Annotated in this window: 51 protein-coding genes and 5 pseudogenes (1 of these 56 cut by a window edge); 34 read left to right on the top strand and 22 right to left on the bottom strand. The window is 70.9% G+C overall.

Annotation, left to right across the window (positions count from 1 at the left end):
• Positions 1–250 carry the beginning of a phenylacetic acid degradation protein PaaN gene (gene paaN, locus H8R17_RS23665; RefSeq protein WP_187825218.1) on the bottom strand. Its footprint begins 1442 nt before the window's first position, so only the first 250 of its 1692 coding nucleotides appear in the window; its start codon is at positions 248–250; the stop codon falls past the left edge of the window.
• A gap of 161 nt (positions 251–411) precedes the next feature.
• Between paaN and H8R17_RS23660 the strand changes: the two genes are divergently transcribed.
• On the top strand, positions 412–1929 hold the full coding sequence (locus H8R17_RS23660; RefSeq protein WP_187825217.1) for a 3-hydroxyacyl-CoA dehydrogenase: 1518 nt from the start codon (positions 412–414) through the stop codon (positions 1927–1929).
• A complete protein-coding gene (locus H8R17_RS23655) occupies positions 1926–2516 on the top strand; it encodes a TetR/AcrR family transcriptional regulator (protein ID WP_187825216.1) in 591 nt (196 codons plus the stop codon). Before H8R17_RS23660 ends, H8R17_RS23655 begins: the two co-directional genes overlap by 4 nt.
• Positions 2517–2523: 7 nt before the next feature.
• Here H8R17_RS23655 and H8R17_RS23650 read toward each other — a convergent pair whose 3' ends face one another.
• The gene (locus H8R17_RS23650; protein ID WP_187825236.1) at positions 2524–3009 is read right to left on the bottom strand and encodes an Lrp/AsnC family transcriptional regulator; all 486 of its coding nucleotides are present in this window, start codon (positions 3007–3009) and stop codon (positions 2524–2526) included.
• Between the two features lie 190 nt (positions 3010–3199).
• Between H8R17_RS23650 and pdhA (H8R17_RS23645) the strand changes: the two genes are divergently transcribed.
• From pdhA (H8R17_RS23645) to H8R17_RS23620, 6 genes are all read left to right on the top strand, one after another.
• Positions 3200–4342, top strand: coding sequence for a pyruvate dehydrogenase (acetyl-transferring) E1 component subunit alpha (gene pdhA / locus H8R17_RS23645; RefSeq protein ID WP_187825215.1), 1143 nt, complete (start codon positions 3200–3202; stop codon positions 4340–4342).
• Positions 4339–5343 (top strand): alpha-ketoacid dehydrogenase subunit beta, encoded by a 1005-nt coding sequence (locus tag H8R17_RS23640; RefSeq protein WP_187825214.1) that lies wholly within the window; start codon positions 4339–4341, stop codon positions 5341–5343. Before pdhA (H8R17_RS23645) ends, H8R17_RS23640 begins: the two co-directional genes overlap by 4 nt.
• Positions 5343–7313: a 2-oxo acid dehydrogenase subunit E2 gene (locus H8R17_RS23635; protein WP_187825213.1), complete on the top strand. Its 1971-nt coding sequence runs from the start codon at positions 5343–5345 to the stop codon at positions 7311–7313. Before H8R17_RS23640 ends, H8R17_RS23635 begins: the two co-directional genes overlap by 1 nt.
• 130 nt (positions 7314–7443) lie before the next feature.
• The gene (locus H8R17_RS23630; RefSeq protein ID WP_187825235.1) at positions 7444–8511 is read left to right on the top strand and encodes an NTP transferase domain-containing protein; all 1068 of its coding nucleotides are present in this window, start codon (positions 7444–7446) and stop codon (positions 8509–8511) included.
• Positions 8508–9953 (top strand): molybdopterin molybdotransferase MoeA, encoded by a 1446-nt coding sequence (locus H8R17_RS23625; RefSeq protein ID WP_187825212.1) that lies wholly within the window; start codon positions 8508–8510, stop codon positions 9951–9953. The genes H8R17_RS23630 and H8R17_RS23625 overlap by 4 nt, the downstream gene beginning before the upstream one ends.
• Positions 9950–11047, top strand: a complete 1098-nt coding sequence (locus tag H8R17_RS23620) for a TrkA family potassium uptake protein (protein WP_187825211.1) — start codon at positions 9950–9952, stop codon at positions 11045–11047. The genes H8R17_RS23625 and H8R17_RS23620 overlap by 4 nt, the downstream gene beginning before the upstream one ends.
• Before the next feature lie 30 nt (positions 11048–11077).
• Here H8R17_RS23620 and H8R17_RS23615 read toward each other — a convergent pair whose 3' ends face one another.
• Both H8R17_RS23615 and H8R17_RS23610 read right to left on the bottom strand, forming a co-directional pair.
• Positions 11078–11926 carry an ABC transporter permease gene (locus tag H8R17_RS23615; RefSeq protein ID WP_187825210.1) on the bottom strand — a complete coding sequence of 283 codons (849 nt, stop codon included), beginning with the start codon at positions 11924–11926 and terminating at the stop codon, positions 11078–11080.
• Positions 11923–12939, bottom strand: a complete 1017-nt coding sequence (locus H8R17_RS23610; RefSeq protein ID WP_187825209.1) for an ATP-binding cassette domain-containing protein — start codon at positions 12937–12939, stop codon at positions 11923–11925. The genes H8R17_RS23615 and H8R17_RS23610 overlap by 4 nt, the downstream gene beginning before the upstream one ends.
• Before the next feature lie 351 nt (positions 12940–13290).
• On the opposite strand from H8R17_RS23610, the gene H8R17_RS23605 reads away from it, so the two are divergent.
• Complete coding sequence (locus H8R17_RS23605; protein ID WP_187825208.1) at positions 13291–14271, top strand: NAD(P)H-quinone oxidoreductase; 981 nt, start codon at positions 13291–13293, stop codon at positions 14269–14271.
• 40 nt (positions 14272–14311) lie between these two features.
• On the opposite strand, the gene H8R17_RS23600 is transcribed toward H8R17_RS23605, so the two are convergent.
• The gene (locus H8R17_RS23600; protein ID WP_187825207.1) at positions 14312–15082 is read right to left on the bottom strand and encodes a hypothetical protein; all 771 of its coding nucleotides are present in this window, start codon (positions 15080–15082) and stop codon (positions 14312–14314) included.
• Positions 15083–15401: 319 nt separating this feature from the next.
• Between H8R17_RS23600 and H8R17_RS23595 the strand changes: the two genes are divergently transcribed.
• Complete coding sequence (locus H8R17_RS23595; protein WP_187825206.1) at positions 15402–15944, top strand: bacterial proteasome activator family protein; 543 nt, start codon at positions 15402–15404, stop codon at positions 15942–15944.
• Between the two features lie 57 nt (positions 15945–16001).
• Here the strand turns inward: H8R17_RS23595 and H8R17_RS23590 are convergent.
• Positions 16002–17355: pseudogene (locus tag H8R17_RS23590) on the bottom strand (protein kinase).
• 309 nt (positions 17356–17664) lie between these two features.
• Here H8R17_RS23590 and H8R17_RS23585 point away from each other — a divergent pair.
• From H8R17_RS23585 to H8R17_RS23555, 7 genes and pseudogenes are all read left to right on the top strand, one after another.
• A complete protein-coding gene (locus tag H8R17_RS23585) occupies positions 17665–19269 on the top strand; it encodes a protein kinase domain-containing protein (protein WP_187825205.1) in 1605 nt (534 codons plus the stop codon).
• 484 nt (positions 19270–19753) lie between these two features.
• Positions 19754–20983: a pyruvate dehydrogenase (acetyl-transferring) E1 component subunit alpha gene (gene pdhA, locus H8R17_RS23580; RefSeq protein WP_187825204.1), complete on the top strand. Its 1230-nt coding sequence runs from the start codon at positions 19754–19756 to the stop codon at positions 20981–20983.
• Position 20984: 1 nt separating this feature from the next.
• Positions 20985–21995 carry an alpha-ketoacid dehydrogenase subunit beta gene (locus H8R17_RS23575; RefSeq protein WP_187825203.1) on the top strand — a complete coding sequence of 337 codons (1011 nt, stop codon included), beginning with the start codon at positions 20985–20987 and terminating at the stop codon, positions 21993–21995.
• 9 nt (positions 21996–22004) lie between these two features.
• Entirely contained in the window at positions 22005–23432 is a 1428-nt protein-coding gene (locus H8R17_RS23570; RefSeq protein ID WP_187825202.1) for a dihydrolipoamide acetyltransferase family protein, read from the top strand.
• A gap of 379 nt (positions 23433–23811) precedes the next feature.
• Entirely contained in the window at positions 23812–24453 is a 642-nt protein-coding gene (locus H8R17_RS23565; RefSeq protein ID WP_187825201.1) for a DUF2637 domain-containing protein, read from the top strand.
• 26 nt (positions 24454–24479) lie between these two features.
• Positions 24480–25141: pseudogene (locus H8R17_RS23560) on the top strand (lipid II flippase MurJ); the annotation flags it as partial.
• A 58-nt stretch (positions 25142–25199) separates the two neighbouring features.
• Positions 25200–25550, top strand: a pseudogene (locus tag H8R17_RS23555) (hypothetical protein); the annotation flags it as partial.
• 65 nt (positions 25551–25615) lie between these two features.
• On the opposite strand, the gene H8R17_RS23550 reads toward H8R17_RS23555, so the two are convergent.
• Positions 25616–26515, bottom strand: coding sequence for a D-alanyl-D-alanine carboxypeptidase family protein (locus H8R17_RS23550; protein ID WP_187825200.1), 900 nt, complete (start codon positions 26513–26515; stop codon positions 25616–25618).
• Positions 26516–26729: 214 nt separating this feature from the next.
• Here H8R17_RS23550 and H8R17_RS23545 point away from each other — a divergent pair, with 214 nt between their 5' ends.
• On the top strand, positions 26730–27380 hold the full coding sequence (locus H8R17_RS23545) for a GntR family transcriptional regulator (RefSeq protein WP_187825199.1): 651 nt from the start codon (positions 26730–26732) through the stop codon (positions 27378–27380).
• The gene (locus H8R17_RS23540; RefSeq protein WP_187825198.1) at positions 27377–28693 is read left to right on the top strand and encodes a nitrate/nitrite transporter; all 1317 of its coding nucleotides are present in this window, start codon (positions 27377–27379) and stop codon (positions 28691–28693) included. The genes H8R17_RS23545 and H8R17_RS23540 overlap by 4 nt, the downstream gene beginning before the upstream one ends.
• Positions 28694–28877: 184 nt before the next feature.
• Here the strand turns inward: H8R17_RS23540 and H8R17_RS23535 are convergent, their stop codons facing one another.
• Positions 28878–29702: a maleylpyruvate isomerase family mycothiol-dependent enzyme gene (locus H8R17_RS23535; RefSeq protein ID WP_187825197.1), complete on the bottom strand. Its 825-nt coding sequence runs from the start codon at positions 29700–29702 to the stop codon at positions 28878–28880.
• A gap of 191 nt (positions 29703–29893) precedes the next feature.
• On the opposite strand from H8R17_RS23535, the gene H8R17_RS23530 reads away from it, so the two are divergent.
• On the top strand, positions 29894–30688 hold the full coding sequence (locus H8R17_RS23530; RefSeq protein WP_187825196.1) for a carbon-nitrogen family hydrolase: 795 nt from the start codon (positions 29894–29896) through the stop codon (positions 30686–30688).
• 11 nt (positions 30689–30699) lie between these two features.
• Here H8R17_RS23530 and H8R17_RS23525 read toward each other — a convergent pair whose 3' ends face one another.
• Together H8R17_RS23525 and H8R17_RS23520 are read right to left on the bottom strand one after the other, a co-directional pair.
• On the bottom strand, positions 30700–31209 hold the full coding sequence (locus H8R17_RS23525) for an LURP-one-related/scramblase family protein (protein WP_187825195.1): 510 nt from the start codon (positions 31207–31209) through the stop codon (positions 30700–30702).
• Positions 31206–32201, bottom strand: a complete 996-nt coding sequence (locus H8R17_RS23520; RefSeq protein WP_187825194.1) for a helix-turn-helix domain-containing protein — start codon at positions 32199–32201, stop codon at positions 31206–31208. The genes H8R17_RS23525 and H8R17_RS23520 overlap by 4 nt, the downstream gene beginning before the upstream one ends.
• A 53-nt stretch (positions 32202–32254) precedes the next feature.
• On the opposite strand from H8R17_RS23520, the gene H8R17_RS23515 reads away from it, so the two are divergent.
• Positions 32255–32668, top strand: a complete 414-nt coding sequence (locus H8R17_RS23515; RefSeq protein ID WP_187825193.1) for a cupin domain-containing protein — start codon at positions 32255–32257, stop codon at positions 32666–32668.
• Here the strand turns inward: H8R17_RS23515 and H8R17_RS23510 are convergent.
• From H8R17_RS23510 to H8R17_RS23495, 4 genes are all read right to left on the bottom strand, one after another.
• Positions 32644–32901 carry a DUF6458 family protein gene (locus H8R17_RS23510; protein WP_187825192.1) on the bottom strand — a complete coding sequence of 86 codons (258 nt, stop codon included), beginning with the start codon at positions 32899–32901 and terminating at the stop codon, positions 32644–32646. The two genes, H8R17_RS23515 and H8R17_RS23510, sit on opposite strands and share 25 nt — an antisense overlap.
• Before the next feature lie 103 nt (positions 32902–33004).
• Positions 33005–34300, bottom strand: a complete 1296-nt coding sequence (locus H8R17_RS23505; protein WP_187825191.1) for a M18 family aminopeptidase — start codon at positions 34298–34300, stop codon at positions 33005–33007.
• 74 nt (positions 34301–34374) lie between these two features.
• A complete protein-coding gene (locus tag H8R17_RS23500; RefSeq protein ID WP_187825190.1) occupies positions 34375–36201 on the bottom strand; it encodes an acyl-CoA dehydrogenase in 1827 nt (608 codons plus the stop codon).
• Positions 36202–36330: 129 nt separating this feature from the next.
• Complete coding sequence (locus H8R17_RS23495) at positions 36331–37176, bottom strand: intradiol ring-cleavage dioxygenase (RefSeq protein WP_187825189.1); 846 nt, start codon at positions 37174–37176, stop codon at positions 36331–36333.
• A 121-nt stretch (positions 37177–37297) separates the two neighbouring features.
• Between H8R17_RS23495 and H8R17_RS23490 the strand changes: the two genes are divergently transcribed.
• The 6 genes and pseudogenes from H8R17_RS23490 (at position 37298) to H8R17_RS23455 (ending at position 43148) form a co-directional block, all read left to right on the top strand.
• Positions 37298–37774, top strand: coding sequence for an SseB family protein (locus H8R17_RS23490; protein WP_187825188.1), 477 nt, complete (start codon positions 37298–37300; stop codon positions 37772–37774).
• A gap of 110 nt (positions 37775–37884) precedes the next feature.
• Positions 37885–38865: a pirin family protein gene (locus tag H8R17_RS23485; protein ID WP_187825187.1), complete on the top strand. Its 981-nt coding sequence runs from the start codon at positions 37885–37887 to the stop codon at positions 38863–38865.
• A gap of 213 nt (positions 38866–39078) precedes the next feature.
• Positions 39079–39752, top strand: a pseudogene (locus H8R17_RS47245) (DUF4158 domain-containing protein); the annotation flags it as partial.
• A 195-nt stretch (positions 39753–39947) separates the two neighbouring features.
• Positions 39948–41045, top strand: a complete 1098-nt coding sequence (locus H8R17_RS23465) for an NAD(P)/FAD-dependent oxidoreductase (RefSeq protein ID WP_187825186.1) — start codon at positions 39948–39950, stop codon at positions 41043–41045.
• On the top strand, positions 41042–41932 hold the full coding sequence (locus tag H8R17_RS23460; protein WP_187825185.1) for an RNA polymerase sigma-70 factor: 891 nt from the start codon (positions 41042–41044) through the stop codon (positions 41930–41932). The genes H8R17_RS23465 and H8R17_RS23460 overlap by 4 nt, the downstream gene beginning before the upstream one ends.
• Positions 41933–42152: 220 nt before the next feature.
• A complete protein-coding gene (locus tag H8R17_RS23455) occupies positions 42153–43148 on the top strand; it encodes a recombinase family protein (RefSeq protein ID WP_187825184.1) in 996 nt (331 codons plus the stop codon).
• Positions 43149–43173: 25 nt separating this feature from the next.
• Here H8R17_RS23455 and H8R17_RS23450 read toward each other — a convergent pair whose 3' ends face one another.
• Together H8R17_RS23450 and H8R17_RS23445 are read right to left on the bottom strand one after the other, a co-directional pair.
• Positions 43174–43689: a methyltransferase domain-containing protein gene (locus H8R17_RS23450; RefSeq protein WP_316959510.1), complete on the bottom strand. Its 516-nt coding sequence runs from the start codon at positions 43687–43689 to the stop codon at positions 43174–43176.
• Positions 43690–43777: 88 nt separating this feature from the next.
• Positions 43778–43984 carry a hypothetical protein gene (locus tag H8R17_RS23445; protein WP_187825183.1) on the bottom strand — a complete coding sequence of 69 codons (207 nt, stop codon included), beginning with the start codon at positions 43982–43984 and terminating at the stop codon, positions 43778–43780.
• Positions 43985–44136: 152 nt separating this feature from the next.
• Between H8R17_RS23445 and H8R17_RS23440 the strand changes: the two genes are divergently transcribed.
• Entirely contained in the window at positions 44137–44757 is a 621-nt protein-coding gene (locus H8R17_RS23440; protein WP_316959509.1) for a TetR family transcriptional regulator, read from the top strand.
• The gene (locus tag H8R17_RS23435) at positions 44754–45665 is read left to right on the top strand and encodes an SDR family oxidoreductase (protein WP_187825182.1); all 912 of its coding nucleotides are present in this window, start codon (positions 44754–44756) and stop codon (positions 45663–45665) included. Before H8R17_RS23440 ends, H8R17_RS23435 begins: the two co-directional genes overlap by 4 nt.
• 365 nt (positions 45666–46030) lie before the next feature.
• Here the strand turns inward: H8R17_RS23435 and H8R17_RS49395 are convergent, their stop codons facing one another.
• Together H8R17_RS49395 and H8R17_RS23425 are read right to left on the bottom strand one after the other, a co-directional pair.
• Complete coding sequence (locus H8R17_RS49395) at positions 46031–46153, bottom strand: hypothetical protein (protein ID WP_399477152.1); 123 nt, start codon at positions 46151–46153, stop codon at positions 46031–46033.
• Between the two features lie 136 nt (positions 46154–46289).
• The gene (locus H8R17_RS23425; RefSeq protein ID WP_187825181.1) at positions 46290–46847 is read right to left on the bottom strand and encodes a DUF2690 domain-containing protein; all 558 of its coding nucleotides are present in this window, start codon (positions 46845–46847) and stop codon (positions 46290–46292) included.
• 277 nt (positions 46848–47124) lie between these two features.
• Here H8R17_RS23425 and H8R17_RS45790 point away from each other — a divergent pair, with 277 nt between their 5' ends.
• Both H8R17_RS45790 and H8R17_RS23415 read left to right on the top strand, forming a co-directional pair.
• Positions 47125–47901, top strand: a complete 777-nt coding sequence (locus H8R17_RS45790) for a recombinase family protein (protein WP_316959508.1) — start codon at positions 47125–47127, stop codon at positions 47899–47901.
• Positions 47902–48272: 371 nt separating this feature from the next.
• Positions 48273–48470, top strand: a pseudogene (locus H8R17_RS23415) (AI-2E family transporter); the annotation flags it as partial.
• On the opposite strand, the gene H8R17_RS23410 reads toward H8R17_RS23415, so the two are convergent.
• Complete coding sequence (locus H8R17_RS23410) at positions 48419–50587, bottom strand: SpoIIE family protein phosphatase (protein ID WP_187825180.1); 2169 nt, start codon at positions 50585–50587, stop codon at positions 48419–48421. The pseudogene H8R17_RS23415 and the gene H8R17_RS23410 sit on opposite strands and share 52 nt — an antisense overlap.
• A 250-nt stretch (positions 50588–50837) precedes the next feature.
• Here H8R17_RS23410 and aspS point away from each other — a divergent pair, with 250 nt between their 5' ends.
• Together aspS and H8R17_RS23400 are read left to right on the top strand one after the other, a co-directional pair.
• Entirely contained in the window at positions 50838–52601 is a 1764-nt protein-coding gene (gene aspS / locus H8R17_RS23405; RefSeq protein WP_187825179.1) for an aspartate--tRNA ligase, read from the top strand.
• Between the two features lie 176 nt (positions 52602–52777).
• Positions 52778–53011, top strand: coding sequence for a hypothetical protein (locus H8R17_RS23400; RefSeq protein ID WP_187825178.1), 234 nt, complete (start codon positions 52778–52780; stop codon positions 53009–53011).
• 12 nt (positions 53012–53023) lie between these two features.
• Here the strand turns inward: H8R17_RS23400 and H8R17_RS23395 are convergent, their stop codons facing one another.
• The 3 genes from H8R17_RS23395 to H8R17_RS23385 form a co-directional block, all read right to left on the bottom strand.
• Positions 53024–53389: a PH domain-containing protein gene (locus tag H8R17_RS23395; protein WP_187825177.1), complete on the bottom strand. Its 366-nt coding sequence runs from the start codon at positions 53387–53389 to the stop codon at positions 53024–53026.
• Positions 53390–53492: 103 nt separating this feature from the next.
• Entirely contained in the window at positions 53493–54941 is a 1449-nt protein-coding gene (locus tag H8R17_RS23390; protein WP_187825176.1) for an ATP-binding protein, read from the bottom strand.
• A gap of 666 nt (positions 54942–55607) precedes the next feature.
• Positions 55608–55835 (bottom strand): hypothetical protein, encoded by a 228-nt coding sequence (locus H8R17_RS23385; RefSeq protein WP_187825175.1) that lies wholly within the window; start codon positions 55833–55835, stop codon positions 55608–55610.
• Positions 55836–56209: 374 nt separating this feature from the next.
• Between H8R17_RS23385 and H8R17_RS23380 the strand changes: the two genes are divergently transcribed.
• A partial coding sequence (locus tag H8R17_RS23380; protein WP_187825174.1) for a helix-turn-helix transcriptional regulator occupies positions 56210–56944 on the top strand: 735 nt, incomplete at its 3' end.

Below are 56944 nucleotides of genomic sequence, written 5' to 3'. Positions count from 1 at the left end.
TGCCGTACGGCGAGACCTCGCCGCCCACCCAGTCGTCCGTACCGGGCTGGCCGAGGTCGAGGCGGGTGCCCAGCAGGGCGTCGAAGGCGGCCTTGCCCGCCGCCATGTCCAGGCTGCCGTTCTCGCCGTAGGCCTTTGGGTGCTCGGGGTGCGGGGACCAGTACGCGCGCGTGCCGATCGCCTTCAGCGCCTGGTCGAGGGTGGGCCGGTGCTTTGCGATGAGGTCGGGCGCGGTGAGTTCGGCGGCCATGCGGGACCAACTCCTCGTCTCAAGAACTCTTCGTCGAGTTCATGACCTGGGCAAGAACGTGGGCAGAAACGGGCACTCAGAGTTAGAGTAACCGAACGATCGGTCGGTTCAAGGGGGTCCCGCCGCATCTGTGGAAAACCCCGTGCGGGAGGATCGCGCACATGACAGCACTCGACCTCAGCAGCCCCGTGGCCGTCGTCGGAACCGGCACCATGGGCCAGGGCATCGCCCAGGTCGCACTGGTCGCGGGCCACGTCGTACGGCTGTACGACGCCGTTCCCGGGCGCGCCCGCGACGCGGCCGCGGCGATCGGCGCCCGCCTCGACCGGCTCGTCGAGAAGGACCGGCTCACCGCCGGCGACCGAGACGCGGCACGCACCCGGCTGCTGCCCGCCGAGAGCCTCGCCGACCTCGCTGACTGCGCCCTCGTCGTCGAGGCGGTGCTCGAACAGCTCGACGTGAAGCAGCGGCTGCTGCGCGAGCTGGAGGGCGTCGTCGGCGACGACTGCCTGCTCGCCACCAACACCTCGTCCCTGTCCGTCACCGCCATCGGCGGCGCACTGAACAACCCCGGCCGCTTCGTCGGCCTGCACTTCTTCAACCCGGCGCCGCTGATGCCGCTGGTCGAGGTCGTCTCCGGGTTCGCCACCGACGTCACCTCGGCCACGCGCGCGTACGAGATGGCCCGCGCCTGGGGCAAGACCCCCGTCGCCTGCGCCGACACCCCCGGCTTCATCGTCAACCGCATCGCCCGGCCCTTCTACGGCGAGGCCTTCGCCGTCTACGAGGCCCAGGCCGCCGACCCGGCCACCATCGACGCGGTCCTGCGCGAGTCGGGCGGCTTCAAGATGGGCGCCTTCGAACTGACCGACCTCATCGGGCAGGACGTCAACGAGTCCGTCACCCACTCCGTGTGGGAGTCCTTCTTCCGGGACACGCGCTTCACCCCGTCGCTCGCCCAGCGCCGCCTGGTCGAGTCCGGCCGGCTCGGCCGCAAGAGCGGGCAGGGCTGGTACGACTACCGGGACGGCGCCGAACGCCCGGAACCGCACACCGCGGAGCGCGCCCAGCCGCCCGCGCACGTCGTCGTCGAGGGCGACCTGGGCCCCGCCGCCGAGCTGCTCACGCTGATCCGCGAGGCGGGCATCTCCGCGGAGCAAGAGGAAGAGGACCACGGCACCCGCCTGCTGCTGCCCAGCGGCGGCCAGCTGGTGCTCGCCGACGGCCAGACCTCCGTGGAGTTCCGCGATGTCGTCTACTTCGACCTCGCCGTGGACTACCGCCGCGCCACCCGCATCGCCCTGTCCGCCTCCCAGGACACCGCGCCCCAGACGCTCGCCGAGGCCACCGGCCTGTTCCAGGCGCTCGGCAAGCAGGTCAGCGTCATCGGCGACGTGCCCGGCATGATCGTCGCCCGCACGGTCGCGCGGATCGTCGACCTGGCGCACGACGCCGTCGCCAAGGGCGTGGCCACCGAGGAGGACATCGACACCGCGATGCGGCTGGGCGTCAACTACCCGCTCGGGCCCTTCGATTGGAGCCGCAGACTCGGCCGCAACTGGGCGTACGCACTCCTCGACGACCTCCACCTGCGCGACCCCTCCGGCCGCTACGCGCCGTCCCTCGCGCTCTACCGCCACGCGTACGCCACCGACAAGAGGGAGGGCAGCGCCTCATGACCACCGCCAAGCGCGACACGTACACCCCGGAGACCCTGCTGTCCGTCGCCGTGCGGGTGTTCAACGAGCGCGGCTACGACGGCACCTCCATGGAGCACCTCTCCAAGGCGGCCGGCATCTCCAAGTCGTCGATCTACCACCACGTCACCGGCAAGGAGGAGCTGCTGCGCCGCGCCGTCAGCCGGGCGCTGGACGGGCTGTTCGGAATCCTCGACGAGGAGCCCGCGCGCGTGGGGCGTGCCGCCGACCGGCTGGAGTACGTCGTACGGCGCATGGTCGAGGTGCTCATCGCGGAACTTCCGTATGTGACGCTGCTGCTGCGGGTGCGGGGCAACACCGGTACCGAGCGGTGGGCGCTGGAGCGGCGCCGCGAGTTCGACCACCAGGTCGCCGAGCTGCTGAAGGCGGCGGCCGCCGACGGGGACGTGCGCGGCGACATAGAGGTGCGCCTGGTGACCCGGCTGGTGTTCGGGATGGTCAACTCGATCGTCGAGTGGTACCGGCCCGACGGGCGCGGCATGAACGAGCGCGAAGTGGCCGACGCGGTGGTGCAGGTGGCGTTCGGGGGCCTGCGCAAGGACGGGTGAGCCGGGCTCAGCCCTGCGGCTCCAGGTCCTCCTCCTCGAACACCAGCAGTGTGCGCGTGCTGAGCACCTCGGGGATCGCCTGGAGCCGGGTGAGCACCAGCTCGCGCAGCGCCCGGTTGTCGGAGGTGTGCACCAGCAGCAGGACGTCGAAGTCGCCGCCCACCAGCGCGATGTGGGAGGCCCCTGGCAGCTGCCGGAGCTGCCCGCGCACCGTGCGCCAGGAGTTCTGCACGATCTTCAGCGTGATGTACGCCGAGGTGCCGTGCCCGGCCCGCTCGTGGTTGACGCGGGCGGCGAAGCCCCGGATGACCCCGTCCTCCAGGAGCCGGTTGATGCGGGCGTAGGCGTTGGCGCGCGAGACGTGGACGCGCTCGGCGACCGACCGTATCGAGGCGCGCCCGTCCGCCTGGAGCATCCGCAGAATGTCCTGATCAATGGCGTCGAGGGGGCGTGGCGGCGGCAGAGGGACGCTGTCTCCCGGTTCCTCGGCCATTTGTTCAGGTGCCATGTCCCCCCGCCTCCCGGTCGTGGACGTACTGCGTTCATTCCAGGTTGTGGAGAACCGTTTGTCCACAGCCCAAGGTCACCTGTAGCCAAAATGTGCCAGCGACCGAACAATCGGTAGGGGAGGCGCATCACACATGCCGCGCCTCCCGAAGCCGCTCCCACGAGGAGGTGCCGTCATGACGGTCATGGAGCAGCGAGGCGCATATCGGCCGACGCCGCCGCCCGCCTGGCAGCCCCGTACGGACCCCGCGCCCCTGCTGCCCGACGCCGAGCCGTACCGCGTCCTCGGCACCGACGCGGCCGACCGGGCCGACCCGGAGCTGCTGCGCCGGCTGTACGCCGAGCTGGTGCGTGGCCGCCGCTACAACGCGCAGGCCACGGCCCTGACCAAGCAGGGGCGGCTCGCCGTCTACCCCTCCAGCACCGGCCAGGAGGCCTGCCAGGTCGGTGCCGCGCTCGTCCTGCAGGACCGCGACTGGCTCTTCCCCAGCTACCGCGACACGCTCGCCGTCGTCGCCCGCGGCGTGGACCCCGTCGAGGCCCTCACCCTTCTGCGCGGCGACTGGCACACCGGCTACGACCCGTACGAGCACCGCGTCGCCCCCCTGTGCACCCCGCTGGCCACCCAGCTGCCGCACGCCGTCGGCCTCGCGCACGCCGCCCGCCTCAAGGGCGACGACGTGGTCGCGCTGGCGCTGGTCGGCGATGGCGGCTCCAGCGAGGGCGACTTCCACGAGGCGCTGAACTTCGCCGCCGTCTGGCAGGCCCCGGTCGTCTTCCTCGTGCAGAACAACGGCTTCGCCATCTCCGTCCCGCTCGCCAAGCAGACCGCGGCCCCGTCGCTGGCCCACAAGGCCGTCGGCTACGGCATGCGCGGCCGCCTGGTCGACGGCAACGACGCCGCCGCCGTGCACGAGGTCCTCACCGACGCCGTACGGCACGCGCGCGCGGGAGGCGGGCCCACGCTCGTCGAGGCGATCACCTACCGCGTCGACGCCCACACCAACTCCGACGACGCGACCCGCTACCGCGCCGACGCCGAGGTCGAGACCTGGCGGGAACACGACCCGATCCTGCTGCTGGAACGGGAGCTGACCGAGCGCGACCTGATCGACGAGGACGGCATACAGGCCGCCCGCCAGGACGCCGAGACCTTCGCCGCCGCGCTGCGCGAGCGCATGAACCAGGACCCGGCCCTCGACCCCATGGACCTGTTCACCCACGTGTACGCCGAGCCCACCCCCCAACTCCGCGAGCAGCACGCCCTGCTGCGGACCGAGCTGGACGCCGAGGCCGAGTCGGAGGGAGCGCACCGATGACCACCGTCGCCGTCAGGCCGGCCTCCATGGCGCAGGCCCTCACGCGCGCGTTGCGCGACGCCATGGCCGCCGACCCGGACGTCCACGTCATGGGCGAGGACGTAGGCACCCTCGGCGGCGTCTTCCGGGTCACCGACGGCCTCGCCAAGGAGTTCGGCGAGGACCGCTGCACGGACACCCCGCTCGCCGAGGCCGGCATCCTCGGCACGGCCGTCGGCATGGCGATGTACGGGCTGCGCCCGGTCGTGGAGATGCAGTTCGACGCGTTCGCCTACCCGGCCTTCGAACAGCTCGTCTCGCACGTGTCCCGCATGCGCAACCGCACCCGCGGCAGGATGCCCCTGCCGATCACCGTCCGCGTCCCCTACGGCGGCGGCATCGGCGGCGTCGAGCACCACAGCGACTCCTCCGAGGCGTACTACATGGCGACTCCGGGGCTCCATGTGGTCACGCCCGCGACCGTCGCCGACGCCTACGGTCTGCTGCGCGCCGCCATCGCCTCCGACGACCCGGTGGTCTTCCTGGAGCCCAAGCGGCTGTACTGGTCGAAGGACGCCTGGAACTTTGAGGAGCCGACGCCCGTTGAACCGATAGGCCGCGCGGTGGTGCGGCGCTCAGGGCGGAGCGCCACACTCATCACGTACGGGCCGTCCGTACCCGTCTGCATGGAGGCGGCCGAGGCGGCCCGGGCCGAGGGCTGGGAACTCGAAGTCGTCGATCTGCGCTCGCTGGTGCCGTTCGACGACGAGACGGTGGGCGCCTCGGTGCGGCGGACGGGACGCGCGGTCGTCGTGCACGAGTCGGGCGCCTTCGGGGGCCCGGGCGGGGAGATCGCGGCCCGGGTCACGGAGCGGTGCTTCCACTACCTGGAGGCGCCGGTGCTGCGCGTGGCCGGGTTCGACGTGCCGTATCCGCCGCCGATGCTGGAGCGCCACCACCTGCCCGGTGTGGACCGGATCCTGGACGCGGTGGCGCGTCTGCAGTGGGAGGCCGAGAGCTGATGGCACAGGTGCTGGAGTTCAAGCTCCCCGACCTCGGTGAGGGGCTCACCGAGGCGGAGATCGTGCGCTGGCTGGTCGAGGTCGGCGATGTGGTCGCCGTCGACCAGCCCGTCGTCGAGGTCGAGACGGCCAAGGCGATGGTCGACGTGCCCTGCCCCTACAGCGGCGTGGTCACCGCCCGCTTCGGCGAGGAGGGCCAGGAACTGCCGGTCGGCGCCCCGCTGATCACGGTGGCGGTCGGCGAACCGGCCCCCGGCGACCGGCCCGAGAACACGGGCGGCACCCCGCCCGCGGGCACCGCCGCCGGCGCGCGCTCGACCGAGGGCTCGGGCAACGTCCTCGTGGGCTACGGCACCGCGGCGCCTCCGTCACGACGCAGGAGGGTACGACCGACCTCGCCGCCAGCGTCCGGCACCCCTGCGAACGGCACGGCGGGGGAGGGCGCGCCGGGGCGCCGTGGGACGGCAGCCGAGGGGCGGCCGACCGGTGGCGCCGTGGGCGAGAGCGCGGCTGCGGACGGCTCGGCCGGTGTGGGTACGGCGGCGGCTGTGGACGCCTCGGCGGGTATCGGGTCGTCGCCTGCGGCACCCGAGGGCGCGGCGGAAGGCTCGGCCGGTACGAGTACGAGGGGGGCGGACGCGGGTCCTGGAGACGCGGCTGGGTACGGCACCGCTGGCGCGGGCACGTCGGCGGCGGCTCCGGCACGTGACGGTGCGGCTGTGGACGGCCCGGGCGGTACGAGTGCGTCGACGGCGGATGCGGGCTCCGAGGGCGCGGCGGCGAACGGCATCGCTGGTGCGAGCGCGTCGGCGGTCGGTGCGGCTCGAGAGGGCGCGGCGGCCAATGGCACCGCCGGTGCGAGCGGGGCCGTGCGTGAGGGCGAGACCTCCGTCGGCGTGGCCCGCTCCGACATGGACCGCGGTGACGGGCCCGTTCCGGTGATCTCGCCCCTCGTGCGGCGGCTCGCCCGTGAGCACGGGCTGGACCTGCGGGAACTGACCGGTTCCGGCCCCGACGGGCTGATCCTGCGCGCGGACGTGGAGTACGCGCTGAGGGCCGCCGCCCTTCAGGGACGTACGGTTCAGCCCGCCGCCGAGCCGGACGCGCGCGTGGCGGCACCGACGGCCGAACCCGCATCGCCCCAGGCCGCCCCGGCGGCGACCCCCGGCGCCCCGGCCGCCCCCGCCACGCCCCCTGGCGCCCCAACAGCCCCCGGCGTCACAAGGACCGCCACCGGCATCCCCACCACCCCCGGCCCGTCTGGCACGCCCGCGACTCCTGGCGGCATCCGCACCGCCCTCAAGGGCGTCCGCGGTGCCGTCGCCGACAAGCTGTCGCGCAGTCGTCGGGAGATCCCCGACGCGACCTGCTGGGTGGACGCGGACGCGACCGAGCTGATGCGGGCGCGGACGGCGATGAACGCCGCCGGCGGGCCGAAGATCGCCCTGCTCGCCCTGATGGCCCGGATCTGCACCGCCGCCCTGGCCCGCTTCCCGGAGCTCAACTCCACGGTCGACATGGAAGCCCGGGAGGTCGTCCAGCTCGACCACGTCCATCTCGGGTTCGCCGCGCAGACCGACCGGGGGCTCGTCGTGCCCGTCGTACGGGACGCGCACGCGCGGGACGCCGAGTCGCTGACCGCGGAGTTCGCCCGCCTGACCGAGGAGGCCCGGGCCGGCCGGCTCACCCTCGCGGAACTCACCGGCGGCACCTTCACGTTGAACAACTACGGCGTGTTCGGCGTCGACGGCTCCACGCCGATCATCAACCACCCCGAGGCCGCCATGCTCGGCGTCGGCCGCATAGTCCCCAAGCCGTGGGTGCACGAGGGCGAGCTGGCCGTGCGCCAGGTCGTCCAGCTCTCGCTCACCTTCGACCACCGGGTCTGCGACGGCGGCACGGCCGGCGGCTTCCTGCGGTACGTGGCGGACTGCGTGGAGCAGCCGGCGGTGTTGCTGCGGACGTTGTGACCGCGTACCCGCCGCCGCGTTCCCTCCTGATCGCGGCGGCACGCATACTCGTGGGGTGACCTCGAACGAGCGCCCCGCCGGACGCGGCGATGTCTGCGTCCACGACGACGCCTGTGCCTACGACGCCGTCGTGCTCGCCGGCGGGTCCGCGCGGCGGCTCGGCGGCGCGGACAAGCCCGGCGTGCGGGTGGGCGGCCGCGCGCTGCTCGACCGGGTGCTGGCCGCCTGCGCCGGGGCACGTACCACCGTTGTCGTCGCCGACCCCAGGCCCACGGCACGGCCGGTGACCTGGGCGCGCGAGGAACCGCCCGGCGGCGGACCGCTCGCCGCGCTCGACGCCGGGCTCCGGCACACCACGGCCGAGCACGTCCTGGTGCTCTCCGCCGACCTGCCGTTCCTCGACGAGCGGACCGTCGGCCGGTTGCTCACCGCGCTGCGCGCGAGCGGCACCGACGGGGCGCTGCTCGCCGACGCCGACGGCCGCGACCAGCCGCTCGTGGCCGCGTACCGCGCACCCGCCCTGCGCCGCACGCTGGCCACACTCACCGACACCGCATCCGCAGGCGGCTCCGTGCGCACCGGCACCGCACCCGTCGGCAGCACCCCGCACACCGGCACCGAACCTGCCGACGACACCGCACCTACCGGCTCCGCACCCACCCACCAGGCGCCCCGAAGCGGCGCCGCGACCGGCAGTCTCGCGGGGCTGCCCCTGCGCCGGCTCACCACCGCGCTCGACCTCACCCGGGTCCCCGGCCCCGTCGCATCGTTCGACTGCGACACCTGGGACGACATCGCCACCGCCAGGGCACGTATCAGGGAGCATGGGCACGTGTTGGATGAATGGATTTCCGCAGCCAAGGACGAGCTGGGCATCGACATCGACGTCGATACCGCAGTCCTGCTCGACCTCGCCCGCGACGCCGCCCACGGGGTGGCCAGGCCCGCGGCACCGCTGACCACCTTCCTCGTCGGCTACGCGGCCGCACGGGCCGGCGGAGGCCCCGAGGCCGTCGCCGAGGCCGCCCGCAAGGCCGCGGCCCTCGCCCAGCGTTGGGCGGAGGAGGCGGCCTCCGAAGCCGCGGACTCCCAGTCAGCGGACACCGGGCCCCCCGCCGGTCTGCCCGGTGTCCGGCCCGATGTGGCGCCCGACGCGACCCCGGACACCCGCCCCGACACCCGCCCGGACGTCCCATGACCCCCCACGGCACCCGGACCGACGAGGACGCCGAGGACCTCGACGTCGAGGAGGTGCTCGCCCTCGTGAACGAAGACACCGGCCGCAACCAGGACGAGGGCCGCCCGCCCGGCGACGACCGCAACCCCGACGACGAACACGCCCCCGTCGACGACCGACCCGCGCCCCCCGTACAGGACGGCCGTCACCGAGACGCCCCCCGCCCGTCCGGCACCCACCACCGCGCCACCCCCTGGCCCGAGGCCCGCACCATCGCCGAGCGCGCCCCGCGCACCGGCGGACGGGGGCAGGGCCGGACCGCCCGCCGCGCCCCTGTCCCCGCGTCCCTCGACGCCGCCCTCGGCCACACCCTGGCCGCCCCCGTCACCGCCCTCACCGACCTGCCCTCCTTCGACACCTCCGCGATGGACGGCTGGGCGGTCGCCGGCCCCGGACCCTGGGCCGTACGGGACGAGGGCGTGCTCGCCGGGCACGCGGAGCACGAGCCGCTCACCGACGGCGAGGCCGTCCGCATCGCCACCGGCGCCCGCATCCCCCCGGACACCACCGCGGTGATCCGTAGCGAGCACGGCCGCACCGACCACAAGGGCCGCCTGCACCCCACCCGGGAGCTCCAGCACGGCCAGGACATCCGCCCCCGCGCCCAGGAGTGCCGCACCGGCGACCAACTGCTCGCCGTAGGCACCCTCGTGACCCCGGCCGTGCTCGGCCTCGCGGCGGCCGCCGGGTACGACGCCCTCACCGTCGTCCCCCGCCCGCGCGCCGAGGTCCTGATCCTCGGCGACGAACTGCTCACCTCGGGCCTGCCGCACGACGGCCTGATCCGGGACGCCCTCGGCCCGATGCTGCCGCCCTGGCTGCGGGCGCTCGGCGCGGAGGTCACCGGCGTCCACCGGATCCGCGACGACGACGAAGCCCTGCACAAGGCAATCACCGCGTCCGACGCCGATGTCATCGTCACCACCGGCGGCACCGCCTCCGGCCCCGTCGACCACGTCCACCCCACCCTGCGCCGCATCGGCGCCGACCTCCTCGTGGACGGCGTCAAGGTGCGCCCCGGCCACCCCATGCTGCTGGCCCGCACCAAGGAGAACCAGCACCTCGTCGGCCTGCCCGGCAACCCCCTCGCGGCTGTCTCCGGCCTGCTCACGCTCGCCGAGCCCCTGCTGCGCACCCTCGCGGCGCGCCCGGCGCCGGAGCCGTACACGCTGCCGTTGCAGGACGCCGTGCATGGGCACCCGTACGACACCCGGCTCATCCCCGTCGTCCTGCGCGGCGACCGCGCCGCGCCGCTGCACTACAACGGTCCGGCCATGCTGCGCGGCATCGCGGCGGCCGACGCCCTCGCCGTCGTGCCTCCGGGCGGCGCGCGGCCGGGACAGGAGACGGAACTTCTCGACCTGCCCTGGGCGTCCGGGGGAATCGAGGTGTGTTTCACGTGAAACTTCCGGGCCAGGACGTGATCGCCCGCCAGGCGGACGAACATCTCGTCACCCATCGGGTGAAACTCCCGAGGAAGGTGGTGGAGCATCCGTTCCGCCAGGTCGCCAAACGGCTGTCCATCGCCTTGGTGGTCCTCGTGGCGACGGCACTGATCGTCTATGTCGACCGGGACGGCTACACGGACAGCTCCGACGGCCCCGTCGATCTGCTCGACTCCTTCTACTACGCGACCGTCACCCTCTCCACCACCGGATACGGCGACATCGCACCGATCAGTGACGCTGCCCGGCTCACCAACATCTTCGTCATCACGCCCCTGCGCGTGCTGTTCCTGATCATCCTGGTCGGCACCACGCTGGAGGCCCTCACGGAGCGCACCCGAGAGGAATGGCGACTGACCCGATGGAGGTCCACGTTGCGTGATCACACCGTCGTCGTCGGCTTCGGCACGAAGGGACGCTCGGCGATACAGACCGTCTGTGCGACGGGGCTGAAGAAAGAACAGGTCATCGTGGTCGATCCCAGCTCCAGGGTGATCGACGCCGCGACGGCGGACGGGTTCGCCGGCGTCATAGGGGACGCGACGCGCAGCGACGTCCTGAAGCGGGCCGAGGTGCACAAGGCGCGGCAGATCATCATCGCGACCCAGCGCGACGACACGGCCGTGCTCGTGACGCTGACGGCGCGGCAGATGAACCGCGGCGCCAAGATCGTGGCGGCGGTGCGGGAGGAGGAGAACGCGCCGCTGCTGAAGCAGTCCGGCGCCGACGCCGTGATCACCAGCGCCAGCGCGGCCGGCCGGCTGCTCGGCCTGTCCGTGCTCAGCCCCTCGGCCGGCATGGTGATGGAGGACCTGATCCAGCAGGGCAGCGGGCTCGACATCGTCGAACGGCCGGTCATCAAGGCCGAGGTGGGACGGACGCCGCGCGAGGTGGACGATCTGGTGGTGAGCGTCGTACGAGGGCACCGGGTGCTCGGATACGACGATCCGGCCGTCGGCACGCTTGGGCTGACGGACCGGCTCATCACGATCGTGCGGGTGACGCCGGGCACGCAGGTCGCGCCCGACATCCGCCCGCTCCCCCGCGCCTGACCGCCGGGACGTGTCCTGCTTGCCGTTGCCCTACTTGCGGTTGTAGAGCCGCATGGTGACCGGCCCGAAGACCAGCACGAACAGGCCTGCCCAGCCCAGGGACCAGGCGATGTGGTCGGCCGGCCAGCCGCCCGCCATCAGGTCGCGCACGGCCGACGAGAGGTGGGTGACCGGGCTGTTGTGGACGAAGGCCTGCAGCCAGCCGGGCATGGTCCGCGGGTCGACGAAGATGTTGGACAGGAAGGTGAGCGGGAAGAGGAACATCATGCTGACGCCCATCACCGACTTCTCGGTGCGCAGCAGCAGCCCGAACATCGTCCAGATCCACGAGAAGGCGAACGAGAATACGACGAGCAGCGCGATGCCGGCGACCACGCCGACCACGCCGCCGTCCGGCCGGTAGCCGAGGATCAGGCCGACCGTGAGCATCACGACGGACGCGATCGTGTAGCGCAGGGCGTCGCCGAGCAGATAGCCGACCATCGTCGACGGCCGCCAGATGGGCAGGCTGCGGAACCGGTCGAAGACGCCCTTCTCGATGTCGGTGTTGACCGAGACGCCGGTGTACATCGTGATCATCACGACCGACATCACCAGGATGCCCGGCAGCAGGAACTGGATGTACTCCTGCGGCGAACCGGCCAGCGCCCCGCCGAACAGGTAGGTGTACATCAGCACCATCATGATCGGGAACGCCGTGACGTCGAAGAGCTGCTCCGGCACGTGTTTGATCTTGAGTATGGCCCGCCAGCCGAAGGTCAGCGAGGCCGACCAGGCGCTGGGCCGCGGCGGCCGTTCCTTGGCGATGAGCAGCGCGGCGAGCGAGTCGGTGCTGACCGGGGCGAGTTCACTGCTCTCGGTGGTCGTCGCGGTGCTCATGCTGCCACCTCGTCCTTCGTGTCGTCGGTGTCGTCGGTGGTGCGGGTGTCGTGTCCGGTGAGGGCGAGGAACACCTCGTCCAGGCTGGGCTGGCCCAGCGCGAAGTTGTCGACGGTGACGCCAGCGCGGGACAGCTCGGTCAGCGCCCGGGCGGCCTGCTCGGCCGCGGTGTCGTCGCTCGCCGCCGTACCGAGGCGGGCCGTCAGCGCGACCGGGTCGGGCTCCGCCTGGACGGCCGCGCCGAGCGCCCGGGTCAGCACCTCCGACGCCAGCGGCCGCTGCTCCGCGTCCCGCAGCCGCAGGTGTACGGAACCGGCGCCGACGGACGCCTTCAGCTCGCCCTTGGTGCCCTCGGCGATCACCTTGCCGCGGTCGATGACGGCGATCCGGGAGGCCAGCTGGTCGGCCTCGTCCAGGTACTGTGTGGTCAGCAGCACGGTCGTGCCCTGCCCGACGACCGCGCGCACGATGTCCCACACCTGGTTGCGGCTGCGCGGATCGAGGCCGGTTGTCGGCTCGTCGAGGAAGAGAAGATCGGGTGTGTTGAGGATGGACGCGGCGATGTCGATACGGCGCCGCATGCCGCCGGAGTAGTGCTTGACCTGCTTCGCGGCCGCGTCCGTGAGCCCGAAGGCCTCCAGGAGCTGGGCGGCGCGGTCGCGGGCGGTCTTCTTGTGGTGACCGAGGAGCCGGGCCAGCAGGACGAGGTTCTCGGTGCCGGTGAGGTCCTCGTCCACGGACGCGTACTGCCCGGTGAGGCTCACGCGGCCGCGCACCTCGTCGGCCTCACGCACGACGTCGTGGCCGAAGACGTGTGCCTCACCGCCGTCGGGCCGCAGGAGGGTGGCGAGCATCTTCACGGTCGTGGTCTTGCCGGCGCCGTTCGGACCGAGGACGCCGTAGACCGTGCCGGCCGGGACCGCGAGGTCCACGCCGTCGACCGCCCGTGTCTCGCCGAACGTCTTCACCAGGTCCGCGGTTTCGATCGCCAGGCCGGACGTATGCGTGCTCATGCTGGGGTCCTTCCGCGTGCTTGGGCTACGCATGGGGAGACTTTTACGGTCGCGCAAACTCATCGGTCCCGCATATGGATTTCTGCCAGGACCGGACCAAGGGCGGAGGGGGTTCCGACCGGCGGACGAGGCTCGGGACGGAGGACCGGGGACCGAGGACCGAGGACCGAGGACCGGGGACCGGGGACCGAGGCGCAGGCCGGGGGCGTGTGGCCGCGTTCCGAGCGGTGGGGGATCGGTGGGGACCGGGCTGGGGTTTACGGCGGGGCCGGGGCGGCCTCGCAGTGGTGCGGGGGCGAGTGGGGGCGACGGGCCGGGATCCGGTGCGGGAGTGACGGGTAGCGTCCCCTCATGCATGCGATCACGATTTCCGAACCCGGTGGGCCCGAGGCGCTGGTCTGGGGCGAGGCGGCGGATCCGGTGCCCGGTGAGGGCGAGGTGCTGGTCGAGGTGGTGGCCAGTGCCGTCAACCGGGCCGACATTCTTCAGCGGCAGGGCTTCTACAACCCGCCGCCCGGTGCGTCGCCGTACCCAGGCCTGGAGTGCTCGGGGCGGATCGCCGCGCTCGGCCCCGGCGCGTCCGGCTGGGCCGTCGGCGACGAGGTGTGCGCGCTGCTCTCCGGCGGCGGCTACGCCGAGAAGGTCGCCGTCCCCGCCGGCCAGCTGCTGCCCCTCCCCAAGGGGGTCGGACTCAAGCAGGCGGCGGCCCTGCCGGAGGTCGTCTGCACGGTCTGGTCCAACGTCTTCATGATCGCCCACCTCCGCGCCGGCGAGACCCTCCTCGTGCACGGCGGCTCCAGCGGCATCGGCACGATGGCGATCCAGCTCGCCAAGGCCGTCGGCGCGAAGGTCGCCGTCACCGCGGGCACCAGGGAGAAGCTGGAGCACTGCGCCGGGCTGGGCGCCGACATCCTGGTCAACTACCGCGAGCAGGACTTCGTCGAGGAGATCCGCACGGCCACGGACGGAGCCGGCGCCGATGTCATCCTCGACAACATGGGCGCCAAGTACCTGGACCGCAACGTCAAGGCCCTCGCCGTCAACGGCCGCCTCGCGATCATCGGTATGCAGGGCGGCGTCAAGGGCGAGCTGAACATCGGCGCGCTCCTCAGCAAGCGCGCCGCGATCAGCGCGACCTCGCTGCGTGCCCGCCCGCTGGACGAGAAGGCGGCCATCGTCGCGGCCGTACGCGAACACGTCTGGCCGCTGCTCGACGCCGGGCACATCCGCCCGGTCGTCGACCGCGAACTCCCGATGCCGGACGCGCCCGCCGCCCACCGGCTGGTGGAGGAGAGCGGTCACGTGGGGAAGGTGCTGCTGGTCGCGCCCTAGTTGTAGTGCCCCGGCAGGCAACGTTCGCCCCGTCGCGACGCTAGGTCCTGCGCAACCGGAGGCCGACGAAGGCCAGGCCCAGGCCGAGCCCGATGAGGAGCAGCCCGCTGCCGAGCGGCACGATCCGCAGCACGGGCTCGGTGGGCCGCTCCGCGTGTCCGACGGCCGTCCGCGTCGGCTGCGCCGACCCGGACGGTACGGCCGCGCCGTCCGGCGGCGCCTCGGGTACGGCGGGTACGGCGGGCGGCGCCACGGCGCTGGAGTCGCCGCCGTCACCGCCCTCACCGGCGCCCTCTCGCTCCGGCTCTTTCCCCGGCTCCTCCGGTTCGGCTGTCTCCCGCCGCCCCGGCCGCTCCCGCCCCTCACCCGCCCGGCTCCCGGCACGGGAGGGCTCCGGCGCGGGGGCCAGGCCGGGCGGAGAAGCGACGGCGGAGTCCCGCCCCGAACCGCCGACCGAGCCGGAACCGGGCCCGTGGCCTGGCCGAGAGTTAGGAAGCCGGTGCTCGGCCCGGGAATCGCCCTCGGAGCCGGACTGGTCCCCGGAAGCACCCGGAGGAACCTCGGGAGGGCGGGAACCCGACTCCGAGCCGGACACCGACCCCGGCACGGAGTCAGCCAGAGAATCAGACGGAGAGGCGGCCACAGAGGCAGTCACGGCGTCAGCCACGGAGGCGGAGAGGGACGCGGGGACGGACGCGGACACCGACACCGACGCACCCTCGGCACCCGGCGGCGGCCCTTCGCCGTACACCGCCCCGCCCACCCCGCCGTACGCCCCCGGCCGGCCGCCGCCCTGCGCCTCGTCCGTCACGGGCCCGCTGCCCGGCGCCTGGTACGTAACGGCCCCCCCGTACCCCTGCACCCCGTAAGTCATCCCCGCCCCCCACACCACAGCACCCACAACCAGCACCCCCGCAGCCCAACCCCCCTTCCGTACCCGCTGCCATGGAGTCACGCTCGTGACCCCCTCCCGGTATCGCCCGAAGACCGACGGGACCAGCCTCACATTTCCTGTTTCTTCCGGCATTCCGGGTTCGTCCGGGAGGGTTGAGGGGGCCGCACAATCCGGGTATGCCGCCACGTCACGGGCTGCTGGCGGGTGAGGTGGACGGGTGCGAGACAATGGCGGCATGGAGATGCCGAGGAACGAAAGGTCGCCGGAGAACCCGCAGATCCTGGTCGTCGGTCAGGACGGCATGGCGCTCAGCGGCGGCAACGGAGACGAGGACTCCCGCGAGACCCCGGTGACGGATCAGGTGGAGCAGCCCGCCAAGGTCATGCGGATCGGCAGCATGATCAAGCAGCTGCTGGAGGAGGTGCGTGCCGCTCCCCTGGATGAGGCGAGCCGGGTCCGGCTCAAGGAGATCCATGCCGGCTCGGTGAAGGAGCTGGAGGACGGCCTGGCGCCGGAGCTCGTCGAGGAGCTGGAGCGGCTCTCCCTGCCCTTCACGGACGAGGCGACCCCGTCAGACGCCGAACTGCGCATCGCGCAAGCACAGTTGGTCGGCTGGCTCGAGGGCCTCTTCCACGGGATCCAGACCACCCTGTTCGCCCAGCAGATGGCCGCGCGCGCCCAACTGGAGCAGATGCGCCGCGCGCTGCCCCCGGGCGTCGCCCACGAGGGCCACGACGACGAGCACCCCGGCCCCCGCTCCGGCGGACCGTACCTGTAAGCCCCCTCAGCAAAGGGCCCGGCAGCACAGGCTGCCGGGCCCACTCATGTGACCGGGTCAGGACGCCGGGTTGCCCGTCGAAACCTTCAGCTCGATCTCCGGCATGTCATCGGGGTCCATGCCTGTGTCCGCCGACGGGAACTGGTCCATGACCGTGCCGTCGCCGAACGTGTTCTCGTCGACGTTCGTGACCTTCATCGTCCAGCCCGCGGCCTGGAAGCACGCCTTGACGGACTTGATGTTCTTGTACTTGAACTTCGGAACCCGGATCTTCTCGGGGTCGTTGTACGACTCCCGAGGCTCCGTGCACTCGTCGGACTCGATCGTCTTCGACGGATCCGGCCCGCGGTACCCCGCCGCCTTCGTCGCCGACGCGCTGGCCCTGCTGCCCCCGCCGCCCGCTTCCTGGCCGTTGTCCCCGTTGCTCAGCAGCAGCGCCGTGACCAGCCCGCCGACCGCCAGCAGGGACACCACGACCGAGCCGATGATCACCGGCCTGTTGTTCCCCCGCCCGCCCGAACCGGCGGGCTGGGGCGTGATGTTGTACGGCGGCGGCGTCGGCGCCCCGGGCTGCGGCGCGTACCCCGACGGGTGCGGCGTCTGGTAGCCGCCCTGCTGCGGATAGCCGTACGCCGGAGAAGGCGCACCCGGCACTCCCTGCACCCCCGGCCCCGACGGCGTCGGCATCCCGTACGGATTCGGCGTGGGCGCCGGATGGTACGGCGTCTGGACGCTGCCCGAGGACGCCGGAGCTGCCTGGTCGACCGGCGGGAACACCGCCGAGCCCACGCCCGCGCCGCTCGGCGTCTGCGCGCCCGGCACGATGCTGGGCGGCGCCGCGTGGAAGGACCCCGCCACGCGCAGGCACTCGCCGCGCATGGCCTCGGCGCTCGGGAAGCGCTCGTTCGGGTTCTTCTTCAGCGCGTGATGTCCCGGTGGACCAGCCCCATCTCATGGCTGATCTCCAGGGCCGCGAGCACGTCCGCGGTGACCTTCAGCGCCCTTTCGCGGGCATCGCGCCGTACTGCCGTACGTCCTCGTCGAGCACCGAGCCGAGCGGGCGGCCCTCGACGTACTCCATGACGATGTACGGCACCGGCGTGTCGTCGCCCGCGGCGGAGCCGCTGTCGAATGCAGTGTCCTCGCCGGTGTCGAACACCGAGACGATGTTGGTGTGCGTGAGCTTGGCCACGGCCTGGGCCTCGCGGCGGAACCGCTCGCGGAAGGCCTGCTCCCGGCCCAGCTCGGTGTGCAGCGTCTTGATCGCGACCTGGCGGTCGAGCACCGAGTCGTACGCGAGGTGCACCGAGGCCATGCCGCCCTGTCCAAGCAGGTCACGCAGCTGATAGCGGCCCCCGGCCAGCGCCCGCCCCGCGTACTGGCCCTGCGCGCCGTCCTGGCGATGTGCTATTCCCGGCCAAGTCTGCCGGAGGGCACTGACACGTCAAGCTCGGTGCCCGTTCCGTGACCGTACGCGAAAGAAGCGTCGCGGAAGTGTTACGAGGGGTGTGCGGCCGGTACACAGAATTTGCACGCAGAACGAGTTGACGGTTTCATGGCCGGTCCGTCCTGTGCCCTTGCAACGCCCTGTCTCACACCGGTCCCGACGCCCGTATCGGGCCGGATCCGGGACCGGAGGCTTGCGCGGAGGCTGTAGCGTGGCCGACGGAGACCGTAACAACACCGCGCGCACCGCGGGCAGAAACGACGGCGAGGACTGATGGCACAGCAGCAGCGCGCCCAGGGCCCGTCCGACCCCGAGGCGACTGGCGGCGGTATGTCAGACGCGCCGGAGCTGTGGGGGAACGGCGGGTTGGTTGGGGATGGCCGGTACCGGCTGACCCGCAGACTCGGCCGGGGCGGAATGGCCGAGGTGTTCGCCGCCGAGGACGTCCGCCTCGGGCGCACCGTTGCCGTCAAGCTGCTCCGTTCCGACCTCGCCGAGGACCCGGTGTCCAAGGCCCGCTTCACGCGCGAGGCGCAGTCGGTGGCCGGGCTGAACCACCACGCGATCGTCGCCGTGTACGACTCGGGCGAGGACATGGTGGGCGGCCAGTCCGTGCCGTACATCGTGATGGAGCTGGTCGAGGGCCGCACCATCCGCGATCTGCTGCTGAACGCCGAGGCGCCCGGCCCCGAGCAGGCGCTGATCATCGTCTCGGGCGTCCTGGAGGCGCTCGCGTATTCGCACCAGCACGGCATCGTGCACCGGGACATCAAGCCGGCCAACGTCATCATCACCAACAACGGCGCCGTGAAGGTGATGGACTTCGGCATCGCCCGCGCCCTGCACGCGGCGCAGTCGACGATGACGCAGACCGGCATGGTCATGGGCACGCCGCAGTACCTCTCGCCGGAGCAGGCGCTCGGCAAGGCCGTCGACCACCGCTCCGACCTGTACGCGACCGGCTGCCTGCTGTACGAACTCCTCTCCCTGCGGCCCCCGTTCACCGGCGAGACCCCGCTGTCGGTGGTCTACCAGCACGTCCAGGACATCCCGACGCCCCCGTCGGAGGCCTCGGACGCCTGCCCGCCGGAGCTCGACGGCCTGGTCATGCGCTCGCTCGCCAAGGAGCCCGACGACCGGTTCCAGACGGCCGAGGAGATGCGCGGCCTGGTCCAGTACGCACTCCAGATGCTGTACGAGGCGGGCGGCCACACGGGCACCTGGAACACCGGCCCGGTCGACATGCACGACGGCCGGCACACCCCGGCGGCGGGCTTCGCGAGCACGACGGTCATGCAGCACCCCGGTGGCTCGGGCTCCGGCACCACGCAGATCCCGCAGCCTGTCCTGCCCGCCGGCTACGGCGGTGGCGACGACGGCGGCTTCGAGGGGCACGGCAACAGGGGCAGCGGCCGCGGCAAGCTGTGGATCCTCGCCGTGCTCGCCGTGATCGCCGTCGCGGTGGGCGTGGCACTGGCGCTCAGGGGCGGCAGCGGGGACGGGAGCGGGCAACAGAACCAGAAGCCGCCGACCCCCTCGCAGACCACCGAGAACTCCTCGCCCAGCGAGACGGCGACCGACGATCCGACCGGCCAGCCCACCGACACGGCCACGGACAACGGCAGCGGCACGGGTTCCAACCCGGACTACACGCCCTCGGAGCAGCCCTCCTACACGCCGTCCGAGCAGCCCACGTTCCAGCCGACGGACCAGCCGACCGACCAGCCGACGAATCCGCAGCCGACGGAGCCGACGAACCAGCCGTCGAATCCGCAGCCGACCACACCGGACGAGCCCACCGACGCCCCGACGGGCGGCACGAACACGGGCGGCACGACGACCGGCGGCGACAGCAGCGGGGCCGAGGGCGGCGGCTGACCCGACCGGCAGGCCCCCCACGCGCGCGTGCACCCGAAACGGACGGCACACGCGCGTGATGTGTTTACGGGGACGTACACACGCGCGTGTGCTCGTGGACGCCCTGGCGGACGACCTCGTGGCCGTCGAGGGGAATAACCCGATTTTTCCTTCTTCGCGGACGGGGTACGTCTCATACACGGACTCTTCCCGTGCCCGGGGTGGCCGGGATAACGTGCCGTTGCTCCGGCCTCCTGCAAGGCTGTGACCTGGAACCCTTCGGAATCTTTCCGATTTACTTGGAAATCCAAGCAAAATCGCAGGTCAGAGGGGGTTTCACAGAAATGTGGAGCACTGGGTAACGTGACTGCTGCAGGGCGCTCGCCGGGGCACCTGTCAAGCCTGTTCCCGGCCATGGGCACCCACCCCGTGCACGGGACCGGGATCAGGCGAGCCGCACTGGTATCCCGGCAATCCCGGGGGCCGGACCGACGGAGGAGCACACGTGACCGTGGAGAGCACTGCCGCGCAGAAGCCGCGACGCAGCGCCGGGAGCAAGGCCGGCACCACCGGCACCAAGCGCACCACCAGCACGACAGCCAAGAAGAACGCCGGCACGAAGAAGGACGCCGAGCCGCAGCTCGTGCAGCTGCTGACGCCCGAGGGCAAACGCGTCAAGAACGCCGAGTACGACAAGTACGTCGCCGGCGTCACCCCCGAGGAGCTCCGCGGCCTGTACCGCGACATGGTCCTCACCCGTCGCTTCGACGCCGAGGCCACCGCCCTGCAGCGCCAGGGCGAGCTGGGCCTGTGGGCCTCGCTGCTGGGCCAGGAGGCCGCCCAGATCGGCTCCGGACGGGCCCTGCACGACGACGACTACGTCTTCCCGACCTACCGCGAGCACGGCGTCGCCTGGTGCCGCGGTGTGGACCCGGCCAACCTGCTCGGCATGTTCCGCGGCGTGAACAATGGCGGCTGGGACCCGAACGGCAACAACTTCCACCTCTACACGATCGTCATCGGCTCCCAGACCCTGCACGCCACGGGCTACGCGATGGGCGTGGCCAAGGACGGCGCGGACTCCGCGGTCATCGCCTACTTCGGCGACGGCGCCTCCAGCCAGGGCGACGTGGCCGAGGCCTTCACCTTCTCCGCGGTCTACAACGCCCCGGTGGTGTTCTTCTGCCAGAACAACCAGTGGGCCATCTCCGAGCCGACCGAGAAGCAGTCCCGCGTGCCGATCTACCAGCGCGCGCAGGGCTTCGGCTTCCCCGGCGTCCGGGTGGACGGCAACGACGTGCTGGCGTCCCTGGCGGTCACCAGGTGGGCGCTGGAGCGGGCGCGTGGCGGTGAGGGCCCGACGCTGGTCGAGGCGTTCACGTACCGCATGGGCGCGCACACCACCTCCGACGACCCCACCCGGTACCGGGGCGACGAGGAGCGGCTGGCCTGGGAGGCGAAGGACCCGATCCAGCGCCTTCGCCGCTATCTGGAGGCATCGAACCACGCGGACGAGGGATTCTTCGCGGAACTTGACTCGGAGAGTGAGGCGTTGGGCAAACGAGTGCGCGAGGCGGTGCGTGCCATGCCGGACCCGGACCGCTTCGCCATCTTCGAGAACGCGTACGCGGACGGACACGCTCTCGTCGACGAGGAGCGGGCGCAGTTCGCTGCCTACGAGGCGTCGTTCGCCACTGAGTCTGACAGCGGCTCCGCCGCGGTTTCGGGGGTCTGACATGGCAGCGGAGACTGTGACATCCAAGGCTGTGACATCCAAGAGCATGGCTCTGGCCAAGGCGATCAACGAGTCGCTGCGCCGCGCCCTGGAGGCCGACCCGAAGGTCGTCATCATGGGCGAGGACGTCGGCAAGCTCGGCGGCGTCTTCCGCGTCACCGACGGCCTGCAGAAGGACTTCGGCGAGAGCCGCGTCATCGACACCCCGCTGGCCGAGTCCGGCATCGTCGGCACGGCGATCGGCCTGGCGCTGCGCGGCTACCGCCCGGTGGTGGAGATCCAGTTCGACGGGTTCGTGTTCCCCGCCTACGACCAGATCGTCACCCAGCTGGCCAAGATGCACGCCCGCTCCCTGGGCAAGGTCAAGCTCCCGGTCGTCGTCCGGATCCCCTACGGCGGCGGCATCGGGGCGGTAGAGCACCACTCCGAATCGCCCGAGGCCCTGTTCGCGCACGTGGCCGGCCTGAAGATCGTCAGCCCGTCCAACGCGGGCGACGCTTACTGGATGATGCAGCAGGCCATCCAGAGCGACGACCCGGTGATCTTCTTCGAGCCCAAGCGGCGCTACTGGGAGAAGAGCGAGATCAACACCGAGGCCATCCCCGGCCCGCTGCACAAGGCGCGCGTGGTGCGCGAGGGCGCGGACCTGACGCTGGCCGCGTACGGGCCGATGGTGCGGCTGTGCCAGGAGGTGGCGGACGCGGCCGCCGAGGAGGGCCGGTCGCTGGAGGTGGTGGACCTGCGCTCGGTCTCGCCGCTGGACTTCGACACGATCCAGGGGTCGGTGGAGAAGACCGGCCGTCTGGTCGTGGTGCACGAGGCGCCGGTGTTCTTCGGCTCGGGCGCGGAGATCGCCGCGCGGATCACCGAGCGCTGCTTCTACCACCTGGAGGCCCCGGTGCTGCGCGTGGGCGGCTACCACGCGCCGTATCCGCCGGCCCGTCTGGAGGAGACCTACCTGCCCGACCTGGACCGGGTGCTGGATGCCGTCGACCGCTCGCTGGCGTACTGAGGAGAGGGCGTGACGACGATGACTGAAGGGTCCGTACGCGAGTTCAAGATGCCCGACGTGGGCGAGGGACTCACCGAGGCCGAGATCCTCAAGTGGTACGTCCAGCCCGGCGACACGGTCACCGACGGCCAGGTGGTGTGCGAGGTCGAGACGGCCAAGGCGGCCGTCGAACTCCCCATCCCGTACGACGGAGTGGTGCGCGAGCTGCACTTCCCCGAGGGCACCACGGTCGATGTGGGCACGTCCATCATCGCGGTGGACGTGTCGGGCGGAGCCGCGCCCTCCGCGGCTCCGCCGGCGAAGCCCGCCGCGAAGCCGGAGAAGCCCGAGTCGGCCGAGGTGCAGGAGCCGAAGCCGGAGGGCTCGGGCCGCCAGCCGGTCCTGGTGGGCTACGGGGTGGCCACGTCCTCGACGCGCCGCCGCCCCCGCAAGGGCCCCGATAGCCTCGCGGGCCCGGCGCAGCAGGCCGAGGCCGCGCTTCAGACCGAGCTCAACGGCCACGGCACGCCGGCCGCCGCCGCCAGGCCCCGCCCGCTGGCCAAGCCGCCCGTCCGCAAGCTCGCCAAGGACCTCGGCGTCGACCTGGAGACGGTCACGCCGACCGGCCCGGACGGCATCATCACGCGCGAGGACGTCCACGCGGCGGCGGCCCCGCCGAAGCCCCCCGAGCCCGTGCAGGAGACCCCGGCCGCGGCGCCGGCTCCCGCTCCTGCGGCGACGGTGTCGTACGACGCGGCGCGCGAGACCCGCATCCCGGTCCGGGGCGTCCGCAAGGCGACGGCGGCGGCGATGGTGAACTCCGCCTTCACCGCCCCGCACGTCACGGAGTTCGTCACGGTCGACGTGACCCGCACGATGAAGCTGGTCGAGGAGCTGAAGCAGGACAAGGAGTTCACGGGCCTGCGCGTGAACCCCCTGCTGCTCATCGCCAAGGCCCTCCTGGTCGCCGTCAAACGCAACCCGGACATCAACGCGACGTGGGACGAGGCCGCGCAGGAGATCGTCCGGAAGCACTACGTCAACCTGGGCATCGCGACGGCCACCCCTCGCGGCCTGATCGTCCCGAACATCAAGGACGCCCACACCAGGACCCTGCCGCAGCTGGCCGAGTCCCTGGGCGAGCTGGTCGCGACGGCGCGGGAGGGCAAGACCTCCCCGGCCGCGATGCAGGGCGGCACGATCACCATCACCAACGTCGGCGTCTTCGGCGTCGACACCGGCACGCCTCTGCTGAACACCGGCGAGTCCGCGATCCTCGCCGTCGGCGCGATCAAGCTCCAGCCGTGGGTCCACAAGGGCAAGGTGAAGCCGCGTCAGGTCACGACCCTGTCCCTGAGCTTCGACCACCGCCTGGTCGACGGCGAACTGGGCTCCAAGGTCCTGGCGGACGTGGCGGCGATCCTGGAGCAGCCGAAGCGGCTGATCACCTGGGCCTGACCGCCCGGCCCGTCCGCGCACCGGCGGCCCCCGCTTTCCGGCGGGGGCCGCCGACGTGTGTACCCGCCTTCGCCTCCACCAACACGCCCCCATGAGATGAATTCAAATTCGACGCGGGAGATCCTCGGCGTATGATGCGTTCCTGAAATTCGGCCATTCGTGGTGCAGGTTATACATGGCCGCGAAGCGACAGATGGGCACGCAGCATGGAAGAGCCTCCAACCGAATGTAGGCTGATCGACGAGGACGTACAATCCGACTACTACTCGGATTTGCTGGACAGTTTTCTGAACGAGATCAGTCAAATGAAAAGTGAATATCTTAGGGCCCTGGACGAGGCATCCTGAGCCGGTTGTGGAGGAATTATCCGATGGACGGGATGCGCAACGATGCCGGTCTGTACGACCCGCATGCCTACGACGCCGACCACCTGGATCAGGAACTGGCCCGGCTGCTGACGATCGAGCAGCCCAGCCAGGAGCCGGCTGCGACCCAGCCGCTGATCCCGGTGCAGCGGCCTTCCCACAGAAGTAACCGGCGCCAGCTCCGGGCGAATTCACATTTTCTCGACGGCGGTCAGAGAATCACTCATGTGACGATCCTGATCGCGGTCATCACACTGTGCGCCGTGTGCATGCTGGGCTGGTCCATTTCTTATTCTTATCGTCAGCTGTGCGCGATCGCCTCGTCCGTGCTGCCGCCGCATTTGGCGCGCTGCTGGCCGCTCACGGTGTACGGGCCGTGGTTCGTGGCGGCCCTTTCCATCCTGCGGGCGACGGTTCAGCGCCGGAGCACGCGCCGGTCCTGGTGCGTCCTGCTGTGCGCCTCGGCCGTGGCGGCGGGCCTGTGCGTCAGCTACTCGACGGGTTCGCTGCTGGCGTTCGTCCTGGTCGGCATTCCGCCCATCACCGCGCTGGTGTGCTTCTGGGAACTCGTCGGCCAGGTCTCGTCCCGCTACCGCCGCTCCCGCCACGGCGCCCACGCCCAGGGAACCACCACACGCCGCCCGTCGACCCCCTGACCGTGCCCGCCGCGTAGGTTGGCCCCATGATCGAGGGGGCGAGGACCAGAACCGGATCCGCGGCACCGGCGGACAACAGCAAGGGCGGCTCAGGCTTAGGCCGCTCCACGCTGCTGATGGCCGCGGGCACCGTCATATCGCGGGCCACCGGGCTCATACGGCAGGTGCTGCAAGGCGCCGAGCTCGGCACCGGGCTGCTGGCCAGTACGTACAACACCGCCAACACCGTGCCGACGAGCCTGTACACGCTGCTCATCGGCGGTGCCCTGAACGCCGTGCTCGTGCCGCAGCTCGTGCGGGCGCGGGCCACACAACCCGATGGCGGGCAGGCGTACGAGCAGCGGCTGGTGACGCTCGTCGTCACCGTGCTGGGCATTGGGACCGCACCCTCGGCATCGCCGTACAGGCCCTGGCGCTCGTCCCCTTCGCGCGCGCTGCCGGTTTCCGGTTCCGGCCCCGGTTCGACTGGAAGGGCACCGGCCTCGGATCCGGGATCCGCGCGGCCAAGTGGACACTGCTGTTCGTCCTGGCCAACCAGGTCGCCCTGACCGTCGTCACCAACTACGCCAACGCCGCCGACCAGGAACTGCCGACCGCCGGCGCCGGCTACACAGCGTACAGCTACGCGCAGAGCATCTGGCTGCTGCCGCAGTCCATCGTCACCGTCTCCCTCGCCACCGCCTTACTTCTGCCGCATCATCCAGTCCGGCCTGTACTGCAAGGGCTACGACGGCGGCGGCCTCGACGGCCGCGCGGAGTCCAACCTGGCGTCCGGGACGGCGGTGCGGATCCGCCCGGACTTCTACCCGAGCGGCGTCAAGGGCGGTTTCTTCCCGCAGCAGGAGACGGTGGTCCGCGACATCCTCGCCGAACTCGACGGCGCTGTCCGCTGGGGCGGCGACGACCGTACGCCGGACGAGTCCCTGTTCTCCATCGACGTCAAGCCCGGCGACAAGCGCCTGGCCGACGTCGCCTCCCGCATCCGCGGCTGGAGCCTGGAGCCCGGAGCGGGCGCCGGCTCCGCGGTCAACGTGCTCGCGGGCAGCCGCCGCAGGGCCGCCCGCGCCCTGGAGCGGCTCCAGCGCAGCGCCGCGTAACAACGCACACGAGGAAGGGGCCCGCCGCTCGGAGCGGCGGGCCCCCTTCGCGTCTCGTACGCGGATCAGACCTTCGAGAAGCCGTAGTTCAGCAGCTTCTTCGCGTCCGAGGAGCGCGCGTTCAGGCCGGTGGAGGCGAGGACGGTGCCGTAGACGGTCTTTCCGTTCCGGGTGGCGGCGAAGACCAGGCAGTACTTGGCCTCCGGGCCCGAGCCGGTCTTCACACCGATCGCGCCGCGGTAGGTGCCGAGCAGCGGGTTGGTGTTCTTCCACGGTGCCATCGTGCGCGTGCTGCCGGACTTCGTGGTCGTCTTCGCCGTGTACGACTTCGTCTTCACGACCGTGCGGAACGTGGCGTTGTCCATCGCCCTGCGGGCCAGCTTGGTCAAGTCGCGCGGCGTGGAGTAGTTCTTGCCCTTGCCGATGCCGTCGAACGAGTCGAAGTGGGTGTTCTTCAGGTCCAGGCTCTTGGCGGTGCTGTTCATCTTGCCGATGAACGACTTCACGCGCGCCGCCCGCGTCGAGCCCGAGCCGAACTTGTCGGCGAGCGCGTACGCCGCGTCGCAGCCGGACGGCAGCATCAGGCCGTACAGCAGCTGACGGACGGTGACCTTGTCGCCGACGATCAGCTTGGCGTTGGACGCCCAGTTGTTCTGGACGATGTAGTCGCTGTACGCCTTCTGGATCTTGACCTTGGTGTTCAGGTTGAGGTTGCGCTGCTTCAGCACCACCAGCGCGGTCATGATCTTGGTGGTGGAGCCGGTGGAACGCCGGGTGTCCGCGGACTTGGTGAACAGCGACTTGCCGTTCGCGTTCATCACATAGCCGCCCTTGGCGGCGATCGAGGGTTTGGCGGCGGCCTGCGCGGACGTCGCGGAGAGGACTCCGGTCGCGAGCATGGCGCCGGTGGTCACGGCGACGCCGGCGGCCCTGCGGAGACGGATGCCCTGAATGCCGGTTATCAAGTTAGGTACCCCGAATACGTCGAAATGCGCCTGCGGTGCGGCCAGTTGAGCGTGAGGTGCATGAGGACAGAGGGGCCGCACCTGTCTGACTCGTAACTAGCACAGATGGTTGTGCGGTTTTCGAGCGGGGGCCGGTTTCCGTCGGATGAGTGGTGCGTCATCCGCATGCTGGACGGACGTATTGACGTACCCCTGTTGTATCTATCCTGTCGGCATGACCCTCGCCGTGAAGCAACCGCCCGCCGCCGACCGTGTCTACACCCACGTCAAGCAGGGCGTCCTTGACCGGCGTTACGAGGGCGGGACGCTCCTCACCGAGGGCGAGCTCGCCGAGGCCGTGGGGGTCTCCCGCACGCCCGTTCGGGAAGCGCTGCTGCGCCTCGAGGTCGAGGGGCTGATCAAGCTCTACCCGAAGAAGGGCGCCCTGGTCCTGCCCGTCTCCGCGCAGGAGATCGCCGACGTCGTCGAGACCCGGCTGCTCGTCGAGGAGCACGCGGCGCGCAAGGCCGTACCCGCGCCCTCCGGGCTCATCGAGCTCCTCGAGTCGTTGCTGGCCCGGCAGAAGGAGCAGGCCGCCGCCGGTGACCTCGCCGCGGCCGCGGTCACCGACCGCTGCTTCCACGCCGAGATCGTCCGCAGCGGCGGCAACGAGATCCTCTCCCGGCTCTACGACCAACTGCGCGACCGCCAGCTGCGGATGGGCGTCGCCGTCATGCACTCCCACCCCGACCGGATCGCCAAGACCCTCGCCGAGCACGAGGAGATCCTTCAGGCGCTGCGCTCCGGGGACGCGGAGGCGGCCGTGGGCCTCGTCCACCGGCACGTCGGCTGGTTCTCCCACCTGGCCCGGGGCGAGGTCCGATGAGCGCGCGAGGAGGCGCGATACAAGGGGCCGCTCTGCCCGGCGACCCGCCGGGTGGCCGCCGCGCCGTCGCCGTGTGGGGCATCGGCGTCGCCGTCTACTTCGTCGCCGTCATCTTCCGTACGTCGCTGGGGGTGGCCGGCCTCGACGCCGCCGACCGCTTCCACGTGGGCGCCTCGGCCCTGTCCACCTTCTCGATCCTCCAGCTGCTGGTCTACGCCGGCATGCAGATACCCGTCGGCCTGCTGGTCGACCGGCTCGGCACCAAGAAGGTGCTGGCCATCGGCGTCGTGCTGTTCACGGCCGGGCAGCTCGGGTTCGCGTTCTCCCCGTCGTACGGCATGGCGCTCGCCTCGCGGGTGCTGCTCGGGTGCGGTGACGCGATGACCTTCATCAGCGTGCTGCGGCTGGGCGGGCGGTGGTTCCCGGCCCGGCGCGGGCCGCTGATCGCCCAGCTCGCCGGGCTGGCCGGGATGGCGGGCAACCTGGTGTCCACGCTGGTGCTGGCCCGGCTGCTGCACGGGATCGGCTGGACGGCGGCGTTCGCGGGCAGCGCGCTCGCCGGTGTCGTCGTCCTCGTCCTGCTCCTGCTGTTCCTCAAGGACCACCCCGAGGGGCACGAGCCGGAGCCGCTGCCGCACATGGGCGCCGCGTACGTACGACGGCAGATCGCCGCGGCCTGGCGCGAGCCCGGCACCCGGCTGGGGCTGTGGGTGCACTTCACCACCCAGTTCCCGGCGATGGTGTTCCTGCTGCTGTGGGGCATGCCGTTCCTGGTCCAGGCCCAGGGGCTGTCCCGGGCCACGGCCGGTGAGCTGCTCACCCTCGTCGTGCTGTGCAACATGACGGTCGGGCTGGTGTACGGCCAGATCATCGCCCGGCACCACGGGGCGCGGCTGCCGCTGGCCCTCGGCACGGTGGGGGCGACGGCGGCGCTGTGGGCGGCCACGCTGGCCTACCCCGGCGAGCACGCGCCGATGTGGCTGCTGATCGTGCTGTGCGCGGTGCTGGGCGCGTGCGGGCCGGCCTCGATGATCGGCTTCGACTTCGCCCGGCCCGCGAACCCGCCGGAGCGGCAGGGCACCGCGTCCGGCATCACGAACATGGGCGGCTTCACGGCCTCCATGACGACCCTGTTCGCGATCGGTGTGCTGCTGGACGCGACCGGCGACGACTACACCGTCGCCTTCTCGTCCGTGTTCGTCCTCCAGGCGCTCGGCGTCGTCCAGATCCTGCGGCTGCGGAAGCGGGCGGCGCGGCGGGAGCGGGAACGGCTGGTGGCGAGCCGGGTGGAGACGGTGCACGTCCCGGCGTGACGGTGCCCTGAGCCGGGGCAGGGTGGGCGGCGCTTGCCCGCGCTGGCGGGGTGCCTCCCCCACGCTCGAACGAGCTCGCGCGGAGGCACCCCGCCAGCGCCCACCCGTGCCGCCCTGGGGTACCTCCCAGGCCCATAAGGCACTGGGGGAGGCACGCATGCCCGCAGCTACGTTCGTCGAGTGGTTACGGCGTCACCGCGAAGTTCCGCAGGATCGCCGCCGCGAGCTCCGGGTCGCCCTCCGTCTTCACACGGTCGGCCACCGCCTCCGGCGTCACGCGGCCGCAGGCCATGCGGACGTAGGTCTCCCAGTCGAGGGTGAGGGTGGCGGCGGGCCCGAGCGCGGGGGCCGTCTCCACGGTGCCGCGGCCCTGGATGTCGACGCGGACCGTACGCAGGAACTCCACCGGGCCGTGCACATCGAAGACGACGGCCGAGCTGCGCGGCGCCTTCGAGAGGTCGGCCACCACGCGCGGAAGCTCGCCGAGCAGCACCTCCCGCGCGACATGCGCGCCGGGGGAGTCGAGGTTGCCGGGCCGGCCGAGTGCCGCGCGCAGGTCCTGCTCGTGCACCCACACGTCGAACGCGTGCCGGCGCATCGACTCCTCCAGGGGCAGCTCGGCCCCGAGCGAGCCGCGCACCTTCGTCCCCGGATCGCGCGTCTCGCCCCGCAGCTGGCGGTTGCGGCGGATGACGGTGTACTCCAGCTCGGCCGTCATCTCCGGCGCCGTGTGGTGGCGGCGGACGTCGACCTGCATCTCCATGTAGCGCTGGTGATCGTTCGTGACGTGGAACAGGTCGCGCGGGAGCGTGTGGATGGGGCGCGGGTCGCCCAGCATCTCGCAGTCCAGGCCGATGACGTGCGAGACGACGTCGCGCACGGACCAGCCCGGGCACGGGGTCCGGCGGTTCCAGTCTGCCTCCTCGAGCGATGTCACCAGCTCGGATATCGCTTCGATGGAGTGGGTCCAGGCGTCGGCGTAGGGCTGGAGGGTTGGATGCAGACTCACGGAACGGGACCCCTCGGCGGTCGGTACACGGGCAGGTTCTGGCGGCGTTGCCAATGGGAGGCTGCCGTCGGCGGGTGTCTTGGAACGCTAAGTTACGCTGCTGTGAGGCACCCCGGCAGTGCTTTCGTGTGACGATCGTAGGCCTGTGGGGAAGCCATTGTGGACGCCTCGAATGCCAGGACGGTGGTACTGTGCGCGCTTCGTTGCTCCAAATCGCCGTGAACGAGGGCGAGTCGGTCGAATCGCGTCGGCGTCGGGTCGCCGCGCTTGTGCGGGATCAGGCCGGGGCCGATCTCGTCGTGCTGCCCGAACTGTGGACCACGGGCGCGTTCGCCTACGAGGCCTTCGGCAGCGAGGCGGAGCCGCTCGACGGGCCGACGTACGAGGCCATGGCGCAGGCCGCGAGCGACGCGGCGGTCTGGCTGCACGCTGGCTCGATCCCGGAACGGGACCCTGAGGGCCCCCTCTACAACACGTCTCTCGTCTTCTCCCCCTCCGGCGACCTGGTGGCCACCTATCGCAAGATCCACCGCTTCGGCTTCGACAAGGGCGAGGCGGTGCTGATGGGCGCGGGCGATCAGCTGGTGACCGTACGGCTGCCCGGTACGACGCTGGGCGTGGCGACCTGTTACGACCTCCGTTTCCCCGAACTCTTCCGCGGCCTCGTCGACGCCGGCGCCGGAACCTTCGTCGTCCCGGCGGGCTGGCCGGAGCGCCGCCGGTCGCACTGGACGCTGCTGGCTCAGGCGCGGGCGGTGGAGAACCAGTCGTTCGTGCTCGCGTGTGGAACGGCCGGGACGCATGCCGGAGTTCCGCAGGCCGGTCACTCGATCGTGGTCGATCCGTGGGGGGAGGTGCTGGCGGAGGCCGGCGCCGCCGAGGAGGTCCTCAGGGTGGAGTTCGACCCGGCGAAGGTCGCGACGACGAGGGAGCAGTTCCCGGCCCTGAAGGACCGGATGCTCGGCCTGGCACCCCCACGCCGCTAAGGCCCCCGGTCCTAGTCCTCGCCCTTCTCCCGGTCCTCCCGCTCCTTCTCCGCCAGGTGGATCACGCACACCGCGACCGCGATGAGCAGCGCCGGATCCGCGTCGTCGCGGACGACGTCCACGCCGTACGTCTCCCGCACGTGCAGCCAGCGGCGGGAGATCACGGCGAGCAGCTCCCCGTCGTACTCGACGGCGAACTCGCGGTCGAGGATCTTGCCGCTCACGTCGAGTTCGGTGCCCTCGACCAGGGACACCCGGTAGTGGTTGCGCAGCAGCGACAGCCGTTTGCGCCGGATCCGCGCGAGCGGCTCCCCGGCCCGCTCGATCAGCATGGTGTCCCGCAGGGCGAACATCTTCTGCCGGATGTCGATCAGCACCCGCCCCTGCGTGTCCTTCAGCTCGAAGGTGTCGCGCAGCCGCATCGCCTTGCCGTCGACGAGGAACACCTTCCGGCCGTGCTCGTCCTCGATCCAGTAGTCGTCACCGATGCCGAGGAGCCGGTCCCGCACAAGAAATCTCATGCAGTGACCGCTTCCCCACCACCCGCTGGGAAACGCCGCCGATAGGCCGACGGGCTCAGCCCGGTCACCCGCCGCACCTGCACCCGCAGACTGGCGGCGGTCCCGAGCCCGCTACGGGCCGCGACGACATCCAGCCGCTCCTCACCCCGCTCGATCAGCCGGCAGGCGAGGGCCACGCGCTCTCCCGTCAGCCACGCCAGCGGCGTCGTCCCGAGCTGGGCCCGGAAGCGCCGGTGCAGCGTCGCCGGGCTCATCGCCGCCCGCGCCGCCAGATCCGCCACGGTCAGCGGCTCGCCCAGCCGCTCCTGCGCCCACGCGAGCAGCGGGGCCAGGGACTCGTCCCGCACGTCCGGCACCGGGCGCTCCACGAACTGCCGCTGCCCACCGCTCCGGTGCGCGGCGAACACCAGCCGCCGGGAGACGGCGTTGGCGACTTCGGCGCCGTGATCACGTCGTACGACGTGCAGCCCCAGATCGAGCGCGGCGGCGCTGCCCGCGGCGGTCAGGATGTCGCCCTCGTCGACGAACAGCACGTCCGGCTCCAGCAGCACCTTCGGGTGCAGCTCGCGGAACGTCTCCGCCCACATCCAGTGGGTGGTGGCCCGGCGCCCGTCGAGCAGCCCCGCCTCGGCCAGCGCGAAGCTCCCGGTGCACAGGCTCATCACCCGGGCCCCGCGCGCGTGGGCGCGCCGGATCGCCGCCAGGACGGCGGCGCCGCGCGGCACGACGTTGTCCGGACGGCCCGGCACGACGAGGGTGTCCGCCCCGTCCACGGCCTCAAGACCCGCCGCGCCGGTCAGCGTGAAGAAGCCGTGGTTCATCCGCACCTCGGGGCCGGGCGTGCACTCGTACAGCGGCCCGGGCCGCCCCAGCTCGGGCCGCGGCAGCCCGAACAGCTCGGTGGCGACACCTACCTCGAAGGGATTGGTGCCCTCGTCGACGATGACGGCGACCCGATGCGCCCGCGGCGGCTGAGAGGATCCTTGCGGCATGTGCGATTCCTGGCACTCGCGGGGCCCGCTCACCACCACCGAGGATGACCGCCATGAACAGCGAACCCGTGTCCCTCCCCGACGCCCTGGCCTCCTTCACCGAGCAGTGGAGCCCCCGCATCGTCACCGCCGTCAACGACTACGACGTCCGCATCGCCAAGGTCGAGGGCGAGCACGTCTGGCACGCGCACGACCACACCGACGAGTTCTTCCTCGTCCTGGACGGCGAACTCCACATCGCCCTGCGGGAGGCGGCGGGCGAGCGCACGGTCGTCCTCCCCAAGGGCTCGGCCTTCACGGTCCCCCGCGGCACGGCACACAAGCCGTACGCCCCCGTCCCCACCGCGATCCTTCTGCTGGAACCCACCGGCACCCGCACCGTCGGTGACCGTCACGACGACGTACCGGAGCACGTCGACGTCACCACGGGGCACGCGCTGGCTCACACGCCGTATCCGTCGCTGTAACCGCCGCGGTGGTGATGGTGGCGGTGGGGGTCGTCGTCGACGACCGGTGTCGTCGGCGGGACCACCACGCGGCGGCGCCGGTAGATGCTGCTGAACGTCGTGGTGCCGATCAGGCCGGCGATCATCAGGATGACTCCGACCAGGTCGAGGTTGACCCCTTCCATGTGCCAGTCGGTCGCGAACGTGAGGATGGCTCCCACGGCGATGAGGACAATGCATCCGCCGAGGCCCATGAGTTGTCGCCTCCCTGTCCGGTCGTTCCGGTCGTTCCGGTCGGAGGCGGGTACCCGTCCGCACATCGCCCATGCGCCACCGGGGAGTTGACCGTCTCCCCCGTTACCCCTGCAGAAACGCCGTCAGCGCCCGTGTCAGCAGCACCGGGTCCTGGTCACCGCACAACTCCCGCGCGCTGTGCATCGACAGGATGGCCACGCCGATGTCGACGGTCCGGATGCCGTGCCGGGCCGCGGTGATCGGGCCGATGGTCGTGCCGCAGGGCATGGAGTTGTTCGACACGAAGGACTGGAAGGGGACGCCCGCCTTCTCGCAGGCCGCGGCGAACACCGCGCGGCCCGATCCGTCCGTGGCGTAGCGGTTGTTGACGTTGACCTTGAGGATGGGGCCGCCGTTGATGCGCGGGTGGTGCGTCGGGTCGTGCCGCTCGGCGTAGTTGGGGTGCACTGCGTGGCCCGTGTCGGACGAGAGGCAGACGGTGCCCGCGAAGGCGCGTGCCCGGTCCTCGAACGACCCGCCCCGCGCGAACACCGAGCGCTCCAGCACGCTGCCCAGCAGCGGCCCGTCGGCCCCGGTGTCGCTCTGCGAACCGTTCTCCTCGTGGTCGAAGGCGGCCAGCACCGGGATGTACGGCAGGTCCCCGGAGGCGGCCGTCGCCGTCAGCGCCGCCGTGGCCGCGTGCGCCGACAACAGGTTGTCCATGCGCGGGCCGGCCACCAGTTCGCGGTCCCGGCCCAGGTAGGCCGGCGGCTCCACCGAGTGCACCATCAGGTCCCAGCCGGTGACGTCGCCCGCGGCGAGGCCTGACTCCTGTGCCAGGAAGGCGATCAGGTCGCCGTCGCGCACGTCGCTGCCCAGGCCCCAGACGGGCTGCATGTGCCGCTGCTTGTCGAGCTTGAGGCCCTCCGCCGTCACCGAGCGGTCCAGGTGGATCGCCAGCTGCGGGACGCGCAGCAGGGGGCGGTCCACGTTCACCAGCCGGGTGGCGCCGTCGCGCAGCGTCAGCCGGCCCGCCAGGCCCAGGTCGCGGTCCAGCCAGGAGTTCAGCAGCGGCCCGCCGTAGACCTCCACGGCCACCTGGCGCCAGCCGTGCGCCCCGGTGTCGGGCAGCGGCTTGACCCGCAGGTTGGGGGAGTCCGTGTGCGCGCCGACGATCCGGTACGGCGTGTGCGGCGCGGCACCCTCGGGGACGTACCAGGCGATGATCGCGCCGCCGCGCAGCACGTACTTGCCGCCGGCCGTCCCGTCCCATGCGTCCGTCTCCGCGACCTGCGTGAATCCGGCCTTCTCCAGCCGCTCGGCGGCGTTCGCCACGGCGTGGTACGGCGACGGGCTCGCCGTGAGGAAGGACATCAGGTCGTCGGTGTGGCCGCGGTCGAGGCGTGGGGGTTCGCTCATGGGGTTCACCTTAACGATGGACGAGGGTCCGCTCCCCGGGAAAGGAGAGCGGACCCTCGTACGACACGGCGTGCCTAGAACGCCGCCTCGTCCAGCTCCATCAGGTCCAGGCCGACGCCCTCGGACACCTTGCGGGCCAGGGTGACGCCCGGCAGGACGTTGGCCGCGAAGAACCTCGCCGCCGCGATCTTGCCGGTGTAGAAGGACTTGTCCTTCGCAGAGGCAGAATCCAGCTTCGCGGCGGCGACCGCGGCGCCCTTCAGCAGCAGGTAGCCGACGACCACGTCACCGCAGGCCATCAGCAGGCGGGTGGTGTTGAGCCCGACCTTGTAAATGTTCTTGACGTCCTGCTCGGTGGCCGCCAGGTCGGTCAGCATCAGGCCGACGATCGCCTCCAGGTCGACGGCCGCCTTGGCGAGCTGCTCGCGGGCCGTGGCCAGCTCCTCGCCGCCCTCGCCGAGCGCCAGGAACTTCTTGATGTCCTCGGCGAGCGAGTTCAGCGCGGCGCCCTGGTTGCGGACGATCTTCCGGAAGAAGAAGTCCTGGCCCTGGATCGCGGTCGTGCCCTCGTACAGCGTGTCGATCTTGGAGTCTCGGATGTACTGCTCGATCGGGTACTCCTGAAGGAACCCGGAGCCGCCGAAGGTCTGCAGCGACTGGGCGAGCTGCTCGTAGCCCTTCTCCGAGCCGTAGCCCTTGACGATCGGCAGGAGCAGGTCGTTGAGGGCCTCCAGCGCGGCGGTGTCCTCGCCCGCGGCCCCCTTGACGGCGATCTCGTCCTGGACCGACGCGGTGTACAGGACCAGCGCGCGCATGCCCTCCGCGTACGCCTTCTGCGTCATCAGCGAGCGGCGCACGTCCGGGTGGTGCGTGATGGTGACCTTGGGCGCGGTCTTGTCCATGAAGTTGGCCAGGTCCGGGCCCTGGACGCGCTCCTTGGCGTACTCCAGCGCGTTCAGGTAGCCGGTCGACAGCGTGGAGATCGCCTTCGTGCCGACCATCATCCGCGCGAACTCGATGATCCGGAACATCTGGCGGATGCCGTCGTGCTTGTCGCCGATCAGCCAGCCCTTGGCGGGGTGCCGGTCGCCGAACGTCATCTCGCAGGTGTTGGACGCCTTCAGGCCCATCTTGTGCTCGACGTTCGTGGCGTACGCGCCGTTGCGCTCGCCCAGCTCGCCGGTCTCGAAGTCGAAGAGGTACTTCGGGACGAGGAACAGGGACAGGCCCTTGGTGCCGGGACCGGCGCCCTGGGGGCGGGCGAGGACGTAGTGGAGGATGTTCTCCTCCATGTCGTGCTCACCGGACGTGATGAACCGCTTCACGCCCTCGATGTGCCACGACCCGTCCTCCTGCGGGACGGCCTTGGTACGCCCGGCGCCCACGTCCGAGCCGGCGTCCGGCTCGGTGAGGACCATGGTCGAGCCCCACTGCTTCTCGACGGCGATCTGCGCGATCTTCTTCTGTACGTCGTTGCCCTCGTCGAAGAGGATCCCGGCGAAGGCCGGACCGGAGGAGTACATCCAGATCGCCGGGTTCGCGCCGAGGATCAGCTCCGCGTACGACCAGATCAGCGACGGGGGCGCGGTCGTACCGCCGATCTCCTCGGGCAGGCCCAGGCGCCAGTACTCGGAGTCCATGAAGGCCTGGTAGCTCTTCTTGAAGGAGGCCGGGACCGGCGCGGTGTTCGTCTCGGGGTCGAAGACCGGCGGGTTGCGGTCGGCGTCCGTGAAGGACTCGGCCAGCTCGTTCTCCGCGAGCCGCGTCAGCTCCTCCAGGATGCTTTTCGCGGTGTCGACGTCCATCTCCTCGAACGGGCCGGTGCCGTACAGCTTGTCCCGCCCGAGTACCTCGAAGAGGTTGAACTCGATGTCGCGCAGATTCGACTTGTAGTGCCCCATGGCGACGGCTCCGTAGAGGGATCGGCGAGGCACTGACTCCTCGCACCCAGTTCATGTACCAACAAGTAGCTACGAATGATGCTACCCGTCGGTAATAAGAAGCAACCCCTATCGGTCATCTGTGACAGGTCACACCGCGACCGTCAGCGTCGCCGTGTAGCCATCCCCGGCGCTGCCCTTCGCCGCCGCCAGCTGCTGATCGTGGCCGTCGCTGAAGACCGAGTCCGACTCCAGGGAGAGCTCGGCGAGATGCGTGACACTCCGGTCGTAGCCGTCGGTCGCGTACACCGTGTCGCAGACGTCCTTCGGCAGCGCGAGCTGTGAGGTGTTCGTGATCGACCGGGCCGCCGTGGCGTCGGCCAGGCTGCCGAAGACCTCGAAGTGGATGTGCGGCCAGCGGCCCTGGTAGCAGCCGGGGAAGACGCTCCTGAAGGTCACCTGTCCCCTGTCGTCGGTCTCCTGCACGCCCCGCAGGTAGTTCTCGTCGGTGACGCCCTCGGTGTACAGGGAGTACCGGCCCTCCCGGTCGCAGTGCCAGACGTAGACGGCGGCGCCCTTCTTCGGGGTGCCGCACCCGGAGGCGGCGTCCACGACCGTGAGCGTGACGGTCAGGGGCACGCCCCCGGCGGTGCCGCCCGCGGAGTCGCCGAAGCTGGAGGTGATGTCGTCGCGTACAACGCCGCTCTCCTTCAGGACGTTCACGCCGCCCGAGCCGTCGCCGGGGAAGGGGCCGGCGGTCTCCTCCGGGACGGTGGCGCACTCGGCGGCCGAGGAGGACGACGAGGGTGGCGAGGGGGACGGGCTTCCCGGCGAGTCGGCCGCCGGGGTCTCCCCCTCGGCGGTGCAGCCCACCAGCGGTACCAGCCCCGCCCCCGCCATCAGCCGGATCATGCGCCGGCGGGCGAGGACGGGAAGGTCGTAGGAGAGCCCCCGGTCGTGCTCGTGGATCTCGCCGTCGTGGTGGTGTCCGCGCATGACCGCAACCTACGGCCGCCTCCGGTGGAATGACAGAGTCCGCGGCTGTCAACACCCTGTCGTTCCGCCGGGAGGCCCGTACCGGCCCGTCCGCCCTCGCACCCTCGGTACGCTTGCGCCCATGTACGGATACGGCCCGACCATGAATGACGACGCTGCCCAGCAGGGCTACGTACCGCCCCAGCAGCCGATGGGCGGCGGGTACGGACAGCAGCAGGCGCCGCTGTACCCCGAGCCGTCCCCGCCCTCGCTCACGGACGCGGTGCGGGCGTTCACGACCGGGCAGCTGACCGCCGAGGACTTCCAGCAGGTCTTCGCGACCTCCAAGGTGTACTGCCCGCGCGGTGACAACCCCGGTTTCCTCGCCCTGCACAACACCCAGCAGCCGGTGATCCCGATGTTCACCACGCTGAAGGAGCTGCGCCGGTACGCGGGCAAGGAGTCGAAGTACTTCGTCATCACCGGCGCCGAGGTGCTCGACCTGCTGCCGACCGGCTACGGCTTCGTGCTGGACATGGAGGGCGAGCACCGGATCGTCTTCGACGCGAAGGCGGTCGAGCAGATGGTCGACTTCGCGATGCGGCGTATGTACGGCTGACAACCGACGCCCCTGTGAGCCCGGAGGGAATGACCTCCGGGCTTTTTACGTTCCAGGTAGCGGAAAGTTCAACGCTCAACTAAAGTGGGCGTACACAAGGAGGTACCGCCATGCCTGCAGTGACCGTCGAGAACCCGCTGACGCTGCCCCGCGTGACCGCGCCGGCCGACGCCGTGGCACGTCCCGTGCTCGCCGTCACGACCGCGCCGAGCGGTTTCGAGGGCGAGGGCTTCCCGGTTCGCCGGGCGTTCGCCGGGATCAACTACCGCCATCTCGACCCGTTCATCATGATGGACCAGATGGGCGAGGTGGAGTATCAGCCTGGGGAGCCGAAAGGGACCCCGTGGCATCCGCACCGCGGCTTCGAGACCGTCACGTACATCATCGACGGGATCTTCGACCACCAGGACTCGCAGGGCGGTGGCGGCACCATCACCAACGGCGACACCCAGTGGATGACGGCCGGCTCCGGCCTGCTGCACATCGAGGCGCCGCCGGAGCACCTGGTGATGTCCGGGGGCCTCTTCCACGGCCTCCAGCTGTGGGTGAACCTCCCGGCCAGAGACAAGATGATGACTCCTCGCTACCAGGACATCCGCGGCGGCAGCGTGCAGCTGCTCACCTCCCCCGACGGCGGCGCGCTCCTGCGCGTCATCGCCGGTGAACTGGACGGTCACGAGGGCCCCGGCATCACGCACACGCCGATCACGATGATCCACGCCACGCTGGCGCCGGGTGCGGAGATCACCCTGCCGTGGCGGGAGGACTTCAACGGCCTGGCGTACGTCCTGGCGGGCAAGGGCTCGGTCGGCGCCGAGCGCCGTCCGGTCACCCTGGGCCAGACCGCGGTCTTCGGCGCCGGGTCCTCGCTGACCGTCCGCGCGGACGAGCGGCAGGACTCCCACACGCCGGACCTGGAGGTCGTCCTCCTCGGCGGACAACCGATCCGCGAGCCGATGGCCCACTACGGCCCGTTCGTGATGAACACCCGCGAGGAGCTCCAGCAGGCGTTCGAGGACTTCCAGAAGGGGCGCCTGGGGACCGTCCCCGCGGTGCACGGGATGTTGTCCGAGCGTGGGCCGGAGCGCTGACCTCCCGTAGGGAGTGGGTCAGGCGCGCTCGTCCAGGGCCCTGCGGACGGCGGTCACGACGGCCTCGGGATCCGCGCCGAGGGCGCGGGCGGCCGAGGTGAAGTCCCGGGCCAGCGTGGCGAGGCGGGCCGGGTCGGGGTGCTCCGGCGAGGGTGGGGGCGCCGCGACCCGGGTGCCCGCGCCGCGGCGGGTGCGGATCAGCCCGGCCGCCTCCTCGACGATGTGGACCGGGAGCTGATCGGGAAGCGTCGCGGGGACCACAACCGTCTGGGGTTCGCGCTCCAGATGTGCACGGTCCGCTACTTGGGGTTGTTCCTGGAGGACCCGCTGGATGTGCCGTGGCGGGTGATCGAGTACCTGGCCGAGCACCTGGGTGTGGAGGACGCCTCGTGCGTGAAGCGGTACACCGAGCGGCTGAAGACGGCGTACGAGCACGCGCGGGAGATCCGGGACGCCTACGGCTACCACCCGTTCGAAGGATCCGGAGTGGGGCCGGAAGTTCCGTACCTTCCTGCACGGGCGGGCCTGGACGGCCGCCGAGGGGCCGGTGGCGCTGTCCAACCAGGCGGTGGGGTGGCTGCGTCGGAACCGCTTCAAGGACCTGACCGACCAGCGGTTCTGGCGCGCGGAGATGCCCGGCGTCGCCATCGGCGGCTACGGGCCGCTGGAGGCCCTCGCCCGGAGCCGGGTGAACCTGAACAAGGTGATCACGCACTGGCCGGACATGCTGCGGGTGGCCGGCTCCCTGGTGACGGGGCAGGTCGCGCCTGCGACCTGCTGCGGATGTTCGGCCGCGAGGACGCCCCACCCCGCTCGGCACCGCGTTCGCCGAGTACGGGCGGATCGCCAAAATCTTGCACCTGCTGCGCGTGGTCGACCCGGTGGAGGGTGCGGCTCTTCCTCAGGGAGGATCCGTCAGGCTGTGAGGGCGTATCCGGCCTGGTGAGGGCTTTGATGGACGGTTGGTGTGTTCGCCGGCGGGCGAAAGGTTCGTGAGTGATGCAGGTCACTCGGCTTGCCCGTCACAAACGCGAGGTGGGCTCCATCCCGTGTGTGAACTGATTGCACAACAGGAGGCACACATGAGGGTCCTGGTGGTGGGAGCCGGCTACGCGGGGACGATCGCGGCAAACCGGCTGGCCAAGAAGGTGACGGCAGCGGAGATTACGGTGATCAACCCCCGTCCGGACTTCGTCGAGCGGGTGCGGCTGCACGAGCAGATCGCCGGGACCGGAGCCGCGGCGACCCCGCTGACGTCGATGCTGAACGAAGGGGTCGCAACGCGGGTGGGCACCGTCGACAAGATCGGCGACGGCCAGGTCACTCTCGGCGACGGGGCGAATCTCTACTTCGACCACCTGTTCCTCGCGGTGGGCAGCACGGTCGCACCGCTGCCGGGCACCGTTCCGGTGGGGACCTGGGAGGGCGCGGAGGAGGCGCGGGCCGCGCTGGCCGAACTGCCCGGCGGGGAGGCGGTCACCGTCATCGGTGGCGGGCTGACGGGCATCGAGACGGCATCCGAGATCGCCTTCGGCCGACCCGACCTCCGCGTGCGGATCGTGGGACAGACGATCGCCGCGAGCCTGTCGGCAGGAGCGCAGAAGCGTGTGCGCACTGGCCTGGACCGCTTGAACGTGGAGGTCGTGGAGGACTCCGTCGCGCAGATTGACCCTGGCGCCGGGGAGGGAGGAGGCGACATGGTGCATCTCCGCTCGCGCCCGCAGTTCACCTCCGACCTCACGCTGTGGGCGATCATCGGGAGCGTGCCCGGCCTGGCCGCCCGCAGTGGACTTGAGGTGGATGCCGACGGGCGTGCGGTGGTCGACGAGCATCTGCGCAGCGTGACCGACCCGCGGATCTTCGTCGTCGGCGACTGCGCGGCGGTTCCCGGCTCTCGAGCGGCCTGCGCGACGGCCCTGCCTCAGGGCGCACACGCAGCGGATACGGTGGCGCGGATGACCCAAGGCCGTAAGCCCAAGCCCTACTCCATGGGGTACACCGGACAGGCGTTGAGCCTGGGCCGGCGCGACGGGCTGCTACAGGTCAGCCGCAGGAACGACACCGTGCGGCGGCTCTACTTCGCCGGGCGCACCGCGGCCGTGAGCAAGGAGCGAGTCTGTCGCTACGCGAAGTTCGGCGCCCGCACCGCCACCTACGCCTGGCTGCGGGGCTCGAAGTGACCGAGCAGCCGGATCCCGCGGACGAGTTCACCGCGCACAGGGCCCTGCTGTTCTCGATCGCCTACGAGATCCTCGGGTCGGTGGCCGACGCCGAAGACGTCCTGCAGGACAGCTACCTGCGGTGGCGGTCGGTGAACCACACCTCTGTGGACAACGCGCGGGCCTATCTGGCGCAGATCGTCACCCGGCAGGCGCTCGGCGTACTGCGGTCGGCCGTCCGCCGCCGGGAGCAGTACGTGGGGCCGTGGCTGCCCGAGCCGCTGGTGACCGACGCTGTCGGCGACGCACCCGACGGCATCGACCATGTGCTCACCGGCGAGGCCGTGACCACCGCGATGCTGCTGGTTCTGGAGGCCCTGACCCCTGCCCAGCGCGCGGTGTTCGTGTTGCGCGAGGTGTTCGGCTTCGACTACGCGGAGATCGCCGCCGCGGTGGGCAAGTCCGAGGCTGCGGTGCGGCAGTTGAACCAGCGCGCCCGTAACAGCGTGCGCGCGAGGCGACACACCGCAGTCGCCACCCCTGCTGAGGCACGGCCGGTCGCCGAACGGTGTCTGACGGCGGCCGCGAGCGGTGACGTCCAAGGCCTCATGGACCTGCTCGCACCCGATGTGGTGTTCCTGGCTGACGGCGGCGGGGTTGTGAACGCGGTGCGGCGTCCCGTGGTCGGGCCCGACAAGGTGGCCAAGCTGCTTCTCGGGCTCCTGGCCAAGGGCGCCCGCATGGGCGAACTCGACGTCCGCATCGGCACCTACAACGGGATGCCCTCCCTCGCGGTGCTCATCGACGGCGAACTCGATCAGGTGACCTCAGTCGAGATCCGCGGCGGTGTCGTGACGGCCATCTACTGCGTCCGCAACCCGGAGAAGCTCACGGCGGTCAAGGTGTGACCGGCGCGCCTTCAAGGCCAAGATCACGGTTGGGATGGGGACTCGGGTGATGCCCAGTGTCCCCGTCTCGCCCTCTCACAAAAATGACCCTTTGCCCGAGTAAGATCAAGAACGGACCGCCGAACCCTCGGTGATCTTCGATCGGTTGTCAGAACTCGTTCTCACGCAAAAGCGGGACGGACCCCCTTCTGAGAACTGCATTGTGCGAAGATCCGGGGTCATGACGGCCCCTCAAGACCCTTCGCCGGGCGACGCGGACGATGTCGAGCGCCACCCCTGCCCGCGCTGCGGCGTCCAGCCCGGATCGCCGTGCCGCTCGCGCGGCGGCGCGGTCGCGGCCGCCTACCACACCGGCCGGTTCACGAAGGTGCCCCGCTTCGCGAAGCTGTTGCGGGTACCGACCCCGGCTGACCGGGGACCGGGACAGCCCTGGCGCCCCGGCGCCCCGCCCCCGGCCCCGGTCGTCGAGGACGCCCCGGGCGCGGACATCCGCATCGGCTACGCCCGCTGCTCGCACATGACGCAGGAACTCGACTCCCAACTCGACGCGCTCACCGCGCACGGCATCCCCCGGGACAAAGTCTTCAGCGAGAAGATCAGCACCCGTGTCCGGGTACGCCCGCAGTTCGAGCAGGCGCTCGCCACAGCGCGTGAGATCAAGGCGCACGCCCCGCACTACCGCGTCATCCTGACGGTGTACGAGATGAAACGGCTCGGCCGCGACGCCGCCGAACTCACCGCGCTCGCCGACCATCTCACCGCCCACGGCCTGGTCCTGGAGATGCTCGCCGGGCCTCTGCCCGGCATCTACGATCCCACCGGGCCGGGGAAGCTGCTGTTCGCGTTCTTCGCAGCGATGGCGGAGACGGAACGGGAGAACATCCGCGAGTCGACGCTGGAAGGGCTCGACACCGCGGCCCGCAAGGGTAAGCACGGCGGTCGGCCGCCGGTCATCACCGACGACATGCTGCACACCGTGCTGCGACGCCGGGCACTCGGCGAGTCGGTCGAGCAGATCCAGCCCGACCTGATTATCCCTACCGGCAAGCGCAAGGGACAGAACCCCTCCGTCGCCAGCGTCTACCGGGCGCTCGCTGAACACGCCAAGCGCGAGGCGTACCCCGAAGCCGTCGAAGCGGCGCATACCGATTTCGCCGCCCTCCAGACCAGCGGACTCCCCGGCCCCCGTACGGCGTCGGCGGGGCCAGCTCGGTGACGCGATACTGCGCCAGCGGCTACCGCTAATTCCCGTGGACGAGGGGCTCGCCGCCGGTGACGCGGACCTTGGCGACCACGGTCATGTTGGGGACGGTCGCGATCGGCAGCGGGGCGATGATCAGGCCGCCGTCGGTGACCTGATCCACCCACGTCTTCGGCAGCAGCGGCGGGGTGCACCAGGCCACCATCCGGTCGTACGGGGCTCGCGCGGGGAAGCCGGCGGTGCCGTCCGCTACGTGGCAGCGCACGTTGTCCAGCCCGTGTCCGTGGTGGATGAGGTTCGCCCAGCGCATGAGGTAGGCGTCGATGTCGAGGCTGGTCACCGTGCCGGTCGGGCCGACGAGGGAGGCGAGCAGGGCGCCGGAGTAGCCGGAGCCGGTGCCGAACTCCGCCACGTTCATGCCCTCGTGGACGTCGAGCGTGGTCAGCTCGCGGTGGATCACCTCGGGGTTGGAGCGGTGCGGGGTGGCGCCGCGGCCTTCGTGGTGGGTGTAGTGGCGTTCGGGAACGGTCTCGGCGGTGTCGGCGACGGCGGTCACGCTCACTCCTTCGGGGTACAGGGGCACTCGTATGCGAGAACTGCGCCGGGCGGGTGAAGGACACCCCCCAGCCGCACGGCGGTGTAGGTCAGATCGTGAGGGCGGTGTGGTGGTGCCACCCGGCGGCGGTGTACTCGCCGATGGGTCCGTGTCCGGGCAGCTCGGCCCAGGCGTGGTACTCGACCGGCGGCGGGGCGAACCGGGCCCCGAGGCACCAGGTAAGGCGGCGGCCGAGCAGGGCGGCGGCGAACACGCTGCCGAGGGAGTCTCCATGCAGGCGGCCCGTTCGGGCCACAGGCGGGTGGTGTGCCCTGGCAGACGGTCGTTTGCCGACACTTGGGTCCGGTGGCACGCATCCCCGGGCCGGTCGCCACTGATACAGGTTTGCCGTGCAGCCGATCGAAAGGCTTTAATGAATGAACGAGCATTTATTAATTGAGGGGAGCCGTGGTGGTGGGACGCCCCCGAGGGGTCGAAGATGCGGTGATCTTGCGTGCGGCGGCCGACGTGATCGGCCGGGTAGGCCCTGTGGGGCTGACTCTGGCTGTCGTGGCTCGTGAGGTGGGATTGGTACCCGGCACGCTCGTGCAGCGATTCGGGTCCAAGCGCGGGCTGCTTCTGGCACTCGCCGAGCAGTCCGCGAAAGACGCAGACGCGCTGCCCGGGCGAGTACGCGAGGAGCACGAATCGGCGCTTGGGGCACTCGCGGCGCTGATCGTGGAGCCGATGGCCTCGATGGCCACGCCCGAGACCTTCGCCAACCATCTGGCGTTCTTGTGCATCGATCTCACGGACCCGCAGTTCCGCCAGCATGCCTTGGCCATCCACCAGGGCCAGGGCCGAGCCATCGAGGAACTGCTCACAGAGGCCCTGCTTACGGGCGAACTCCGCGCTGGGACGGACATTGCGGCTCTGGCTAGGTCCGTGCAGGCGATCACCTCCGGTACGGGCCTGATATGGGCCCTCGACCGGCAAGGCACCCTCGTACAGCGGCTCCGGCAAGAGCTCGCCAACGTGTTGTCCCCTCACTACTCGCCCCGCCACGACCACGACCTGGAGGAATCATGACGATCGACGCACGGCCGCTGGCCGGGAAGGTGGCCCTGGTCGCCGGCGGCACCCGAGGCGGCGGGCGGGGCATTGCCGTCGAGCTCGGGGCCGCCGGCGCAACGGTGTACGTCACCGGCCGCAGCAGCACTGCCGGACGCTCGGACCTGGACCGCCCGGAAACCATCGAGGAGACCGCCGAGAAGGTCACTGCCGCCGGTGGCCTCGGCATCCCTGTCCGCACCGACCACAGCTGCCCGGACGAGGTCCGTGTCCTGGTCGACCAGATCGCGGCTGAACAGGACGGGCAGCTCGACATCCTGGTCAACTCCGTGTGGGGTGGAGATCCACTGACCGACTGGGAGCATCCGCTGTGGGAGCAGGATCTTGATACCGGCCTTCGGCTGATACGGCAGGCGGTGGAGACCCATGTGATCACCAGCCGGTTCGCGCTTCCGCTGATGGTCGCCCGCGGCAGCGGTCTGGTCGTGGAGGTCACCGACGGCAACACCGCCCGCTATCGAGGCTCGTTCTTCTACGACCTCGCCAAGTCGGCGGTGATCCGTCTCGCCGTGGCCCAGGCCGCCGAACTGAAGGCGCACAGCATCGCGGCCGTGGCGATTACGCCCGGCTTCCTGCGCTCGGAGGCCATGCTGGAGGGCTTCGGCGTCACCGAGGCCAACTGGCGGGACGGCGCGGCCAAGGACCCGAACTTCGCCCGCTCCGAAACCCCGGCCTACCTGGGACGGGCGGTCGCTGCGCTGGCTGCCGACCCCAACATCATGGTCAAGACCGGGCGGGCATTGGCCACCTGGGGCCTGTACAAGGAGTACGGGTTCACCGACGCCGACGGCACGCAACCGGACTGGCCCGCTCATTGGGCCAATGCCCTGGAAGAGGAGTACGGGCCGCTCGGAGACCCGCTGTGACACCACGGGGTCACGCAGCATGTGGGGCCAGGTGACGATCTCGCACCAGTTCCAGGACGCCTTGGGGAAGTTGAAGCGCAGGTGCCGGTAGAGCCCGTCGTCCTTCAGGACGGTCATGGTCGCGCACTCGACGTCACGGGTGAACCGCTCCTTGGCCTGGCTCAGGTGCTGCTTCAGCTCGTCGTACGGATCACTCACGCTCATGCCGGCGCCTTCCTCGCAGCTTCCCGGCCCTCCGGGACGCTGGGCCTTCCGGGGTACAACGACCTCGCGGGCAGGCGGTAGCGCATGGCCAGGCGCCTGGCCGGAGGTCCGTCACATCCCTCCGTCCGGGCGCCTGGTGTCTCTTGCGGGCCCGCCGCTGGTCAGGGCCTGGCCAGCGGCAGGCCGGGCAGCTGCGGGTGGCGCAGGTGCTGCCCGCCGTCGTAGACGTGCAGGGTGAACGTCTCGGGCCCGGGTCGGCCCGCCTCGTCGTACGCGGACAGCACGCGCTCGATCCGGCCCCAACAGCCGCACGGGGCCGCCCTCGCGGACCTCCCACCGGTCCTCGCGCGGGGTGAGGGTGGTGGTCGACGACGGCCGTGCGGCGGGTGCCCGGGCCGTTCGGCCGACGATCGGACCGGGTCACTGCCAGGCGGTCGCCTCGGAGGCGTGGATGCAGTAGTGCTTGAACGTGCTCTTGCCGCCGACCTTGGGGACCGCGCAGGCCGTGACCTGGAACTCGCCGTCGCCCACCCGCACCATGCTGGTGTACTTGTCGTCCCCGTACTCGATCTCGGCACTGCGCTTGGCGCCGCGGGCGGCCTCCACTGTGACCACGTCTCCCGGATTGCCCCGCTCGATCCGCGCCCAGACCGCCTGGCACTCCTCGCTGTAGCGCAACTGCAGAAGCGTGGGATTGCCGACAGCCGGCTTGAAGGTACGGGCATCCTCGGTGCACCCCTGGTTCTGCGGGTTCTTCCCCTCGCAGGCTTCCCCCGGGCAGGTCGGCTCGTCCAGGAATGCCTTCACGACGTGCTCGCCGAGCGGGGACAGCACGGCTGCCGCCACGGCGCCGACGATTGCCACGGCGTAGGCCAGTCGGGTCCCGGCATCCCGCCAGGTGCGACCGCGAACAGGCGGCTGCGCTTCGGACCCGGAGGTAGAGGGAGTGGAGGGGTCGTTGCTGCTGCTCGTGGTCATGGATACCGCCTTGGTGCACTGGACCCGGAGAGACAGAATCCACCTGTAGCGCCGCAAGGGAAAGGCGCATACCGGAGGCACTGAAGGCACGCGGGTTCCCCCTCGTGCGCCCCCTTGCGCAGTACCGGGCACACGCCCGCGGCGGGGCGCCCGGCCACGAGGCGGTCGTACTTGACCGATGAGCTAGCTGAGGCCAAAGTTGCACGCTGGGTGATTCTCATAACTGACCATCTGTGAGAGTTCTGCGAGAGCCCCGGACGCGACCACGTTTCCGAAGGTGATCGCTCGCAGAAGTCCCCTCAAAACTCGCACGTTGTGCGACAGCCCGCCAGGAACTGGCGAGCCAGCTCGAAGCCCTCCGCCGGGCAGAGTGCCACCAGATCTTCCAGGAGCAGATCAGCACCCGCGTCAAGGCGCGGCCCGAACTGGAGAAGGCTCCCGCACTGGCCCACCAGTTCAAGGAGGCTGCCCCCGAGACGCCGGTCATCTTCACCGTCACGAGCTCAAGCGCCTCGCGCGCAACGCCGCCGAGCTGATGACGCTGTCCGCTGAGCTCCAGGCCGGCGGCATCCAGCTGGAACTCCTCACCGGCCCGCTCACCGGCATCTACGACCCCAACGGCATGGGCGCCATGTTCTTCGCCGTGCTCGCCGTCGCCGGGCAGATCGAGCGCAACTACATCCGGGAGAAGACCCTCGAAGGCCAGGTCACCGCAGCGGCCAAGGGCAACCACGGCGGACGGCCGAAGGTCATCGACGACGACATGCTCACCTTCGCCGTCGCGCTGAAGGACAAGGGCCTCCCCGTCCCCGATATCGCAAAGGAGCTCACCATCAAGACCGGCAAGAACGCGGGGCAGGTCACCGTCGGTTGCCTCCCTCTACCGGGCCCTCGCCGAAACCGAGCAGGCCGCCGCGGACGACGGCCTGCCGCTCCGGCCCAAGCCCGCCCGCATCCGCCGACCCGAGGAACCGCTCACCCCCGAAGAGATCGACCTCCGCGACCGGCTCCAGGCTCAGCCCCACCCAAACGCCGGAGACACCCCTGTGGATGACCTCGCGACAGTACGCGCCAGGAGTACGCGAAGGTGTGCTCAGCAGCGCGCCGGTGGCCGTCGCGACGGTGCCGGACAGCTGGGCCGAGACCCGCAGCCCCCCAGGCCGCAGTGACCGCCAGCGAGCGGTCGCGGCGCTGCTGTCCGGTGCCGGGACGCCGGGCGATCCGGCGCAGGGCCCAGCCGCAGGCGAGGGTGCCGACGGCGAGCGAGGCGAGGATCGGGAGCCCGTAGTAGAGGCCCGGCCAGGGGTGTGGCTCTCGGTCACACCACCGCCGCAGGCGACGGTGAGGGCCCGGCCCGCCCGGCCCAGGTCGTCGGGCGAGGCCACGGCGGCCGCGGTCGCCAGCAGTGCGGCGAGGGACACCGCCTGGCAGAGCCGGACCGTGCAGATGCATCCGGCGGTGGTGATGCTGACGATCACGGCGGGGGCGTCGGTGGCCGGGGTGCTCGGCATGCTCCTCGCCGTACCGCTGACCGCGGCCGCCTTCGGGGTCGTCCACGAACTCCGTACGCGTTACGCCGCCCCGGCGGCCGGCACGGCCCCGGAGCCGTCCGCCGACTCGTAGAGCTCGAACCAGATGCTCTTGCCCTCGCCGCGCGGATCCACCCCCCAGGCGTGCGCCAGCAGCTCTATCAGCATCAGGCCGCGCCCGGAGGACGCCAGTTCCCCGGGGCGCCGCTTGTGCGGCAGGTCGTCGCTGGTGTCGGTGACCTGGACGCGCATCCGGCGCCCGCCCGTCCCGTCGGCGACCTCGGCGACCTGGGCGACCTCGGCGACCAGGAGCGCGTCGGCGTCGGTGTGCACGAGGACGTTGGTGAGCGTCTCCGACAGCAGCAGCACCGCCGAGTCCACCTGGTCCGGCGAGGCCCAGTCGTGCAGCAGCTCGCGCAGCTGCTGGCGGGCCACCGCGACCCGCTCCGGCTCGGCCTGCGCCACCGTCAGCATCGTGCGCCGCACCCAGGGCCGTACGACCGCCGTCTCGCCGCAGCCGCAGCCCACGCCCTCCCGACACAGCAGCAGCATCGCGATGTCGTCCTCGCGCCGGTCGGCCAGCGGGCCGGTGGTGTGGTGCGAGGACGGCCCGTGCACCGCCTGCACCAGCGCGTCGGCCAGCTCTTCCAGATCGCCCTCGTGCTCTTCGAGGATCGTGCGCAGCCGCCGCCAGCCGGTGTCCAGGTCGTGGCCTCCGGTCTCGATCAGGCCGTCCGTGCACACCAGCATCGTCTCGCCCGGCTCCAGGGCGATCCGGGTGGTGGGGAAGTCGGCGTCCGGGTCGATGCCCAGCGGCAGGCCGCCCGCCGTCGGCCGGGCCAGCACCGTGCCGTCCGCCATCCGGATCGCCGGGTCCGGGTGCCCGGCGCGGGCGATGTCCAGCAGCCCGGTCGCCGGGTCCACCTCGACGTACAGGCAGGTCGCGAAGCGCAGGTCGGAGGGGTCGTCCTCGGTCGCCGAGATGCCGTGCAGGAAGCGGGAGGCGCGGGAGAGCACGGCGTCCGGGCGGTGGCCCTCGGAGGCGTAGGCGCGCAGGGCGATGCGCAGCTGGCCCATCAGCCCGGCCGCCCGCACGTCGTGCCCCTGCACGTCCCCGATGACAAGTGCGAAGCGTCCGCTGGGCAGCGGGATCACGTCGTACCAGTCGCCGCCGACCTGGAGGCCGCCGCCGGTGGGCACGTACCGGGCGGCGACGCTCATGCCGGGTATCCGCTGCCGGCCGAGCCGCGGCAGCATCGAGCGCTGCAGCCCGTCGGTCAGCTCCCGCTCGGTCTCGGCGGCGCCCGCCCGGGTCAGCGCCTGGGCCAGCATCCGTGCCACGGTCGTCAGCACCGAGCGCTCGTCCGGCGTGAACGCCACCGGATAGGTGAACGCCGCCATCCAGGCGCCCATCGTCCGGCCGGCCACGGTCAGCGGCAGGAACGCCCACGAACGGCGGCCGAAGCGCTGGGCGAGCGGCCAGGTCAGCGGGTAGCGGGACTTGTACTGCTCGGGGGAGGACAGGTAGACGGCCCGGCCGGTCCGCACGACCTCGGCCGCCGGATAGTCGGTGGCGAGGGCCATGTGCGTGAAGGGGCCCTCGTCGCCGGGCTGCTGCCCGTGGTGGCCGATGACCGTCAGCCGGTCGCCCTCCGCGCCGAACACCGCGAGCCCGTCCGGCGAGAACCCCGGCATCGACAGGTTCGCCGCGACCCGCAGCACCTCCTCCGTGGACCGCGCCTCCGCCAGCGCCCGGCCCGCGTCCAGCAGGAACGCCTCCCGCGAGCGCCGCCAGTCGCCGGTCACCGCGCTGCGCCCCGCCGGGGTGCCGGGCATCGGCTCGGTGACCTCCTGGAGGGTGCCGATCAGCTCGTACGCCTTGCGGACCGGGTCGAAGGACGGCTTGGAGCGGCTGCGTACGACCCGTACGACCCGGCCCTGCTCGTCCATGATCCGGACCCGCACCTCGGCGAGCGTGCCCTCGGCGACGGCGAGCTGCACCACCCCGGTGGTCTCGTTCCAGTCGACGGGGTGGAGGCGGGACCTGACCTGGGCCTCGGTGAGGCTGACCTGTTCGGTGGGCAGCCCGAGCAGCCGTGCCGCCTCGGCATCTACCGTGACCAGCCCGGTGGCGGTGTCCCAGTGCCACATACCGGTCGCGAGGGCGGCGAGGACCTCCCCCACGGCGGGCAGGGGCTCGCCAGTGCGCATTGCCCCACTTTAAGAAGAGGAGATCGAACACTGCCACTGATCGCGTACAGGAGTACATGATGATCGCGGGATCAATCGTGGCGGACGCGTGCGGGATCGATGTGCGAGGCGGCCGCCTGCGGGCCCACGTGCCCCTGGCCCGCGGGCTTAATGGTGGGGAGGGGATCCTGGGGTGGCCGGTACCCTGGGATGGCCCAGGCCGTAGGCCGCCTTGGCGTTTCCCCGATCAGCGAAGACTGGATGAACGACGATGCATCGGTACAGGTCCCACACCTGCGGCGAGCTCCGCGCCTCTGACGTCGGCACCGACGTCCGGCTGAGTGGCTGGCTGCACAATCGGCGCGACCTGGGCGGCATCCTCTTCATCGATCTGCGCGACCACCACGGCATCACGCAGCTCGTGGCCCGTCCGGGCACCGCGTCGTACGAGGCCCTCGACAAGCTCTCCAAGGAGACCGTCGTCCGAGTCGACGGCACCGTTGTTTCACGTGGAACCGAGAACGTGAACCCGGACCTGCCCACCGGCGAGGTCGAGGTCGAGGTCGCCGAGGTCGAGGTCCTGGGCGCGGCGGCCCCCCTGCCCTTCACGATCAACACCGAGGACGGGGTCAACGAGGAGCGGCGCCTGGAGTACCGCTTCCTCGACCTGCGCCGCGAGCGCATGCACCGCAACCTCATGCTGCGTACGGCGGTCATCTCCGCGATCCGCCAGAAGATGACGGCGATGGGCTTCAACGAGATGGCGACGCCGATCCTGTCCGCCACCTCGCCCGAGGGCGCCCGCGACTTCGTGGTCCCCTCCCGCCTGCACCCGGGCAAGTTCTACGCCCTCCCGCAGGCCCCGCAGCAATTCAAGCAGCTGCTGATGATCTCCGGCTTCGACCGCTACTTCCAGATCGCGCCCTGCTTCCGCGACGAGGACGCCCGCGCGGACCGCTCGCCGGGCGAGTTCTACCAGCTCGACGTCGAGATGAGCTTCGTCGAGCAGGAGGACGTCTTCCGGCCCATCGAGAAGCTCATGACCGAGCTCTTCGAGGAGTTCGGCAACGGCCGTCACGTGACGTCCCCGTTCCCGCGGATCCCGTTCCGCGAGGCGATGCTGAAGTACGGCTCCGACAAGCCGGACCTGCGCGCCAAGCTGGACCTCGTCGACATCACCGACATCTTCGAGGACTCGGAGTTCAAGGCCTTCGCCAGCAGGCACGTGCGCGCGCTGCCGGTGCCGGACGTGGCGTCCCAGCCCCGGAAGTTCTTCGACCAGCTCGGTGAGTACGCGGTGGAGCTGGGCGCCAAGGGCCTGGCCTGGGTGCGTGTCGCCGAGGACGGCTCCCTGACCGGCCCGATCGCGAAGTTCCTCACCGAGGAGAACGTCGCCGAGCTGACCAAGCGGCTGTCCCTGGCCGCCGGGCACGCGGTGTTCTTCGGCGCGGGCGACTTCGACGAGGTCTCGAAGATCATGGGCGCGGTGCGGGTCGAGGCCGCCAAGCGCGCCGGGCACTTCGAGGAGGACGTCTTCCGCTTCTGCTGGATCGTCGACTTCCCCATGTACGAGAAGGACGAGGAGACCGGCGCGATCGACTTCTCGCACAACCCGTTCTCCATGCCGCAGGGCGGCCTGGAAGCCCTGGAGACCCAGGACCCGCTGGACATCCTGGGCTGGCAGTACGACATCGTCTGCAACGGCGTCGAGCTGTCCTCGGGCGCGATCAGGAACCACGAGCCGGACATCATGCTCAGGGCCTTCGAGATCGCGGGCTACGACCGGGAGACCGTCGAGGAGAAGTTCGCCGGCATGCTGCGCGCGTTCCGCTTCGGCGCCCCGCCGCACGGCGGCATCGCGCCCGGCGTCGACCGCATCGTCATGCTGCTCGCCGACGAGCCCAACATCCGCGAGACCATCGCCTTCCCGCTCAACGGCAACGCCCAGGACCTGATGATGGGCGCGCCGACGGAACTGGAGGAGGCGCGGCTGAGGGAGCTGCACCTTTCGGTGCGCAAGCCGCAGCCGAAGTAGGCGACTCTTTGGGAAGTGGCTCGGAACCGGCGTCGGTTCCGGGCCAATTTCGCATGCTGGGCTCTCGCCCAGCTCTCTCATGTCCCGCGATTCCGCGTTCACATACATGTCCATCTGGCCAACCCGTCGCTGGAGGTGCACGCCGACAGCGTCACCGCGGACGCCCCGCCGCGCTGTTGACGCCAGGAACGCCGGTCGCCTACCGGATCGGCGCCCTCACCGCCGAGCAGATCGCGGCGTCGGCGCCGGCGGACGTCCGCCGCGACCTCCCGCGCAGGACACCGGGCTTCCTCCAGGCCCTGGACGTCACCGCCGTGACCTGCCAGGACGCCGAGCGCCTGCGTCGTACGGCCCGCACGCTCGTGCGCGACACCCTGTACCGCGACGACCTGGCGTCCTGGCGCCCCTGACCGCTCCCGGCCCTACCGGGCGACGAACTGCGTGAGAATCGCCTGCACCTCGTAGATGTCCACGCCCTTCGTGAACGTCTTCTCGATCGGGGTCTGATTGCTGGAGATCCAGATCTTCAGCTCGGCGTCGAGGTCGAAGGTCCCCGCGGTCTCCACCGCGAAGTGCGTGATGCTGCGGTACGGGATGGAGTGGTACTCCGTCTTCTTCCCGGTCAACCCCTGCTTGTCGATCAGGATCAGCCGGCGGTCGGTGAACAGGATGGTGTCCCGGATCAGCAGATAGGCGGCGTGCACCTGCTCGCCGTGGCCCAGCAGCCGTGCGTAGTCGTGCTGCGCGGAGGCCGGGTCGATGGTGTGTGCGTTGCCGAACAATGCCATGGGTGGTCCCCCTTGTGATCGGTGATCTTCGTCAGGTACAGCGCCTGAACGCGGTCTCGTCAACCCTAAGGACGCCTGGTCTCGGGGGATTGCCTCCCGCCGTTCAACGCCAGGCGGCGACCGCGTCCCGGGCATCCCACACCAGCCCGACGCCTCCGTCGGCCACAGGCCCGGCCGTCCCGGAGAGAGACACGACGGCCAGGCCTGTGGCGTCCGGAGCGAAACCGGGAACCTGGGCGGCGCCCTGCCGGAGACTGGCGAGGTCGTGCTGGTCGAAGGGGGAGGCCAGCCACTTCACGGATCCGGCGAAGAAGACGGTCCCGGCGACCGGGGCCCGGTCGGCGCCGAGCAGATCGATCTCCGGTGAGAACCGGCGGTTCCACCAGCCGCCGACGACTTCCGTGTCCGGCCAGGGGAAGTCGCCGGAGGCAGCGGCCAGTTCCAGAGCCTCGCGGATCAGCGGCTCGACGGCCCGACCGCGCCAGGCCGCCCAACGACGCTGCACGAGCCGGTACGCGGCCTCTGGTCGGCCGCGTCGCGACAACTCCTGTGCGGAGCGCATGGCGGCCAGGTAGAGGCGCAGGTTGCTGTCGGCCACGCGGTAGAGAGCGGGTTTGCCAGAGGCGGTGGAGAGCGGAGTGTCGGAGGCGAGGACCCGCTTCTCCTCGGTGAGCCGCCGCAGCAGAGGGGACAGTATCCCGGACGGCAGCGCACCGCTCTGACTCCCCGCCGTCGCCGCGATGTTTGCGTGCGTACGGTCGCCGCTTCCCACCGCTTCCAGAACCCTGCGGGACTGGTCGGGCGTGGGAAACTCGGCCATCAGGGCCGCCTCCGGCACGCCGAACAGCGGCGAGGCGGGGTCCGCGCACTCCGCCTCGACGAAGGCGAGGGCCGGGGTGGCGTGCGGCCAGGCGCGCAGGATTCCCGGCAGACCGCCGGAGACGAGGTGCGCGTCGATGGCGTCCGCCGGGTTCAGCCCCAGCGCGTCCCCGGTCTCGGCCGGGTTGAGCGGGCCGAGGACCAGGCTGTCGGCGCGCCCGTAAAAGGGGCGGTCGTACGCCGTGAACCGTTCCATCATGTGCAGATCGCTGCCGAGCAGCAGCAGGAGCACGGGGCGGCCGGACAGCAGCCGGTCCCAGGCGGTCTGCAACGCTCCTGCGAACACGGAGTCCTGTTCGGCAAGCCAGGGCAGTTCGTCGAGTACGACGATGCTGGGGGAGTCGGGCAGGACGGCGGCGAGCGTGCGGAAGGCGTCGGGCCAGTTGGTCGGTGCGCTCTTCGGCACGAGTTCCGGGTCGGCGGGGAGAGACGACTCTCTCAGTTCGGTGATGAAGTCGGCGATCCCCTCCACAGGGGAGGCGCCCTTGGTGGCGGTGTAGAAGACGTACGGCCGCTGAGCGCGATCACAGAACTCCTGCACGAGCCGTGACTTCCCCACCTGCCGCCGCCCCCTTATGGCGACAGCCACGCCGGTACCGTCGGACGTGACGCGGTCGAGGCGCTTGCGCAGGAGGGCCAGCTCGGTTCGGCGGCCTACGAAGGGGGTGGGCATGGGGCCTCCTGATGGCGAAGGGCACGTTGTGTAGTTTCATTCTATGTAGACGCAATCTACCTTGCCTTCCACGCCGCCGCGCTGAGCACGCACCAGACGAATTTGCCCTGATGGTCCTGGGCTTGAGTCCGGGAGCCCAGGGCGTACCAGCCCCAGCTGTCCGTGCATGCCTCCACGAGGATCAGGCCGCGGCCCGACTCGTGGCTGGGGGTCGGGGTGAGGGGCGGGGGTGCGGGAGGCGTGGGGTCCGTGTCCCGGACGCCGATGCGGAGGACGGGGGCCGACCAGCGGAGCCTTATCGCCGCCGGGCCCTTGGTGTGCTGTACGGCGTTGGTGACCAGTTCGCAAGCTACTTCCGAAAGTACGTCAGCGATTCCCCAGGTGACGGGCGGTGTCAGGCCCCCTGAGCTGCTTGCTCGCCGTCGCTCAGCGGGCCGGAGTCCTACTCGGTGCGAGTTACCCTCGCGTGGTCGGTTACGACGCGCCGGAAGAGATCGTGACCCGTGCGGTCGGTGTGACGCAGTGCCCAGAGTTGGGCCGTCTCCTGCTCACCCTGGGGACCAGACTCAGCGCCGCAACCGGAGGTGACGCAGAACACTTCGAACGTAACTCCGCCCTCCGGTGCATGCCGGATCGCGTGGCGTACGAATCGCAGAACGGCGCGGCTCATCCCGCCGTCTCCAGCGCCAGGGGAAGCGCGTTCAACAGCTTCACTGCCGAGCCGACCGGAAGCGCCCCGAGTTCCACGTACGCCTGTCCCTTGCTGGTGACCAGGGCACGCACCCGCGCGGCCTGGTGCTCGGGGATTCCGGCGCGTTGCAGGGCCGCCCGCAGCAGCGCCGCCGTGTGCTCCGCCTCGGCGCGTGCGCTCTTGTACTGGTCCATGGGGATCACTGCCCCTCCTCCTTCGGGGCGCACGCCGGTGCCAGTAGGCCACGACCGGAGACGAGTCGCGGCGGGAGAGCATCCCCCGGCGGCAGCTCTCCAGGCTCTCGATCGGTTTCCCGCAGGCCGGGCACGTCTGACCGGCTGGGGCGTAGGTCGTGTACTCCCACTGGCGCGCGTCGGTTGCTGCCTCCGCGCGCTGGCGACTTTCGGGGCGCTCGGCTGTAGCTTTGGGCACTGTCGTCAACCTCCCAACAGGTTGGTGGCCACGCCCCCGGACCGTCCATCCCAGGGTCGCGGGGGTCTTCCGTCATGAAGACCCTTGCGCCCGGTGCTCGTTGAACCCATCCCATGGCGCTATAGGGGCGCCCTATATTTGAGGTATGGAAGGTGTGCTCAGCACAAATGTGTGGTCCCATCCGCAGTTGGCGGCGGCGGTCGCCGACGGGGATTGGGGGGCCGTCTTCCGGACGTACCGAAAGCTGACCGGCTTGAGTCAGACCAAGCTGGGTGAACGTGTCGGTCTCGCTCAGTCGGATGTTTCCGACATCGAGCGCGGCCGTCGCCGGGTGACCTCGGTGGAGGTACGACAGCGGGCGGTCGACGGGCTCGGGATCCCCTCGCGTCTTCGCTCCGGCGGGGCCTCGTCTGTTCCGGACCGCTCTCCGGTGGCAGGCCTCGTGTCTCCGGAGGCAGGGCCGGATGAGGATCTGTTGGCTCGTGTGACCAGCGTGGTGGATGCTTCCCGCCGGGTGGACGCGCCCACGCTTGACTGGCTGGATCGCCTGTTGGCCGAGCATCGCCGGGCAGAGGACCACATCGGGTCACGACCGCTGGTCGACGTGATGCGGCAACAACTGCGGACCGCCGTGGACCTGTACGCGGGCGCGCCTGGCCCATTGGCCGACAGGGTGGTACGTCTGGCTGCCGAGCATGCACAGTTCCTCGCGTGGATGGCGCAGGACCAGGCGCAGACGGCGGCGGCGCTGGCATGGTACGACCGTTCGCACGAGTGGGCGTTGGAGGCCGGAGACGCCAACATGGCCGCGACGACGCTCAGTATGAAGGCGCACATGGCATGGTCCGGCGGTCGCGGTAGCCGCTGCGTACGCCTGGCC

Source organism: Streptomyces sp. TRM68367 (assembly GCF_014495685.1).
Lineage (GTDB): Bacteria > Actinomycetota > Actinomycetes > Streptomycetales > Streptomycetaceae > Streptomyces.
Note: the sequence above shows the minus strand (reverse complement) of the source record. Positions and strands in the feature narration are given on the sequence as shown.

Excerpts from the sequence above, each read along its gene's own strand:
- H8R17_RS23660 (WP_187825217.1), top strand. The coding sequence starts at position 412 with ATGACAGCACTCGACCTCAGCAGCCCCGTGGCCGTCGTCGGAACCGGC.
- H8R17_RS23485 (WP_187825187.1), top strand. The coding sequence starts at position 37,885 with ATGCCTGCAGTGACCGTCGAGAACCCGCTGACGCTGCCCCGCGTGACC.
- H8R17_RS23490 (WP_187825188.1), top strand. The coding sequence starts at position 37,298 with ATGTACGGATACGGCCCGACCATGAATGACGACGCTGCCCAGCAGGGC.
- H8R17_RS23540 (WP_187825198.1), top strand. The coding sequence starts at position 27,377 with ATGAGCGCGCGAGGAGGCGCGATACAAGGGGCCGCTCTGCCCGGCGAC.
- H8R17_RS23640 (WP_187825214.1), top strand. The coding sequence starts at position 4,339 with ATGACCACCGTCGCCGTCAGGCCGGCCTCCATGGCGCAGGCCCTCACG.
- H8R17_RS23465 (WP_187825186.1), top strand. The coding sequence starts at position 39,948 with ATGAGGGTCCTGGTGGTGGGAGCCGGCTACGCGGGGACGATCGCGGCA.
- H8R17_RS23615 (WP_187825210.1), bottom strand. The coding sequence starts at position 11,926 with ATGAGCACCGCGACGACCACCGAGAGCAGTGAACTCGCCCCGGTCAGC.
- H8R17_RS23410 (WP_187825180.1), bottom strand. The coding sequence starts at position 50,587 with ATGCGCACTGGCGAGCCCCTGCCCGCCGTGGGGGAGGTCCTCGCCGCC.
- H8R17_RS23390 (WP_187825176.1), bottom strand. The coding sequence starts at position 54,941 with ATGCCCACCCCCTTCGTAGGCCGCCGAACCGAGCTGGCCCTCCTGCGC.
- H8R17_RS23545 (WP_187825199.1), top strand. The coding sequence starts at position 26,730 with ATGACCCTCGCCGTGAAGCAACCGCCCGCCGCCGACCGTGTCTACACC.
- H8R17_RS23395 (WP_187825177.1), bottom strand. The coding sequence starts at position 53,389 with ATGGCATTGTTCGGCAACGCACACACCATCGACCCGGCCTCCGCGCAG.
- H8R17_RS23610 (WP_187825209.1), bottom strand. The coding sequence starts at position 12,939 with ATGAGCACGCATACGTCCGGCCTGGCGATCGAAACCGCGGACCTGGTG.
- H8R17_RS23525 (WP_187825195.1), bottom strand. The coding sequence starts at position 31,209 with ATGAGATTTCTTGTGCGGGACCGGCTCCTCGGCATCGGTGACGACTAC.
- H8R17_RS23435 (WP_187825182.1), top strand. The coding sequence starts at position 44,754 with ATGACGATCGACGCACGGCCGCTGGCCGGGAAGGTGGCCCTGGTCGCC.
- aspS (WP_187825179.1), top strand. The coding sequence starts at position 50,838 with ATGCATCGGTACAGGTCCCACACCTGCGGCGAGCTCCGCGCCTCTGAC.
- H8R17_RS23505 (WP_187825191.1), bottom strand. The coding sequence starts at position 34,300 with ATGAGCGAACCCCCACGCCTCGACCGCGGCCACACCGACGACCTGATG.
- H8R17_RS23595 (WP_187825206.1), top strand. The coding sequence starts at position 15,402 with ATGGAGATGCCGAGGAACGAAAGGTCGCCGGAGAACCCGCAGATCCTG.
- H8R17_RS23455 (WP_187825184.1), top strand. The coding sequence starts at position 42,153 with ATGACGGCCCCTCAAGACCCTTCGCCGGGCGACGCGGACGATGTCGAG.
- H8R17_RS23510 (WP_187825192.1), bottom strand. The coding sequence starts at position 32,901 with ATGGGCCTCGGCGGATGCATTGTCCTCATCGCCGTGGGAGCCATCCTC.
- H8R17_RS23565 (WP_187825201.1), top strand. The coding sequence starts at position 23,812 with ATGCGCAACGATGCCGGTCTGTACGACCCGCATGCCTACGACGCCGAC.
- H8R17_RS23585 (WP_187825205.1), top strand. The coding sequence starts at position 17,665 with ATGGCACAGCAGCAGCGCGCCCAGGGCCCGTCCGACCCCGAGGCGACT.
- H8R17_RS23515 (WP_187825193.1), top strand. The coding sequence starts at position 32,255 with ATGAACAGCGAACCCGTGTCCCTCCCCGACGCCCTGGCCTCCTTCACC.
- H8R17_RS23500 (WP_187825190.1), bottom strand. The coding sequence starts at position 36,201 with ATGGGGCACTACAAGTCGAATCTGCGCGACATCGAGTTCAACCTCTTC.
- H8R17_RS23605 (WP_187825208.1), top strand. The coding sequence starts at position 13,291 with ATGCATGCGATCACGATTTCCGAACCCGGTGGGCCCGAGGCGCTGGTC.
- H8R17_RS23635 (WP_187825213.1), top strand. The coding sequence starts at position 5,343 with ATGGCACAGGTGCTGGAGTTCAAGCTCCCCGACCTCGGTGAGGGGCTC.
- H8R17_RS23425 (WP_187825181.1), bottom strand. The coding sequence starts at position 46,847 with ATGACCACGAGCAGCAGCAACGACCCCTCCACTCCCTCTACCTCCGGG.
- pdhA (WP_187825215.1), top strand. The coding sequence starts at position 3,200 with ATGACGGTCATGGAGCAGCGAGGCGCATATCGGCCGACGCCGCCGCCC.
- H8R17_RS23495 (WP_187825189.1), bottom strand. The coding sequence starts at position 37,176 with ATGCGCGGACACCACCACGACGGCGAGATCCACGAGCACGACCGGGGG.
- H8R17_RS23625 (WP_187825212.1), top strand. The coding sequence starts at position 8,508 with ATGACCCCCCACGGCACCCGGACCGACGAGGACGCCGAGGACCTCGAC.
- H8R17_RS23575 (WP_187825203.1), top strand. The coding sequence starts at position 20,985 with ATGGCAGCGGAGACTGTGACATCCAAGGCTGTGACATCCAAGAGCATG.
- H8R17_RS23650 (WP_187825236.1), bottom strand. The coding sequence starts at position 3,009 with ATGGCCGAGGAACCGGGAGACAGCGTCCCTCTGCCGCCGCCACGCCCC.
- H8R17_RS23520 (WP_187825194.1), bottom strand. The coding sequence starts at position 32,201 with ATGCCGCAAGGATCCTCTCAGCCGCCGCGGGCGCATCGGGTCGCCGTC.
- H8R17_RS23655 (WP_187825216.1), top strand. The coding sequence starts at position 1,926 with ATGACCACCGCCAAGCGCGACACGTACACCCCGGAGACCCTGCTGTCC.